The following is a 56837-nucleotide window of genomic DNA, read 5'->3' as shown; positions in this document are numbered from 1 at the left end:
GTATTGAGTTGCTGAACAGCGCGAAAAAGTTCGTGCGCGTCAAACAAGCTGTGCGCGTGGAAGATGGCGACAAGTGGGCAGAGATCAAACCTTACAACGGTTTCTCTCTTGATTTCACTATCGAATTCAACCACCCGGCTATTGATGCAAGCTCTAATCGCTATCAGCTGGAGTTCTCAGCGGAATCCTTCGTACGGCAGATCAGCCGTGCACGCACCTTCGGATTTATGCGTGAAATCGAATACCTGCAGTCTAAGGGCCTGTGCCTGGGCGGTAGTTTAGATTGCGCGATTGGTCTTGACGATTTCCGCGTGCTTAATGAAGACGGATTACGCTTTGAGGATGAATTCGTTCGTCACAAAATGCTGGACTCCATCGGCGACTTGTTCATGTGCGGTCACAACATTATCGGTGCTTTCAGTGCCTTTAAATCTGGCCACGCGTTGAACAACAAATTGCTGCAGGCAGTACTGGCGAAGCAGGAAGCCTGGGAATGGGCTACCTTCGAAGACGAAGCTGAATTGCCGGTGACCTTCAGAGCACCAAATCTCGTTCTGGCATAACTACCCCAGAACAACAAAAACGGTTGGTTCGACTGACACCCTCTCCGGTCAGTTATGCCAGCCGTTTTTTTATGGGTTTTCCCCACCCTGGATAATCTCTGTTCATTGTCGAAACCCTGAGCAATAAAGCGAGTTTTATGCAGCTCACGCTTTAAAGGCTGGTGTGGAAGCCCCACAATAGTGGTACTATCAGGCGCTCTGACGGGCATAATGCCGCCAGTTATGGTGGTAAATTAAACCGAAAATGGCCCGCAATATTAACGCGATGGATATTTTGTGATCGGAATTTTTCTACGCTGGCGACAATTAGGCAGACGCTATTTCTGGCCTCACATCCTGTTAGGGATGGTGGCAGCCAGTTTTGGGATGCCGGCCTGCGCGCAAAATTCTGAACCTGCTTCTGCGGCTGAACCCGCCTCCAGCAGCTTGTTTGTCGGTCGTGTACTCCAGTTTGATTATCTGATCCGCTTGCAGGAAACGGCGCGTCGACCAAATTTCTCGGTTGATTACTGGCATCAGCATGCTATTCGCACCGTTATCCGCCACCTCTCTTTTACGCTGTCTCCCGCTACGGAAATTCAGTCTGAGCATCAACTGCCGCTCGCCGCACAAAAGCTGGCGCTGATTGATTCTCTGCAAGCTCTGCTGACTGTGCATCACCAGCCGTGGCCAGAAGCGACGACCTTCACTGCATTCTCAGCACCTGCTGTCAGCCATACCGTGGTTGGTTGGCATGCAAAAGTACATGGCATTCGTGCCGGGCCTGCTGCCACCCTCGTTTAACTGAACACTTCTTCCTTTATTGAATTTGCAGGCCGTAATGTACGGCTGAATTGAGAACGTATTTATCATGTTAATCAAATTGTTAACTAAAGTATTTGGCAGCAGCAATGATCGTACCCTGCGTCGTATGCGTAAAGTGGTCGATGTTATCAACAAAATGGAGCCTGACTTCGTCAAGCTTTCTGATGATGAGTTGAAAGCAAAAACCGATCTGTTCCGCGAGCGCCTGAAAAAGGGTGAAACGGTCGAAAGCCTGATCCCAGAAGCCTTTGCTACCGTCCGTGAAGCGAGTAAGCGCGTATTCGGCATGCGTCACTTTGATGTCCAGCTGATTGGCGGCATGGTGCTGAACGATCGCTGCATCGCAGAGATGCGTACCGGTGAAGGTAAAACCCTGACCGCAACGCTGCCAGCTTACCTGAATGCGTTAAGCGGCAAAGGCGTGCACGTGGTTACCGTCAACGACTACCTGGCTCAGCGTGATGCGGAAAACAACCGTGCCCTGTTCGAGTTCCTGGGTCTCTCCATCGGTATCAACTTGCCGAACATGCCAGCCCCGGCGAAGCGTGAAGCCTATGCCGCTGACATCACCTACGGCACCAACAATGAATACGGCTTCGACTACCTGCGCGACAACATGGCGTTCAGCCCGGAAGAGCGTGTGCAGCGTAAACTGCACTATGCTCTGGTGGATGAGGTTGACTCCATCCTGATCGATGAAGCGCGTACGCCGCTGATCATCTCTGGACCGGCAGAAGACAGCTCAGAGCTCTATATCAAAGTGAACAAAATCATTCCCCACCTGAATCGCCAGGAAAAGGAAGATTCAGATACCTTCCAGGGTGAAGGTGACTTCTGGGTGGATGAAAAAGCCCGTCAGGCACACATGACTGAGCGCGGCCTGGTCAAGGTAGAAGAGCTGCTGGTCAGCCAAGGCATTATGGAAGAAGGTGAGTCACTTTATTCACCTACCAACATCATGCTGATGCACCATGTGACTGCGGCACTGCGTGCCCATGCGCTGTTCACCCGTGACGTCGACTACATCGTTAAAGATGGCGAAGTGGTGATTGTCGATGAACATACCGGTCGTACCATGCAGGGCCGTCGCTGGTCTGATGGTCTGCACCAGGCTGTAGAAGCCAAAGAAGGCGTAGAAATTCAGAACGAAAACCAGACGCTGGCGTCGATCACCTTCCAGAACTACTTCCGTATTTACGAGAAGCTGGCTGGGATGACCGGTACTGCGGATACCGAAGCGTTTGAATTTAGCTCTATCTATAAGCTGGATACCATCGTCGTACCGACTAACCGTCCAATGGTACGTAAAGATCTCTCAGACCTCGTCTACATGAGTGAAGCAGAGAAGATTGATGCCATTATTGAAGATATTCGTGAACGTACCACTAACGGCCAGCCGGTGCTGGTGGGTACCATCTCCATCGAAAAATCAGAAGTGGTTTCCGATGCGCTGACGCGTGCGGGTATCAAACACAACGTTTTGAACGCCAAATTCCACGCCCGTGAAGCAGATATCGTTGCGCAGGCGGGCCAGCCAGGTGCGGTTACCATCGCGACCAACATGGCCGGTCGTGGTACTGACATCATGCTGGGCGGTAGCTGGCATGCAGAAGTTGCCGAGCTGGTTGAGCCAACCGAAGCGCAGATTGAGGCGATCAAAGAGGCCTGGAAACTGCGTCATGACGCGGTACTGGCTTCAGGCGGCTTACACATCATTGGTACTGAGCGTCACGAATCGCGCCGTATCGATAACCAGCTGCGTGGTCGTGCGGGTCGTCAGGGTGATGCCGGTTCATCCCGCTTCTACCTGTCAATGGAAGATCAGCTGATGCGTATCTTCGCCTCAGACCGCGTATCTAACATGATGCGCAAACTGGGGATGAAGCCAGGCGAAGCGATTGAGCACCCATGGGTAACTAAGGCGATCGCGAACGCACAGCGTAAAGTCGAAAGCCGTAACTTTGATATTCGTAAACAGCTGCTGGAATACGATGATGTAGCGAACGATCAACGTCGCGCCATCTACAGCCAGCGTAACGAACTGCTGGATGTTTCTGACGTTTCTGAAACCATTAACAGCATTCGTGAAGATGTATTCAAAGCCACCATCGACACCTATATTCCGCCGCAGTCGCTGGAAGAGATGTGGGATGTGCCAGGCCTGGAAGAGCGTCTGCGCGCCGACTTTGATCTCGATCTGCCAATCAGCCAGTGGCTGGACAAAGAGCCAGACCTGCATGAAGAGACACTGCGCGAGCGTATCCTGAATGAAGCTCAGCAGGCTTACGCAGCGAAAGAAGAAGTGGTTGGCGTAGAAATGATGCGCAACTTCGAGAAAGGCGTAATGCTGCAAACGCTGGATTCACTGTGGAAAGAGCACCTGGCTGCCATGGATTATCTGCGTCAGGGTATTCATCTGCGTGGTTATGCGCAGAAAGATCCTAAGCAGGAATATAAGCGTGAATCCTTCTCTATGTTTGCTGCAATGCTGGAGTCACTGAAATATGAAGTGATCAGCACACTGAGCAAAGTACAGGTGCGGATGCCGGAAGAAGTTGCAGCCATGGAGCAGCAGCGTCGTGAAGAAGCTGAGCGCCTGGCACAGCAACAGCAACTGAGCCACGTTGATGACGAAACTGCCGCAGCCGCTGAACTGGCTGAACAGACGGGTGAGCGCAAAGTAGGACGTAACGATCCTTGCCCATGCGGTTCCGGTAAGAAGTTCAAACAGTGCCACGGTCGTCTGGCTTAATTAAATCGCTGTCATGAAAAAGCCAGTCCGCTTGCGGGCTGGCTTTTTTGTTTCCGCAGAGGGGAAGGGTTGAACTGCCATTATTCTGTGAACACTTATGTTGGCTAAATAGCTCATTTGACCGGAGTGGACATGCCTGAATTCAACCCTTATCAATATCACTTTACCCCGTTTAATTCTCAGCCGCCTTTCCAGCAACAGAATCCGCAAAATACCACCGCTGGCGGGTTTCCTCAGTTTAGTTTTCCTTCGATGTCTGCCGAGTCTATTGCGGCTGAAACTGACAAAATGGTCAAACAGCTGTCGACCATGTATATGCAAATAGTGAAATCAGTGTATGAAGAAATAAAAAAATGGTATTCGACGATGCCAGAAGAATCAAAACAGGCATTAAGCAAGATGATGGAGGCTTTTTTACCTGGCTTCAGCAAAATGCTCTCGTCAGATATGCAGCAACAGCAGAATCACTATCATAAACTTTTTAATCAGTTTGATCAGACTTTCGCATCATCCCCGCCGCACGCAGCAAAGACCAATAAACTCACCAAATACTTTTCCTTTGATGTAGAGGGGAATAACCGCTTTTGGCAGTCAGAAAAAGAGAGCTGGACCGCAATGGCGCGAGGCGAATGTATTATTCAGGCCCGGCAAGCGGCCATCGCTGGAGATTTATCCGCGAAGGGGTACCGTAAAGTGATGAGTACTGTTTTGCCTCATACCGCTCCTGATGCGCCTTTGTCGTTGAACGATGTGAAAAAAAACAACGTAATGGGTAACGGCACGCAGGCCAGTTTAGTGGATATTGGCGGTTATTTCGCCACGGATATCCTGCGTTTCTCTGCCGATGATGGCAGCCAGGTGCTCTATATTCCGGGTGAAAAACCGTCTTTTATGGAGTTCACCAGTGAAACTGAACTCAATAAGGGACTGAGAGCCATGCTTCAGGATGACATGCGGCGGGATAACCTACTGCAACATTTTCCCGCCAAAGATATGGGTAGTGGAAAAATCATGAAGGGGATCGGGGATTTTGTGCAGAAAATCTGCCATGAATCAGGGGGGGAGCGTTATTTTAATACGCATAAAAAAACAGTCGGGAAAGATATTTTTTCTACTGTCGCAGATAAAGTCGCGCAACAAAGCAGTGAGGAAATTCGTGAATTAGCCAAAGGCATACCGCAGAGTTCAGGGCGGATTAATCTTCACCAGCGTGTTCCGGCTGAGACGATTTTACGCGCCATCGGCGGATTGAATTATGGACTGGCAATGCATTTAATGCCGGATCAAAGCGAGCCTGATGTGACCGATGAAATTAAAATACAATCAGCTCGCTATATTTCTCTGTTAACCAGCCGGTTCGAGCTGCCGGTTAAGCCAGTCTCTCAAAATGCGATCCCGACGAGCCGATATGCGCAATTTGCTGGCTACGCGCCAAATGTCACTAAGGAAGCGGAGAGTGAGCTCTTTTTTGATGCCGTGTCGGATCATCCCGATACTCAGCATGAAACGCCAGATGTAGAGTGGGCTGAGCCGCAGCACAGAGCTTGAGTGGCGTTGGCTATAAAGCGGTTAACTTTTGCGGGTGGCTACTTTAAAATCGGCTTTTACCGTTTCCAGGACTAAGCAATGAAACACCTTCAGGTTGCCGTTGGCATCATCCGCAATGCCGAAAAACAGATCTTTCTCACGCAGCGTGCTGCGACCTCGCATATGGCGAACAAGTGGGAGTTCCCTGGGGGGAAAATCGAAGCGGGTGAAAGTGCAAAACAGGCACTCCAACGTGAACTGCAAGAGGAAACCGGTATTGATGTGACCAGTGCGAAAGCCATTGGTTCTGCCGACCACACCTATGCAGATGTACGGGTTACGCTGCATTTCTTCCTGGTGGAAGCGTGGCAGGGCGAGCCTTGGGGACGTGAAGGACAACCACAGCGCTGGGTTGAACAGCGAGATCTGGTTGCCGAGGAGTTCCCACCGGCAAACCACGAGCTGATAGCGCGTTTGCTTAACGGCGAGCTGTAATACTACTCGCCAGAGACGCTCAGTATTTCCTGATGTCTCTGGCGCTTTAAGCGTTAAAACGCTTCCTCACTCCAGTTTTCGCTGTCTGACTGGTCGCCTGCGCTAGGAATACGTTTCTCTTCTGCTGCCCATTCGCCTAAATCAATCAATTGGCAACGCTTACTGCAAAATGGACGCCAGAGGCTCAGTTCATCCCACATGACATCTTTAGCGCAGTTTGGACAGGCTACGGTAATCACTTCTTCCTGCATACTTACCTCTAACAACAAGCTAATTCAAAATCGAGACGTGCCGGGACCTCACCATTTTCGCTGTCAAAGGGCAGGAAACGGATGGCATAACGGCTCTTATGGCCCGAAATTTGTGGGTAGAGCCGATCTTCCAGCACCAGCTGTAATCGCAGCAGATCGGCACCTTCAGCGTTGTCCTGGTAAAACCCATTAAGGCTGGTTTGCTTACGGAACGGGCCAGCCTGGCGGATCAGTTCCAGCACCATGGTCAGGCTGGTATTCAATGGCTCCAACGTTGCCAGCCAGCCGGCAACCTGCACATCTCTCTGCTCTTGAGGCTGATGTAGCCAGATATGTAAGCCGGGAAGGTCAAAGCTGCAACAGCCACCGGGAATACTCAGGCGCTGGCGTACCAGACCAACTAAACGATCTTCACGCAGCTGTTGCCCCATACGAGGCGCGTTTAACAGCAGTGGTGCCTGGGCTTTTAACTGGTTGCGCAGTTCGTTCACACGTTCACTATCTACGCCGGGGACTTCGGCCCAGGCGCGTAATTTTTGCTGTTGGCGTTCCAGCTCTTTCAGCAACTCGGTACGTATGTCACCGCGTTCAAAAATATCCAGTAATTCGCTGAGGACCCGAAACAGGGACAACGCTGAAACCGACTGGGTAACTGGCAGGCAGTCTTGCAACTGGTTAATCAGAAACTCGACGCGTAGCCAGGTACGCATTTTTTCATTTAATGGATGTTCAAACAGCACAACTGTACTCATGATCTTAATCCTGCTTCGCTGCCGCCAGCTTGAGATACTGCTGGTGCAGAGCCTTCACCTGAGGCAAAACCTCTTGCGATGACCCATTGTTATTAATGACATCATCAGCACAGGCCAGACGCTGAGCGCGCGTAGCCTGTGCTGCGAGAATACTTTTGGCCTGTTCTAAGGTCACGCCATCGCGCTGCTGTGTGCGGCTTAACTGCATATTTTCATCCACGTCCACCACCAGCACGCGATCGGCCTGAGTTTGCAGCCCGTTTTCCACTAAAAGGGGCACAACCCACAGCACATAAGGCCCGGCAGCCTGCTGCTTCAACTGTTGTGTGCGAGCCTGAATTTGTGGGTGGAGTAACGCGTTGAGCCAGGTCTTCTCTGCGGGAGCGGCAAAAATGATCTCCCGTAGGCGTGAACGCAGTAGAGCCCCTTGATTATCGAGAATGTCTGCACCATAGCGACGGGCAATTGCATCCAGGGCTGGAGCGCCCGGTTGAACCACTTCACGGGCAATCACATCTGCATCGATTACGGCTACTCCAAGGGCAGCAAACGCAGTGGAGACGGTGGTTTTACCACTGCCAATTCCACCGGTTAGCGCAACGGTATAAGGCATATCACTCTCTCAAAGGGCTTATCACAGCAACGAACCAGCAATAAAACATAGGGCCTGTTTACAAGCCTGATTAATCGGATTGTAGCGTAAATAAAGGCAAATTCGCACTCCCGTTGCTGAGATAGCCGCAGTTGAAGTGTAATTTCGTTACGGTCAGGAGAGTGAGGCAGAGGTGACGATCAGTGTAAGACGTCACCGAGGCCAAAGACCGGTAGATACATAGCAATCACAAGGGCGCCAACAATCACCCCGATCACCACCATCATCGCAGGTTCCAGAGCGGCCGCCAGGTTGTCGGCCAAGCCTGCGGCTTGAGTTTCATGCCAGTGAGCAAGGCGGTTAAGCATCTCATCCAGTGCGCCAGCCTCCTCCCCGACACGAATCAGCTGGTGGCAAAGCGGGGTGAATAGCGCACTGGACGTCATGCTGTGGTGCAGGGTGTTCCCCTCGGCAAGAGTCTTTTGTAAGGTGCTGATAGCATCTCGCCAGTGGAGGCTGGTCAGGGTTTTTTCGACGGCGGCCAGGCCGGTCAATAGCGTCAAACCCGACTGTTGTGTCAGTTGCAGAATGGCATAAATTTGGCTGAGCTGGCTGCCCCGCCACAGCGGGCCGACCAGCGGCATTCGCAGCAATAGCCGGTGTAGCCCCGTTTGCCAGCGCGGCGAACGTCGATAGAGTTGCAAACCGCCCACTGAGAGGCAAGTGAGTGACAGCAGCAGAGCCGATCCCCACTGCTGTAACCACGTCGAGAGCGATAGCACTGCCGCGGTGAAGGCGGGAAGTGGCGCGTTGAACGAGGCATATACGGCGACAAACTCAGGCAGAACAAACAGCAGCATACCGCAGCTTACGGCCAGGGCAACCAGCAGGATAAACAGCGGATAGCGCAGGGCTTTGGTGACCTTGAGCTGCAATTCACGTTGGCGTAGCTGCTGTTGTGCCAACTGCATACAGCAGTGTTCGAGCTGACCGGTAAGCTCGCCGGTTTCAATTAGAGCGGCGTAAAGTGGCGGAAATACCGTGGGCCAGCGGCGCAGCGCCTCCGAGAATGGCATTCCCGCGAGGATGCGTAGACGTAAATCCTGCAACAACGCCTGCCACCCCGGATGTTTTTCTCCCTCGCTGAGCAAGGTAAGCGCCTGCGAGAGCGGTAAACCGGCTTTAAGCAGAGTGGCAAGCTGTCGCATGACATCAATGCGCTTTACACCTTGCCACTCCTGTTTGCGCCAGCTCTTTTTGCGCTGGAGCTTAACGGGCAACAGGTCTTGCCCGGCCAGGCGCTGGAGTACTTCGTGCCGGGTTGCTGCCAACAGGGTGCCGCACTGAAGCGCGCCACGGCAATCAGCAGCCTGCCAGTGGTACAGCGCCAGCCGGTTCATGCTGCCCGCCCGTTACACGGTTTCTGGCGCATCATTTTCCAACCCGGTGATGCGCTGCATCTCCTCAAACGAGGTTTCTCCCCGGCTCACAGCCTCCAGCCCGGACTGGATCAGGCTGTGCATCCCTTGCTGCGTTGCCAGCTGCAGCACAGACTCCAACGGCAGATCGGCATTAATGGCGTTCTGAATGCGCGGTGTGACCACCAGCACCTCAAACAGCGCAATACGGCCAAAATAACCGGAAAAGCAGTGATCGCAACCCGCGGCGCGCCAGGTCTGGAGGGTGCCAGGCCATTGTTCAGTAGGCAGATGAGCCAGGGCTTGTGCGGGCTGGCGACAGTGCGGGCACAGCCTGCGCACCAGGCGCTGAGCGATGATTAAACGCAGCGCGGAGCCAATCAAATAGCCCGGAATCCCCATTTGGCGCAGGCGGGTAAGGGTTTCTCCCGTGGAGTTGGTGTGCAGGGTTGAGAGTACCAGATGCCCGGTTTGTGCCGCTTTTACGGCGATTTCGGCAGTTTCGATATCGCGAATCTCTCCAATCATAATGACATCGGGGTCCTGTCGCAGGAGCGCACGTAGCACACGGTTAAAATCGAGGCCCCTCTTGGGATTAACCTGCGTCTGATTCACACCCGCAAGGGGGATCTCCACCGGGTCCTCTACGCTACACAAATTTTTGCCATTCTGGTTCAACGCACTCAGGCTGCTATAAAGCGTAAAGGTTTTGCCGCTGCCGGTGGGGCCAGTGACCAGAATCAGTCCCTGCGGTTGCTGGAGTGCCAGGTTTAACTGGCGCAGCTGGCGAGCAGGCAGGCCCAGCTTCTCCAGCGACAAGCCGCTGGACTGACTTTGAAGCAGCCGAATTACCGCTTTTTCTCCCCCCATGACGGGGAGGGTCGCAAGGCGAAAAGAGGCGGTTTGCTGATCTATTTCACGGGTAAACTGTCCATCCTGCGGCAAGCGACGCTCGGCAATATCCAGCCCAGCCAGCACCTTTAGCCGGGCGAGCAACCCGCAAGAAGAGACTTCTGGCATCCTCGCTACCCCTTGCAGTACACCGTCAATGCGTAGACGAATACGTAAGCCGTGGGTCTGGGGTTCAAGGTGAATGTCTGAGGCACGACGCTGGATGGCAAGCCGCAGCAGCTGATCTAAGGCGGCGCTGGCCGTTTCGCCATGCGCCTCAGAAACGGTGTCATTCGTGGTTTGGTTTTGTTGCTGGAGTTGATCAATACGCGCCTGCGGCCAGCACTCCACTTCAATCAGACGCTGGCAGGCAAAGCGCAGTGTTTCGCTCATCTCCTCCGGGACGGTATCGGCGACCGCTACACGTAAGACACGTTCATCCAGATGCAGGATCACAGCATTAAACCGCTGGCAGAGTTGATGCACTACCGTGTGGGGTTCTCTCATGATGCACCGCCGACATCAGCAAAGCGGAACTGCTCTTCACACTGTTTACGCAGGCTCTGATTGCTGCTTTCACAGCGCCGCTGCCAGTCGAGGGTCCCCTCGGTATCACTCCACTGTGGACGCATTTCCACGGTGAGCCCTTGCAGACTCTCCTGGCCAGTGAGTTTAATATTCCCTTTCAGTACAGTAAGAGCGGAGACATACCTTGACGTCCGGGCAGCCGGGATGCCTTTATCCCCCGCCTGGCACTGATCGGGCCCACCGCTTTCGATAGCACAGAGTTCAACGGCCGTTTTGTAGGGCAGCATGGTCTGGAGCATGTCGGTCAGCGCGGCGCGTTGCAGGTAGTTCTGATAGGCGGGTAGGCCAATTGCGCTGAGAATCGCGACGATCCCCACCACAATCATCAATTCGACCAGGGTAAATCCTTGTTGATAACGCATATGTTTGCCTCCTTGTGATGAAGGCTGTCATCCTGGGGAGGAAAGGGCGCATTGAACAGGGCGTGAGGATGAAGTTGGAAAACCGTGCTCAGAGAAAATGGGCGTATTGCAGCCGGTCAACATCAGGTTGCGAGTACGCACGCAGAAAAGCGCGTACTCGCAGCGGGCATTAAATAAAGCGCATGGAGAGATCCAGCGCGCGAAGATGCTTGGTTAGCGCCCCCACGGAGATATAGTCCACACCCGTCTGGGCGATGGCGGTCAGCGTCTCTACGGTGACATTGCCGGAAACTTCCAGCTGTGCTCGGTCATCGGTGAGTTGCACGGCTTGCTGCATGTCTGCCAGAGAGAAGTTATCCAACATGATGATATCCGCACCGGCATCCAGCGCCTGCTGAAGCTCTTGCATGCTCTCAACTTCCACTTCAACCGGAACATCGGGGTGCATCCACATTGCGCGTTCCACCGCCTGTTGAATCGAACCGCTGGCGATGATGTGATTCTCTTTAATCAGAAACGCGTCTGATAATCCCAGACGATGATTACTACCTCCGCCGCACAGCACGGCATATTTCAGCGCAGTACGCAGTCCTGGGATGGTTTTACGGGTATCCAGTAGCTGTGCTCTGGTGCCTTCCAGCAGGGCCACATACTCCTGCACCTGAGTGGCAACACCGGAGAGCGTCTGGACGAAATTCAGCGCGGTGCGTTCTGCGGTAAGCAGCAGACGCGCTGGCCCCTGAATTTCAAATAACAGCTGATCGGCCACCAGCGTATCGCCATCATCGACATGCCATGTCAACGTCGTACGCTGCCCAAGCTGAATAAACACTTCTTCGACCCAGCGTTTACCACAGAAAACACCGGCTTCGCGGGTGATGACACGGGCATGGGCTTGCGCTTCCTCTGGCAGCAGCTGAGCAGTGATATCACCATTGGCATCAACGCTCCCGCCTAAATCTTCTGCCAGGGCGCGCTCTACCGCTTCAGGGATGTCTTCTTCAATGCGGTGAATCAAGGCAGTACGACGATTGTCCGGGTCATAGCGACGCGTAGACATAGCTGGTTTACTCCGGTTATCTAAGGAATTAAGTCTGTCACCTTAGCCTGGGCTGGACCAGGATGCTACAGGTGATGTGATTAATGTTTAGTATACTGAACATTGCCGGTGTGATGCGTGAGCCGGACAACACAAACTCTCAAGACCCTGATGTGATTCATGCTATTCTCAGCCGGGCCAGAAGGAGATAACTCATATGAAACTGGAACAGGGCTGGCTGAGCGCCGCACGTAGAGTACCGTCCCCGCATTTTAATCAACGTCCTGATGACGAAGTGCCGTCACTGTTGGTGATCCATAATATCAGTCTACCGCCTGGCGAGTTTGGCGGCCCCTGGATTGATCGGCTGTTTAGCGGCACGTTGCCCGCTGAGGCCCACCCCTATTTTGCTGAGATTGCTCATCTGCGCGTGGCTGCGCACTGCTTGATTCGCCGTGATGGCGAAGTGGTGCAATATGTACCCTTCGATCAGCGCGCCTGGCACGCGGGTGTTTCGCAGTTTGAAGGGCGTGAAAACTGCAACGATTTCTCTATTGGCATCGAGCTGGAAGGCACCGATGACCTGCCTTACACCGAAGCGCAATACCAGGCGCTGGGTGAAGTCACCCGTTTGTTAATGCTGCACTATCCGGTGACGACACAGCGTATTACCGGGCACAGCGATATTGCTCCGGGGCGTAAAACCGATCCGGGTCCCGCTTTTAACTGGGAGATGTATCAGCAATTATTGCAGCAACCCTTGCCGTAATTTCACTGGAGTAAGTATGACGCTGTTTACTTTATTACTGGTTTTAGGTTGGGAACGTCTGTTTAAACTGGGGGAACACTGGCAGCTAGAACACCGCCTGGAGCCTCTGTTCCGCCGCCGTCACCATTTTTCACTCACCCGTACTCTGCTGTTATTGGTAATGGCGATGGTGGTTACCGGGGTACTTATCTGGTGCCTGAAAGGGCTGTTGTTCGGCGCAGCACAGCTGGCTTTCTGGATAATCACCGGGCTACTCTGTATTGGTGCAGGCTCTGTTCGCCTTCACTACCATGCCTATCTCAAAGCCGCGACTCACAATGATGAAGCGGCCCATCAGGCGATGGCGCAGGAGCTGACGTTGATTCACGGTGTGGCGGTGGAGTGCAGTGAAAGTGAGTTTCTGCGTGAGCTACAAAATGCGCTGATCTGGATTAACTTCCGTTTTTATCTTAGCCCGCTGTTTTGGTTTGTGGTTGGCGGCCCGTGGGGGCCGGTATTACTGGTCGGGTATAGCGTGATACGCGCCTGGCAGGGATATCTGGCAAAGCATGAGACGCCGCTTAATCGCGCTCAGTCCGGTGTGGATCGTCTGCTGCATGTCCTGGACTGGATCCCGGTGCGTTTGGCTGGCGTTGCCTACGCGCTGCTGGGCCACGGTGAGAAAGCCCTGCCGGCGTGGTTTGCCTCACTGGCCGACTTCCGTCGTTCTCAGTACCAGGTGTTGACCAGCCTGGCGCAGTTCTCCCTGGAACGCGATCCCCATATGGATAAAATCGAAACGCCGCGTGTTGCGGTGGCGCTCGCCAAACGGATTTCGTTGGTACTGGTCGTGGTGGTCGCGCTGCTGACGATTTACGGCACACTGGTGTAAACCAGTAACGAGAACATGCCTGTATCCCCGAAGATAATGCAGGAGGATACAGGCACTGGCGTGCAAATCCGTTAATCTGCCAGCAGATGGCTGTACATACTCATCAGACGGCGTGTCACACCGTTGGTCCAGCCGAAGCCATCCTGTAATGGGTATTCACCACCGCCTCCGGGACGTGCCCGATCGCCACTGATGTCATATTTTTCGACCAGCTTGTGGTGCAATTGATAGAAGTTGTTCACGGTCGTCAGCCAGTTAACCGCAATTTCAGTTGCCAGCCGCTCTTCACCGTATTGGTTCAGCCCCTGAACGGCCATCCATTGTAACGGTGCCCAACCGTTAGGCTTATCCCATTGCTCGCCGCTCTCGACCATTGAACTAACCAATCCGCCGGGCGTCAGCAGCAGGTGGCGCAGGGCAATTGCCTGCAAGTGTGCTTGTTTAGGGCTGGCAAGACCGACAAACAGCGGCACCACAGCGGCTGCGGTGAAGGCCCCAAAACGTTCCCGTCGCCAGTCGTAATCACGGAACACACCCGCAGTCTTGTCCCACAGATAGTGATTGATGGCTTTTTTACGCGTTTCCGCTTTGTTCTGCCACGCCAGCGCCGTCAGCTCTTCCCCTTTGGCGCGCGAGAGCGCGGCAATCATCACTTCCAGCTTGTACAAGAAGGCGTTCAGATCCACCGGGATAAACTGCGTGGTGCGAATGCTGGCCAGCCGTTTTGGATCGCGCAGCCAGCGGGAAGAGTAATCCCAGCCGGAAGCCGCTCCAGCGCGCAGGTCACGATAGACTTCATTGGCAGGCCGGCGAGATTGCTTCGCGGTTTCCACATCTTCCAGCCAGGATTCATCGCGCGGCGTATCACGATCGTCCCAATAACGATTGAGTAGTGACCCGTTCGGCATTCTCACCACGTGGCGATAAGCCTGGTGTGGCATGAGCTCGCCCGCACCGTCCATCCAGAACTGATACTCTTTCATCAACTGGTCGAGATAGCGCTTCGCACCGCGAATGCCGTCCTCCTCAAACAGTTCAACCATCAGTGCAAAGACCGGCGGTTGTGAACGGCTTAGATAGTAGGTGCGGTTCCCGTTCGGCACGTGGCCATAGTTATCAATCAACCAGGCAAAATTATCTGCCATGTGGCGCAGGAGATCGTCCCGCCCACTGTCTGCCAGGCCGAGCATGGTGAAGTAAGAGTCCCAGTAATAGGTCTCGCCAAAACGACCGCCGGGCACCACATAGGGTTTCGGCAACGGCAGTAGCGAGGAGAAGGGCATATGCTGCTGTGGCATCTTGGTTAAGACCGGCCAGAGATCGTCAATATGTTCATTGAGGCTCTTATCAGGGTTCGAAACGTAAAAGCTTTCATTAACCCCGGGCAGGTAGAAGTGATCGTGCACAAAGCGTTTGAGATCAAACCCACTGTTTTTGCGCTGACGGCGGTAGTGGATCAGCACATCCAGCGGATCATATTTGGGTGAGCAGTCGGGAAACGTTTTGCTATCCGGGAAGATACGCGCCATCTGCACATCTTCAAACAGCTCCAGATAACGATCGGCAGGCGTCAAGGCGTCCGGTGCGGGCAGGCCTTCAATGAGCTCGGGTTCCGGCTCTGAATCCTGCATGCCTTCTCGTTTCAGTTCGTGGGGATCGAATTGATACTCAACTTCCGCCTCACTACGAACCGGATCGACGGCTTTGTTTTCCTGGCGATAAGTATTAATGGCGGCCTCCTGAACAGTCCTGGTTGCGCAAAGCACAAATTATAGTCTGCTGATTCCCGCCATTAACAATGCAGTTTGTCTATGAACGTAATAAAAATTGTCTATTGATCACGATTTTGCAGAAAAAACGCCGTAAAACAACGTACTGAGTGAATTAAGAAAAAAAAGGGTATCGGACTATTCTTGCGTGCTGTAACAGATACCGAGGCGGGTTGAAGAAAAAAAGCATTTCCTGACATAACCCTGCGCGCGTCAGGTGATCATTTTGTGCTCATGGCAGGGGTCGTTGGCAGGCTAAGTGGACTCTCTCTGTCAGAAGCAGGCATCAATAGAAATTCTTATCGTCGATGCTTGAATTGTTAATTGCATGGCGAAAAGTTATCGTATTTTTTAACAACTCTCGTTTTGTCCAGTGGGAAGGTATTCATAGATGGCGCATTAATTTCCACCTGTATATTTTTAACTTAGTGAAATGCTGAATAAATTTCTGTTGTTAATCTCTCAGTAAATAACCCGCATGTTTGCCCATTACCCGACGTCAGGCTCATAACTTTTAACATACTCAATTCCCATCAGAAAAAATCGCGAAATTAATTCTGACTGTTATAGTTTTTATACATCTGACTGTTTATGTTTCCAGTCTCGTGTTTTTCCTAAAATCTACAGTGAGCTTTTAATTAAAACGCAGTGCATCCTGGCTGCAATTTATTGATTTTTTAGTGAAACACTTGGTGTTGCTGCTGGCAACGAGGTAAGCAATGTTTGGATTAGATGCCTTCCACCTGGCAAGGATACAGTTCGCCTTTACTGTCTCTTTCCACATCATATTTCCGGCCATCACCATCGGTCTTGCCAGTTTTCTGGCGGTGCTCGAAGGGATGTGGCTGAAAACACGCAACACAACCTACCGTGATTTGTACCACTTCTGGTCCAAGGTCTTCGCGGTCAACTTTGGTATGGGGGTAGTCTCGGGCCTGGTGATGGCCTATCAGTTCGGTACTAACTGGAGTGGTTTTTCTCAGTTTGCCGGGAGTATTACCGGCCCGCTGTTAACCTATGAAGTCCTGACGGCCTTTTTCCTTGAGGCTGGGTTCCTGGGGGTGATGCTGTTTGGCTGGAATCGCGTTGGCCCTGGGCTGCACTTCTTTGCCACCTGCATGGTAGCGCTGGGAACGATTTTCTCGACGTTCTGGATCCTCGCTTCCAACAGTTGGATGCATACCCCGCAGGGCTACATTATTGAGAATGGCGTGGTGGTCCCCGTCGACTGGTTGAAGGTGATCTTTAACCCCTCCTTCCCGTTCCGATTGTTGCATATGTCCACGGGAGCCTTCCTTGCCAGTGCCTTTTTTGTTGGGGCTTCTGCGGCCTGGCATCTGTTGCGCGGGAATAACAATCCCGCGGTACGTAAGATGTTCTCGATGGCACTGTGGATGGCGCTGATTGTCTCGCCGATTCAGGCGTTTCTCGGTGATGCCCATGGGCTCAATACCCTTGAGTATCAGCCCGCCAAAATCGCTGCCATTGAAGGGCACTGGGAAAATCCTCCTGGTGAAGCCACGCCATTGATTCTGTTTGGTATTCCGGATATGGAACAGGAGCGCACTAAATATGCCATAGAAATTCCTTATCTTGGCAGCCTGATTTTGACCCACAGTCTGCATAAGCAGATTCCGGCGCTCAAAACCTTCCCAAAAGAAGATCGGCCAAATTCGACCGTGATCTTTTGGTCCTTCCGCGTGATGGTGGCGCTGGGGCTGCTGATGATTGGCATGGGGCTGATTAGCCTGTGGCTGCGCTTTAGAAAACGCCTCTATGAATCGCGGCCTTTCCTCTGGTTCTGCCTGTTAATGGGCCCTTCGGGATTGATTGCGATACTCGCCGGGTGGATCACCACAGAAATGGGGCGTCAGCCGTGGGTGGTATACGGGGTTCAGCGGACGATTGATGCGGTTTCACTGCACAGTGGTCTGCACATGAGTATCAGTTTGCTGGCCTTTATTCTCGTGTACTGCTCGGTGTTCGGCGTGGGGTATCACTACATGATGCGCCTGATTAAAGCTGGCCCAGTGACGGGCGAAGGGAGTGAAGTTGAGCACGGTGGTCCGGGGCAACATAAAACCCCGGCACGCCCGCTTTCTGCTGCTCATCTCAACAACCGTCAGGATGAGGAACGCTAACATGGTCGACTTTTCTGTTATCTGGTTTGCCATCATTGTCTTCAGTACCCTGATGTACATCGTTATGGATGGGTTTGACCTTGGCATTGGGTTACTGTTGCCGTTCAACAAAGATCCGGTTGAGCGCGACATGATGGTGAACACGGTGGCACCGGTCTGGGATGGCAATGAAACCTGGCTGGTGCTTGGCGGTGCAGGGCTGTACGGTGCTTTTCCACTGGCTTACTCCGTGCTGCTGGATGCACTTTCAATCCCCCTGACGGCCATGCTAATTGGTCTGATTTTCCGTGGTGTCGCGTTTGAATTTCGCTTTAAAGCCACGGAAGAGCACCGACCGTTCTGGGATAAATCGTTTATTGCCGGTTCTCTGTTGGCGACGTTTAGCCAGGGGGTTGCCGTTGGGGCGATTCTGAACGGATTTCCGGTGGTGGGGCGGGCTTATGCCGGATCGGCGATGAGCTGGTTGGCACCCTTCCCCCTGTTTTGTGGCGTGGGGCTGGTGATTGCTTATGCGCTGCTGGGCAGTACCTGGTTGATTATGAAAACCGAACATCAACTGCACCGCAAAATGACAACGCTGGCCCTGCCGCTGACGTTGGCGCTGCTGGTTGTGGTGGGGATTATCAGCCTGTGGACGCCGCTCACACACAACGACATTGCCCATCGTTGGTTCTCACTGCCCAATCTGTTCTGGTTCCTGCCGGTGCCGCTGTTAGTGCTGCTCTGTTCATGGGGGCTCATTCGTGCGCTGAAACGTGAGGCTCACTATGCTCCCTTCATGCTCACGCTGGCGCTGATATTCCTTGGCTTCTCCGGTTTGGGGATCAGTATCTGGCCGAACATTATTCCGCCTTCCATCAGTATCTGGCAGGCAGCTTCTCCGGCGAACAGTCAGGCCTTTATGCTGATTGGCGGCTTGCTGATTATCCCGGTGATTCTGGGCTACACCTTCTGGAGCTACTACGTATTCCGGGGGAAAATAAAAGCGGATGAAGGATATCACTGAGATGCAATTTAAAGTCGGCATGATGAAAACAGAAACGCAGCCCAAAAGTCCGTGGTGGCAGCGAATCCTGTGGCTGATGGTGATTTACAGCGCCAGTGTGTTAGCCCTTGCAGGCGTTGCATGGATATTTCGCCTGATGATGTCTGCGGCGGGTATGCGCACACATTAGTGTTAATGTTATCCCGGCCCTCGTTGCTCTGGTGATGGGGGCATCAATCCCTGCACAAATAGTGCTGTTTTTGCCGCCTCGCATTTACCATTCCTTACATAGCTAATACGTTTTTGTTATATTTTGATGACGATTTCATCAGTTTTCTTCACATAAGATCCGCACGGAAATGCTTAGTCTTCAGGTAAAACAACAGTACATCCACGATCTGGTGGACTGGATTGAAGCGAATCTGACCGACGATCTCAACATCGAGTCGATCACGGCGAAATCCGGCTATTCCAGATGGCATATGCAGCGTATGTTCAAAGAGATCACCGGACAGACCCTGGCCTCCTATACCAGAAAAAGACGCCTGACCATCGCCGCGATGGCTCTGCGCCTGACGCGCCTCTCTTTAATCGATATCGCTGTGCGTTTTGGTTTTGAAAACCAACAAAATTTCACCCGCGTATTCAAAAGTCATTTCATGATCACGCCCGGTGTCTTCCGCCGCATTCCTGAGCTGCATTTCAGAGGCTTTCACGGACGCATCAGTACGGAACACGGCAGTGGTGTGGCGCAACTGATCACGCGTGATGAACTGCACTTGTGCGGTGAAGTGGCGGAGTGGGAGTGCGCATTCGGCGAATTTGTTCCTCAACAGGCAAACATCGTAGCGGAACATGCCAGGCGCTTTGTGAACTTTGCCGGTCAGCACAGCTCACGCGGCTGGCTGGGGTTCCAGTATGGTCCGGGGCAGTCAGGGGCTGAGCAGCAGCAGATTAGCCTGTATCAGGCGCTGGAGAGTCATCATCAAGATAAGCTCACCACCCATGCTGTTGGCTGGACGGCACCTGCGGGACTTTATGCCACTATCCACTGGCAGGGTACGCCGGAACAGATCAACCCGTTTATTGCTGAGATGTACTACAACCACTTGCCGGAACTGGGCGTGGCGCGGCGTGAGGGGAAAGATCTGCTGCGTCTGGAGATGCAACAATCGTCCAGTGAGTGGCTCACCGGCATGTTCTCTATTCCGGTGACTCGCGTCGACTAAGCGGAATGTGCTGGAGGCGTCTGCTTTCAGCACAATTTTATAATCCCTCTCCACACAGTGGCGTAAAATAAACCCTGATGACAGAGTAGACGATGACGCCTGCTCTGACTGCAATCTGTATGGCATTCCGGCCAACTCTGGCCACAACACGACAAAAACCATGAAACGTTCAATTCTGATGATGCTGGCTGTGCTGGTCATCATGCCTTTCACTACCCAGGCCCATGCGCAACTCGCAGGGGGATTACATCCGCAGCAAAATAACTGCCAGGCGCAGGAAATTTTTGGTGATGCACGTTACGGCGGTGACGGTGGTGCAGCGGCGGGCTGTGACGGCACAGTGAATTAATGCTGCGTAGCAGCAATTCTTTTCCGATAACACATCATTAACAATTTTGCGTGAGACGCACCGCTTCCCTCTGCGTTCCACGCTGTCCCTGAACAGCCGGTAAAAAACCTCCATCCTTTACGTCCCTTCAACATGTAGCCAGACGCGCTATTTTCATCAGTACCGATCGGTATAGCATTTTATGACATTGCGAATAAGATATATCATGAGTAGGGTGTGGGAAGTTGAGAATGAGTTTCGATTTCACCCACTATCTACATGTGCGGATTCGCGAGAGGCACATTATGGCAGCACAATCTGATTCCAGCGTGGCGCTGAGCCATCACACCATTTCTCATACCGCTGCCCGTAAAGTGGCAGATGCCGCCTTACAAGTTGCTGCACAGCATGGCTGGAACATCAGCGTGGCCGTTGTCGATCGGGCTGGTGAGTTAGTCACCCTCGATCGTGCAGACCATGCGATTGGTATCAGCCCCGCGGTGGCACAAGGGAAAGCCCGTACGGCTGCACTGTTGCAGGCGCCGTCAAAAGAGTTTGAAACCTTCATCAACAGCGGCAAGCCGAGTTTCCTGGCCACGCCAGGGGTGACGCCACTGGAAGGTGGCGTACCAATCTGGTTGCACGGTGAAGTGATTGGCGCGGTGGGGATCAGTGGCGCGCACGGTGAGAATGACTCTCTGGTGGCCATTGAGGCCGCACTGGCATTAGGCGAGTAAGGAAACACCATGTCTGACTTAAACAACAAACATCTGGTAGTGGTGGGTGGGAGTTCAGGGATTGGTTTCCGTGTTGCTGAGCGAGCGGCGCAGCAGGGCGCGGTACTGACGCTGGTCGGGCGCAATGAGCTGCGTTTAGCGCAAGCCAGTGAAGCGCTGTCACAGCAAGGGGCGGAAATTCGCGCTACGCTGGCAGTGGATGCACACGATCACGAGGCATTACGCGCGGCGTTTGCGCAGATTATGCCTTGTGATCATCTGGTGTCGATGGTGGGTGATGCCATGGGCGGTGGTTTTCTTGCCGCAGATATGGCGCTGATTGAGCGGGTTATCCACTCTAAATTCCTGACGAATGTTTTGATTGGCAAACTGGCGGCGGAGAAAGTCCGTCCTGGCGGGTCAGTGATTTTTACCGCAGGCACCGGCGGGAAACCGCAGCACGCCTGCGCCAGTTTAGTTGGCAATCAGGGCATTGTGATGCTGGTTCAGGGGCTGGCCGCCGAAGTGGCACCAAAGCTACGCGTCAACTGCGTTGCGCCTACCTGGACCGTTACGCCGTTATGGCGTGACCAGCCAACAGAGCAGGTTGAACAGACGAGACAGCACTTCGCCTCCATCATTCCGCTTGCGCGTACCGCAGAGATTGATGAACTGGCCGATGCCTATCTGTTCCTGATGAAAAATGATTTTATTACCGGACAACAAATTGCAGTCGATGGCGGCGTAATGCTGGGCTAAGTGCCGCCACAGCTGACCACAGGAGTTATCTTTTGGCTAAAAAACAGAATGAAACCGTAAGTCGTGCACCACAGCGGGTACGTAATGAATTACGCTTCCGCCACGTTACCGTTGCAAGCAAAGAAAAAATCGCCAACGCTTTCTGGCGCGTGATCTTTAGTGGTGAAGATCTGGCGGGCTTCAACTCCCCTAGCTTTGAAGACCACATCAAAGTCTTTATCCCGGCGGAAGGCAGTACTGAACTGCAACTGCCTACCATGACGGAAGAAGGCATCGTCTGGCCGGATGGCGTCCGTCCACCCGCGCGTGACTATACGCCACTGGCTTTTGATGGCGAGTCCAGCCTGACGCTGGATTTCTACATTCACGAGGGCGGGGTGGCCAGCGGTTGGGCCGATCGGGCTCAAGTAGGCGATAAACTGGCGGTGGGCGGCCCACGTGGTTCACTGATTATCCCGGCAGACTATGCGGTACAGTTATATGTACTGGATGAGAGTGGTCTGCCCGCGTTCAAACGCCGTAAAGACGATTTGCAGGCAGAGCAGGTCCATGTCTTTGCCTATGCTGATGAAGCCACTGGCCGTGAATACCTTGGCGACCTCAGCGGCATCAATGTGACCTGGCTGGGCAGTGGCAATATGCACAGCGATAACCTGGGACAACTGATTGCAGAGATCAGCAAAGTCTCAATTCCGACCGAAGAGTATTTCGTCTGGCTCACCGGAGAAGGCGAGTTTGTGAAAACCCTCAGCGACTATTTCACTGAACGCTGTGGCCTCGACAGCGATTACGTGCGCGCTGTGGCTTACTGGCATCTTAAGAAATAACTGCATTGCCGCCACCCGTGTTGAATTTTGCCGGGTGGCACACTACTATCTACCTCCCTTGAATTCTCCCCTGGATAAGTAATGAAACAGCCTCCGGCACACGTCTGTCCTACTGATACTTCTTCTCGTGGTAGCTGTTCGGGACGCCGAAAACGGCGTGAGAAAATGCTGGATGCCAGCGATATTCGTTTGCTGATGCTGCACTTCCTTGCGCAAAGTCCGGCCCACGGTTACGAACTGATTAAGTCCGTGGAAGAGCTCTCAAAAGGGGAATACTCTCCCAGTCCGGGGATTATTTACCCTAATCTGACGTTGTTAGAAGAGACGGATGCTATCTCCGTGGTGGATGCGCAGGCTTCCCGTAAAGCCTATAGCCTGAATAAAGCAGGCAGTGAAATCCTTGCTGAAAGCAGCGAACAGATCGCGAGCCTGATTCAGCGATTGTCTTCCATGGCCGTTCTGGTGAATAACCGCAATATTCCCGATGTAGAAAAATCTATTCATAATTTGCGCAGTGCGCTGAATTTGCGACTGTCGCAGGAAAATATTTCTCAGGCATCGCTGGATAAAGTCATTGCCGCCATGAACGAAGCGGCTGAAAAAATTGCATCATCCTGAGAATAAAACAAAATAATCTCACTAATCTATTTCTGAATGTTGCGCCAGGAGACTAATGGCGCACTTCTCTTTTCTTTAATTTACGTAAACCAAAAAGGTTTATTAGCCAGATGTAAACGGTAGTTTTATTTATTAATCTCAGGCGCTATTTTTCTCTCCGTTGCATTATTTTAATACCAGGAGAAAAACATGTCGCAAAATAATAAGTCCCCCGTTCACGATCTGCGCTCGGCGATTGCCCGTTTGCAAACCATCCCCGGTGAATATGTTTCAACCGATACCGAAGTGAATCCTGAAGCCGAACTGTCAGGGGTTTATCGCTATGTCGGGGCAGGCGGCACCTGTGAACGTCCAACCCGAAAGGGTCCGGCAATGATGTTTAACCAGGTGAAAGGCTTCCCCGGCGTGCGCGTAGTGACCGGAATGATGGCCACCCGCGAGCGTGTCGGGCATCTGCTGGATTGCCCACCAGAGAAGCTAGGCTTTTTGCTGCGTGAATCCGTGCATCACGCCGTGGACCCTGTCCTCACATCGGGCGGCGGCAAGCTGCTGGCAGTGATTCAGTTTAAAAAGGGCTCTCCGGTGGACGAAGGACGCCAGCGCCAGGCGGCGATCATTGCTTTTGCGGCATTCCCTGAGCTGAAAAACGTCATTCTGGTGGATGAGGATGTCGATATCTTCGATACCGATGACATCTTGTGGGCGATGCAAACCCGCTATCAAGGGGATATCGACACCATCACGATCCCTGGCGTCCGCTGTCACCCGCTGGACCCTTCACAAATGCCGGAGTACAGCGCGAGCAACCTGCAACCGGGAATGACCACGAAAACCGTGTTCGACTGCACCGTGCCGTTTCACCTGAAACATCATTTCGAACGTTCGAAGTTCATGCATGTCGATGTGAAACGTTTTCTACCCGATTTTGAGTAATTGACATCCTCCCCGCCCTAAACGGCAGGGATTTCTGCAGCCAGACGGCAATGTCCTGCCGCGAGTATGTTCTTTGCGGCGTTTACGTCGCGGTCATGAGTGATTCCGCACTCACAACAAGTCCATGCTCTTATTCGCAGGCCTGCTCTACCTTTCGGACTGTTCGCGGAGATAGCCCCGCAACACGAACACGCCTGGGTGGAATATCTTTCGTTGACCACTTCAAACACCACTGACCGCGCAATCGCTTTGTATTTCAGCTGTGTTTTGAGCATCGCCCAGCCAGCGTCCAGAACGCTCTTCGCCATTCTGGTTTTGGCTAACTGGCTGCTGCTCACGTCGCCCACGAAGATTGCCGCATGGCGGTTTACCAGCGCCGTGCTGTACTTGTGCAGGGCATCTTTGCGGCGGTGCTTTATTTTGGCATGAATGGCGCGGACTCGCGCTTTCTTGCCTGCCCGCTGCGCCTTGCCTAATGCGGGCTCCAGGTCGCGATAGAAACGCCCTGCCTCCAGCTTTTCACCCTCTGACGGGGTGGCGTAGTCCTTCAATCCCAGATCTACGCCCACGGCGGTTGTGCCTGCGGTCGGGGCGGTTTCTACCGCTACGCAGACATTGAAATACCAGCGCCCCCGGCTGTCTTCTGAAAAGCTCCCGGCGCGGAATTTATAGCCGCTCAGGCCGTAGCTGTCCCAGACCTTAAAGAAGTGGCCTGCGAATTTCACGCAGCCGTTCTGCCACTGCGCCGCCCGCGATTTAAACGGCACCCAGCCCAGGGAACGGCGAGCGCCACCACTGACGCGCCAGCGCAGGCTGGAACGCTTAAACTGTTTTCGTGCCTTGCCGTGCTCGGCGATCACTTCCTGTACGGTCGCGCTGCCGATGGTATAGCCGCGTTCTTTCTGAATCCCCGCCGTCAGTTTTTGAACATCAAACACCGATAGCCATTTTGGAACCTGCGCACCAAAATCGCCCGCGTTGCTGTAGGCCGCTCTGGTTATCTCGTTTGCCAGATTAAAAACCTGATTGACCTCAAAGGCCATCTGCCGCAATACGGCGGCATGTTTGTCTTTAACCCTGACTGACAATGTTTTGGTCTGGATGCTCATGGCGCGCTAAATTACAGGTCAACATTAAATCAATAAAGGTGAGTTTATCGCGTTAGCAGCAGAAACATGACATGGCGCCATTAAGACCTGCATAAACCTGCACGGAAGCCAAATACGCTGTGATCGCCGTCGCACTTCGCGGGTCGCGTGGGCAGAACGCCACTTGAAGTCATTAAGAAATACATTGAGCAACAGAACCGCCCTCATTATCCCGCTTGCGCGGATTTCGCTCTTCCTCCCCCACCTGCTTCCCGCGAAAAGTCCTGGTGACAAAGAGGTTCTGCAACTGCTTAGCCCACAGCCAGAGAAACGCACGTCATTGAGTCTGGAGACACCCGAAGCGATCCTTGCCGATCTCATCGTTACCCGCACTCAGCGCTACGCTACTGATATTGAAGAACACGCGCGTGGCGTCTGTGGTATTGCCGTGAGCTTAAGGACCGGACCAGGAGAGCGCTATGCTTTATCCATTGCAGTGCCCGCTCAACGTTTTAGCGAACAGCGTTCGCGGTTATTAGCTGCATTGATGCAATGTCGCGCTGAAATTGAGGCAGCACTCTCCTGCTAGCCTCTGATCTGAACTCGCCTAAAAATCATTCAAATTAACTGAATTAGTTCAGCAAATCGTTCAGCTTTTAACCTTGCCAGTTCAGGCCTATCATTTCCTACATCAAGGCGAAACGCCTTACAACAAACAATATCTTCTGAGGAAATGACCATGAAAAACATCAAAACTTTAGTTGTAGTTTCAGCGCTCTCACTGTTCTCTGCGGCGGGTTTTGCTCAAACCATCAGCGCAACCAGTTCTACGCTGGATGGTGCAGAAGCCAAAATTGCCGCTCAGGCACATCAGGCAGGCAGCCAGTACAAAATTACTGAAGCTTACAGCGGTAACCGCGTGCACATGACCGCTGAACTGACAAAATAATCGCAAAGAATGATAAAAACACGATGAAATGATAACCGCACTAATTGATAACACACTAATAGTAACATAGGTTATCATCACTTCATCGCAGGCACACAGCCTGAACCTGATAAGCAAAACGCAAAATTAAGGATACCGACCATGAAAACTATCAAAACATTGTCATTAGCTACCGTTGCTGCTCTGTCACTGATCTCTTTCGGCAGCTTCGCCCAGAGCGTGACTGCAACCAGCTCAACCCTGGATGGCGCAGAAGCAAAAATCGCTGCTCAGGCACAGCAAGAAGGTGCGAACTACAAAATCACCGAAGCGAATTTCAATAACGGCGTGCACATGACCGCTGAGCTGTACAAATAATATCCCTCTGTTGATTTAGCCGCCGCAAGGCGGCTTTTTTTATGCCTTTTAACGGGTATTCAGGCGTTCAATCTCCCCGCTGATGGCTTTGATTGTCATCTGCGCAGCACGCGAAAGCTGGCGAGAAGGTGCAGTACATAGCGCCAGCGTCAGAGGGCGAATCAGTTGCCCTTTCAACGGGACAAAATAGAGCTGCTGCTGTTTAACCTCTTCCAGCACATCCAGCAAGCTTAATACCGCCACACCGGCACGCTGGCGAACCAGCGATTTGATCAGCCGGATGTCATTGCACACAATCGCATTTTCGGGTGCCAGGCTATGATGCCGGTAGAGCAAACGCACCCGGTCATAAACCACGAGCGGCTCACCGGGAATAATATGGCGTTCCTCACTGAGTTCGCCAGGTGACAGACTGGCGCGTTCCGCCAATTCATGTCCGGTCGGCAACACCACACCCATGGGCATTTCAGCAAATGCCAGGACATCCAGGCCACTTTGCCCTTCAGGATCGAGCACCAGACCAAAGTCGATTTCAGCCTGCCGAATGCGCTGGCTGATTGACAAACTGTCCCCCACCGAAAGATCGAGGCGTAGCCACGGCCAGTCGCTGGCAATGCGGGCAAAGGCATCCGCCATACAGCCATCACTCAACGCCTGAATCAGCCCTACGCTAACGTGACCCCTTTTCACCCCCTGAATATCATCAAAATAGTGGCAGGTCAGGCGAAACTCTCGCTGCCAGCGCTGAATATTATCCAGCAGGAGTTCTCCCGCGGTGGTCATCCGTAGCCCATCGGGCAACCTCTCAAACAGCGGCAGGCCATATTCGACCTCCGCTTGCAGGATTTGCCGGTTGATTGCCGAAGCAGAGACATGAAGCCGCTCAGCCGCTTTCCGCAGGCTACCGCTGCGGGCGACTTCGGCAAAATAATGCGCAAAGCGAGAAAATGGACTCACGGCAACTCCTGTACTGTTTTTTGCAACACATAAGTGAATTCTTGCTGATGGATGTAAACACCTTAATCCGTACAAAATGCACTGACAATCATTTTACCGGTGCCTGACACCGGATTTATGTGAGCAAAAAAAGGAAGCCTCCCATGACAACACTTGCCCCTCCAGCCCATTGCACATTCGAACCAGACGATTGGCTGCGTCTGGCCCAGCAGTGGCATCCGGTCGCCCGCTCTTGCGATGTTGGGCCGCAGCCAACCAAAGCCGTGCTGCTGGACGAACAGTTAGTGGTTTATCGGATCCATGGCAAGGTGGTTGTAGCCCGGGATGTCTGCCCCCATCGTGGTGTGCCTTTAACGCTGGGATTCCACGATGAAGAGGGCGTAATCTGTCCTTATCACGGCCTGCGCTTCGGTGACGATGGCCGCTGCAATCGCATCCCTTCCAGCCCCAATCAGCCGATACCCGCCAAGCTGAACCTGATCACCTATGCGGTTGAGGAGCGCTTTGGCCTGGTGTGGGTCTGTATGGCACCTGATGCAGAATCACCCGCCCCGTTGCCGCAAATGCCGCACTGGGTCGATGAGGGTTTTCAGCAGATTAACTGCCCACCGTTTGACGTAGACGGTTTTGCCGGTCGCCAGGTTGAAGGTTTTCTCGATGTCGCACACTTTGCGTGGATTCATACTGAAACCTTCGCCGATCCGGATAATCAGGAAGTTCCGCCCTATAACGCCGTCGAGACACCCACGGGTTTTGTGGTGGATTACTGGAGTAGCGTGGGCAACTATCCCGCCAGCTCAGAGCATCAGGCTCCTGAAGGGTTCGAATGGTTACGCCATTTTGAAATGCACTTACCGTTTACCGCGACGCTGACCATCCATTTCCCTGGAACCGCTCGCCTGGTGATCATGAATGCGGCATCACCGGTGTCCGCCAGAAAGACCCGTATGTTTGCTCCGCTGGCGCGCAATTTCGATCTGCATGTGCCGGTAGAAGACGTCCATGCTTTCAATCACAAAGTGTTTGAAGAAGATCGTTTGATGGTAGAAACACAGCGCCCAGAACGGCTGCCGTTGGATCTGACCCTCGAAGCCCATATTCCGGCAGACCGCAGTTCGATTGCTTATCGACGTGGTCTGAAAAAAATGGGCTTCGGCGAATTTTTCCTCGTTTAACGGAGGTGAAACATGCAGACATTACGCGTCAGAGTCGAGGGAATGTGGTGCCAGGGACGGCACAACCTCGCCGTCACACTCGCTTCTATTGATGGAGTTCCCTTGCCGGCCTGGACTCCCGGTGCGCACATCGATGTGCACCTTGGCAATGGTATGGTGCGGCAATACTCTTTAACCGGCAGCGCGCGTGATGCGCAAACCTATATGATTTGTGTCGCCAAAGAGTCAGCGTCTCGCGGCGGCTCACGCTTTATTCATGAAAAACTGCGCCCCGGTGATGAGCTGAGCATTTCACCGCCACGCAACCTGTTTCCCCTGTTAGAAACACCCAAAACGATTTTACTGGCGGCCGGTATTGGGATTACGCCACTGTATGCGATGGCCGACCAACTGCGTGCAAACGGGCAACCGTGTGAATTGCACTATTACGTCCGGGAACGCCAGGATATTGCTTTTGCCGAGGCGTTATACCAGCACGACTGCACTTTCTGGTGTAGTAGTGAAGGCTTTAGCCCACGACAACACAGTGTGGAATCACTGATGCATCCACAGCCACTCGCCCGGATTTACCTGTGTGGCCCGGCTGGCTTTATGGCGCGTATGCAGGAGATCGCTATGGCATATGGATGGCAGCCGGAACAAATTTGCAGTGAAGCCTTTGCGCCAGTGCCCTCCGTGGCTGCGGCACCAGGGGATAATGTGTTTCACGTGACGCTGACATCCACGGGACAGCGCTGGCCGGTGCCTGCGGACAGCACCATCGCTCAGGTATTGCAAGCTCAGGGCGTTGCCGTGCCGCTCTCCTGCGAGATGGGTCTCTGCGGGGCCTGCCTGACCCCAGTGAAGCAGGGAGAGGCCGATCATCGCGACACCGTGCAGAGCGAGGCGGAAAAATGCGCATCACAGCAGATGATCGCACTCTGCTGCTCACGGAGTCATTCACCGGAACTGGTGATTGACCTTTAAAATAATTCGCGCAGGTTGTATATCACGCCTGCCACGGCAATCAGCAGCAGGAACAGCGCACTGATCCGCGCCAGTAATGGGCTGCGACGTCCTGGCAGCCAACGCCGTACCAGTAAAATCAGCAGTGAAAGGACGCCCAGATCCACCACCAGCCACACCACCGTGAGCCAGATCAGACTGCGTGTCAGATCTGGCGTAATCGCGATGAACTGTGGGAAAAAGGCGGCAAAAAACAGAATATCTTTCGGATTTGCAATCGCGGTGAGAAACCCGCGTAACCAGCCGCCCCGTAATCCCGGTTGCAAGCCGGTGGCATCTGGCGCACTGCGTAATGCCGACCACGCCATAGAGCCGATATACAACGATCCTGCTGTTCCCAACACAGCCAGCCAACGCCCTTCAAGCGCTACCACGCCAGCTAAAGTCAGCGCCGCCAGGGCAATCAACACCAGTGAGGCCATATTCGTGCCAATGGCGGTGGCGAATGCACGGCGCGGACCTTGTGCTAATGCAGTGCCGGTAACCAGCGCCACCACCGGCCCTGGCGTTAGCAGCAACAGCAGCGTAGCGGTGAGGTAAGCCAATAACAGAGCGATGTTCATGCATGTTTCTCCCGAATAAGGCCACGAAGTATTGGCGATTCGGCTGGGATTGCAAAACGTAAAAAACTGACGTTCAATGTGATTAATACTCACAATGGATGATGGTTTATGTCTTTGCCTCCGCTGTACGCCCTACGGGCTTTTGATGCCGCCGCCCGCCTGGGTTCGTTTAGCCAGGCAGCACAACTGCTGCACCTTACGCCAGGGGCAATAAGCCGCCACGTCCGCACCCTGGAAGAGTGGTTCAACTGTACGTTATTCCATCGCCACGGGCCGCGCGTGGTTTTGAGCGACGCGGGGCGCGCACTGGCGGCTGAACTGGCCGCTGGATTTGAACAACTGGAACGTGCCTGTGCGCATTTCCGGCAACAAAACGGCGAACTGCGACTGAAAGCCCCTTCCACGTTAACCATGCGTTGGTTATTACCGGCGCTTCAATCCTTTAATGAGTTTGAATCAAGCTTTCGCGTGCAGTTAACCAGCGTATGGATGGACAAGGACAGTATCGATTTTCATCGTGAGCCTTTTGACTGCGCCATTTTGTTGGGCGATGGGCAGTTTGGTGCAGAAACCCACGCACAGCGGCTGTTTGATGAGTGGTTGATTCCCCTCTGCGCGCCTGATTTCCCGCTAACAGGACAGAATTACGATGTTATCCATCCCTCTCCCGATCGGCGTGACTGGCGGCGTTGGTTACAACGCAGCGGTATGACAGGTTCGCAACGCCTTAACCAGGGTAAGGTGTTTGATACCCTTGAACAGGGCAATATGGCCGCCATCAGTGGTCACGGTATTACCGTGGGCGATCTGCTGTTGAGTCAGTCGGCGCTTGAGTCCGGGCAGTTAGTCACTCCCTGGCCGCAGGCTGTAGCAACCGGAGACAGCTATTATCTGGTGTGGTCGCAGCGCTCCACGCGCTCAGCCAACGTTCAACGTCTGAACGCGTTTTTACAGCAACGTGTGCCGCTATTGCCCACTTCGGGTGTGACACTTCTCCCGGAAAAAATATAACGCTTTCCAACGCCGATATTCTCAGGCACCATTTAGGTAACAATCACTTCCTAAATGGCACTTGCAATGTCTCTTACCCCGCGACGTGAACGTGGACGGCCACGTGAGTTTGATCTCAATCAGGCATTAGACGACGCCATGCTGGTGTTTCGTCGCCAGGGATTTCACGGCGCTTCCATCACTGATCTCAGTGCTGCCATGCAGTTAACCGCGGGAAGCATCTACAAAGCCTTTGGCGATAAGCACGGACTATTCTTGCAGGTCTTTGAGCGTTATCTCCAGCTACGCCACCAGGCTTTGCGACACGCCCTGGAAAATCAGCCTGACGGACGCAGCGCGATCAAACAGCTCCTGCAATTTTACTTCGACTCCTCACGTGACTTACAAGGCCGCCTCGGCTGCATGGTGGTAAATAGCACCGTGGAGCAAAACCTGTTAGAGGAGCCATTGGCGCAACGCGTGCGTGAAGTCGTGCTTGGCAACCGCACCCGGCTGGTGCAACTGATTGAACAGGGACAACAAGACGGCTCAGTCAATCCCGATATCAATGCCCAAGCGGGTGCAGAAATGCTGCTCTGTGTGTTATTTGGTATGCGCGTAATGGCTAAGAACAGCAATCTGCAACATGAAGAACAGAGCCTGGCGCTGATCCTGAAGATGCTGGATTAAAAATTTTTCCCTATTTAGGAAACCATCATTTCCTATATAAAATACGAGGTTACTATGCACCATCATTCCGTTCCAACAACACAACACGTTGTTGCAGGATTAGCCGATTTTTATCACCACTATGCTGTCGTTGATGGCGTTCGTCTCCACTATGTCGCGGGTGGCAATCCCGCAGGAGAAACGCTGGTCTTGCTGGCCGGTTTTCCGCAAAGCTGGTTTGCATGGCGTGACGTGATGGCACGTTTAGCCGCCAGATATTTCATCATCGCGCCTGATCTGCCGGGACAAGGGGATTCTGACTGTCCGCTGCAAGGTTATGATACCGAGGCTTTAGGGGATACCTTGCACGGGTTGCTGAGACAGCTTGCCGTCTCACGCTATTTTCTGGCCGCGCATGATGTCGGCTCGTGGGTGGCTTTCCCCTATGCGCTGCGCTTTGGTGAAGAACTTCATGGGCTGGCTTTGCTGGATGCGGGGATACCCGGTGTGACGTTGCCCGATCAGCTGCCGGTCACACCCGATCGCGCATGGAAGACCTGGCACTTTGCCTTTCATACTCTGGCAGACTTACCTGAAATGCTGTTAGCGGGGCGAGAAAGGCAATATCTGGAATGGTTCCTGCAACGTAAAACGGCACGCGCAGATATCTTCACCCCGGCGGTCATCGATGAATACCTGCGTACTTTAGTCCGCCCAGGCGGGTTGCGGGCCGGGTTAGCCTATTACCGTGCAGCCTCACTCTCTGCCAGCCAAAACCGGAAATGGATTGCGCAAGGCAAACTGACCGTTCCGCTATTGGCTGTGAGTGCCGATCAGGGGTCTATTCCTGACATGGCGACCCCGCTGCGTCAGTACGCTACGCAGGTGGAAGGCATCAAGCTCTCCCAGTGTGGCCATTACATCCCGGAAGAGCAGCCTGAAGCTTTGTCTGCTGCGCTGGACGGTTTTTTCGCCGGTATTTGTAGCAGCGATGGACTTCATTAAAGATTGATTGATCTTTTGCAGGCATTTTTGCGCTACTCTGTGGCGCGTTTCTTCTATTTCAATCAGGTATTTTCATGACAAAGCGTAAAATGACGCTCACTGCTGCTCTGTTGGCTGCTGCTGCACTGGTAGCCTGGTGGCTGGTTCCGCACTACAGCAAAGAGGATGAGGCTTATTACGTTTCGGTGTTTTGTGCGATTCACCACGACGACAGCTCGCTGTTTCTTAAAGATATGCACACGGTGATTGAGGGCGGGAACTCAGACTATGCACTGCAAAAGATTCACTTCATCCCATCGTTGGGCAAGAAGGTGGTGAACAGTTGGTCGAAGCTTACCCCTGAACAACAACTGACGGCCAAAAACGATAATCCAGCTTGCCAGCAATTAATGCACCAGCAGCTGGATCGATAATCTGTCACGTCGCGCCGCGATCACCTCTGCGGCGTGACGTTGTCACTCAATGCCGCAGACGCTATCAAGGCGATTCGCCGCCACGATGGCAAGCTGGCTAAAGCCTCTTCTTTCCAGTGTCATTGCAGCTTGTGCCGCACGAATCCCGCTGGCACACACGAAGACAATTCTCCTGTCGTGGGGCGGTTGCCACCCAGCCAAATCTTGCGGCAGAATACGTAAAACGTGCGCCTGAATACTTTGTGGCGCTTCCTGTTCACTGCGCAACTCAACAATGCAATCGCCCTCCATCAGCATCGAACTGTCAATAAATGGCACGCCGGGTTCCAACGGTTCTTCTGCCTGATCAAAGCGGAATTTACGGAAATGCCAGTTAGCGAAGTCACAGTTAATCAGAGTGCCCAGCGGAGAAGGCTGGTGCTCCAGCAGCACGCTGAGCGCCATTTGTGCCTGCATCGCACCCAGCGTGGCGACAGCCGGTCCCATAACACCGGCGGTATTGCAGTTGGCGGCAGCGGCAGGCAGGCGCGGGAACAGTGCCCGATAGCCAGGTGCACTGCCGCAAAATCCCCCCACGTAGCCTTGGCGACCCAGTACCGAAGCACTTATCAAGGGGATATCCAACGCCTGACAGGCATCCGATAACGGATAGGTCACCGCAAAATTATCCGCGGCGTCCAGTGCGAGATCGATATCTCCCAGTGCCTCCGCCACATTGCCCGGCAGCAGTGGTTTGATCACCGCTTCAACCACCACGTCAGGATTCCTCTCTGCCACCGCGCGTTGTGCGCAGAGCGCTTTTGGCTGGCCGATATCTGCCATGGTGAACAAGGTTTGCCGGTGTAAATTATGCTCTTCGACGACATCGTTATCGTAGAGACGAATAAAACCCACTCCGGCACCCGCGAGCAGAGGTATCAGAGACGATCCGAGACCACCCGCACCGACAATCAATATCCTTGCTTGTGCCAGCTTTTGCTGACCGACATCGCCGACTTCTTCCAGCATCACCTGACGCTGATAGCGTGCGTGACTCATGACCCAAACTCCGCCAGGCCGAATAGCGGCGTTGAAGCCGCAGCCATATCACGGCGTTCCATCAATCCCGCTTCATGTGCAGTCAACCCCGCCTGAACCGCCTGACCAAAGGCCGTCGCCATGGCGACCGGATCGCGCGCTTTTGCGACTGCGGTGTTAAGCAGAATCGCATCAAATCCCATTTCCATTGCCTGTGCGGCCTGGCTGGGTGCGCCAATGCCCGCATCTATAATCAGCGGCACATGCTTAAACCAGTTTCTCATGGTGCGCAGGCCTTCGATGTTACGTAATCCCTGACCGGAACCGATGGGTGCGCCCCACGGCATCAACACTTCACAGCCAGCTTCCAGCAGTTTTTCCCCCAGGATCAAATCTTCTGTGGTGTAGGGGAACACCTGGAAATCTTCGCGACACAGAATACGTGCGGCTTCGACCAGCGCGAACGGGTCGGGTTGCAGCGTATCGGCATGACCAATCACCTCTAATTTGATCCAACGCGTGTTAAATACCTCTCGCGCCATATGCGCCGTCGTCACCGCGTCTTTGACGGTGTGGCAGCCTGCGGTGTTGGGTAGCACCCGTTTATTAAGCTGCGTAAGCAGTTGGCGAAATGCCCCGCCACCTTCACCTTCACGCCGTAAGCTGACGGTGATGATATCTGACCCGGAGGCCTCCACCGCCAGCTGTAACACCGCAGGTGAAGGATAACCGGCAGTACCAAGCAACAGACGCGACTGAGGCTGATAATCGTAGAACATGGTTCAACCTCCCTGCATCGGCGACAGCACTTCCAACTGCTGCCCCTCAGCCAGCGCAAAATCTGCGTAACGGCTGCGTGGGACAAACTCGCCGTTCACCGCGCTGGCAACACAGCTGGCATCAATATTTTGCTCCAGTAATAACGCCGCGAGCGTCATTGCGCCGGTTTCTACCGGTTGCCCATTCAGTTCAATTTTCACGCCAGATTCTCCTGGGATAATTTTTGCATCAATTGTTCAGCCATGATTGGCGCTAACAAAAAACCGTGGCGATACATGCCATTCACATGGAAGACGCCATCTTCATAGCGTACCTGCGGCAGGTTGCAGCGATAAGCCGGTCGTAGGCCAGTGTTGCTTTCAATCACCCGCGCCTCTGCCAATGCGGGATGTAAGGTATACGCCGCACTCAGTAACTCCATCATCGCGCGCGCACTGATAACACTGTTGTCATCACTTTCGACCATGGTCGCTCCCAGCATGAATCGTCCCCCTTCTCGCGGGACCAGATAACAGGGGAAACGGGGATGCAACAGGCGAACAGGACGGGAGAAGGACACTTCACTGGACTGGAGGATAATCATTTCACCGCGCACCGCGCGCAATTCCGGCTGGGCCTGACGGGCATGAATACCCCGGCAGTCAATCACCCTGCCGGTAGCAGGTCCGCTGTGAAAGTTCACGCCTGAAACAATCAGTTGTTCACGTAGCGTAGTCAGAGCAATACGAGGATCAAGATGGGCTTCACCCGCAAAGAACAGCCCGCGACTGAAGCGTTTTTCCAGTGCAGGCTCCAGCGTTTCTGGATCAACCCACTGATGCTCACGCGTCATAGCAGCAAAGCGGTCTAGCTCGCGCGCATCTCGGGGTGGAGCCACTACCAGCGTTCCCTGATGTTGCACACCGGGGATCCGGTCCGCCCACCAGGCGGCACTGTGCTGCCCCCACACAATCACTTCTTCAGGCGCGCTTTCCGCTTCGCACCAGGGGGCCAGCATGCCACCTGCACACCAGGACGCGGGCTGATGGTCGCTGGTGATCACTTCCAGCTTTTCTCCGCGTTCGGCCAACAACGTGGCGACGCAAAGCGCGCTTACGCCATTGCCCAAAATTGACCAGTGGCTCATGGCAACACCTCTGGCTGTAACGTCTGAAAATGTCGGGAATTTTTCACTGTGGCCTCATGATAAAACAGCGGTGAGACCCGTGATACATCGTGGAATAAGCGAGAGAAGTGGCATGGCGTGGAGGCGCGTGCAGCAGCACAAACGGCGCAAAATGCCTGTCTTCCTCCGCCAGTATCAACTGGGTCAGGTTCTAAGGGTCGCTGAACCGCGCAGATGCGCTACCAGCCTCTCAGTCTCTTGGGCGAGACTCCCCTGACGCCCCTAGTTGTAGTGTAAGCGGTGCTGCGCCGTCAAGAATTTTCCCGCAAACCCTACCCTGTGTTGAACACAGGGTATACTCTGCGGCATTGTGCAAAACGCAAAGAATATAGCCCTATGAAAATGCCTGACCTGAATTTACTTATCGCGCTGGATATCTTACTTGAGGAAGGTAGCGTGGTCGGTGCCGCTCGTAAAATGAATCTCAGCCCGGCGGCGATGAGTCGCACGTTGGGCCGAATCAGGGAAACCCTGAAAGATCCCATTTTGGTGCCCGCAGGCCGAAAACTGGTGCCAACACCACGCGCATTAGCGCTACGCGAAGAAGTCAGACTGGCAGTGAGTCAGGTGAAACACTTGCTGACCCCGGACAGCGCGATTGATGTGAGCTTACTGGCACGCCGTTTTAACGTGCGGGCGAATGATGTTTTTGTCGGGCTCTATTCCGGCCGCCTGCTGGAGAAAATGGCGCTGGAGATGCCGCTGGCATCACTCTATTTTTCCGCCGAAGAAGATAATGTCGATGGTGACGTACTCCGTCGGGGAAATGTTGATTTGTACATCAGCGCTTCACGCCCCCTGGGCGCGGAAATCCGCGTTCAACCCCTGTTTACCAGTTCATTTGTCGGCATTGCCCGCGAAGGTCATCCCATCTTCGATAATCCCATTAGCATGGAAAGCCTCACCCACTGGGAACACATTGGCGTGTCCAGGCGCGGAAAATTCTCCGGCCCCATTGACGATGCATTAGCGGAAGCAGGCTTGCAGCGCAAAGTCGCTCTCGTCGTCTCCACGCCCTTCACCGCGCTATTTGCTTTGCAGGATTCAGACCTGCTGCTGCCGCTGCCTGAACATCTCGCCCGTCATGCCCAGGCCGCAGGTTTACGTATTCGCTTGTTTCAACTGCCGATTGCGCTGCAAACGGTGCTGTTTACGCAAGCCTGGCACCCCCGTTTTCAGCAGGACCCGGCACACCAGTGGCTCAGACGCACCATCCACAGTTTATGCAATATCGATTGAGGCGTGCGTTTAACGCAATCATCAATTCCAATCATGTCACTTTTCATCATGGGTAACGCTGCCTAAAGTACCGCTGCACACACTTTAGAGACAGCAATATGAGCGATACCCCCTTATCCCTACGTCTGGTGCGACGGCTCAGCGCACTGGATATCACCACGGCACACAGCACCTACTTATTCCGATCGCTGCTGGCTGCCTGGCTGGCGTTGGTGACAGCCTATCAGCTACAACTCGAATCCCCGTGGTCAGCCGCCTCTACCGTACTGTTGGTGATCAATCCTGTTCAGGGCGCGGTTATCGGTAAAGGCAGCTGGCGTATTCTCGGCACACTTTTGGGCATGGTCGTGTCGGTGTTGCTGTTGGCATTTTTTGCCCAACAACCCTGGCTCTTTTTAACTGGCTTCAGCCTGTGGCTGGGTTTTTCCGTCGCTGGAATGACCCTACTGCGGCACTTCCGCGCCTCTGGCATGGTGATCGCCGGATATACCGTGGGTCTGGCCACTTACGGTGCGTTGCAGCATCCCGAGTTAACCTTTGAGCAAGTGATCGCACGCGGTTCAACCGTGGTGGTTGGCGTGGTTTCTCTCGGCATTGTCACCGCCTTATTCAGCCGGCGTAGCATTACTGCGAAGGTGGACAAGCAGCTAGCCCATCTGACACAAGCGTGTTTTGAGGCGATCAGCCTCTCCTCCGCTGAGGACTTTTCGACTCGCCGTCGCCATTTGCTGGCAGATCTCTACGCTTTAGATGACCTCCTCGCGGTAGGCAAAGCCGAATCTGCAGTACTCGCAGCCAGGGCAAAGGCCTTACGCTACTGGGTCTCCTCTCTGTCGGCGGCACTGACGGCTCCGGCAAGCAAGGCGCACGACTGGACGCAAATCTATCAGTTAATCTGTCAGGGAAATCATGGCCTGATGTCAGCCCTGCATCGGTTAAAACCAGGCCGGGATCAACATCAGGATGCACAGTCATACGCTTGCTATCAGGCTTTATGCTGTCTGGCACACGACAAAAAGTTACAGCGTCACAAAATCGTGCCGACAATCAGTTTTCACCGTGATAGCAGAATGGCGATGATTAACGGGAGCCGTGCCGCATTAACACTATTTTGTGGGGGTGCGGTGTGGTTACTCAGTGGCTGGAGCAATGGCGATACCATGCTGTTGATCCTGGCACCTTACTGTTCATTGCTGGCACTTTCGCCCGCGCCCGCCATTGGGGCAAAAGGCTTTCTGAAAGGAACGCTGTATGCGATCCCTCTGGCTGCGGTGTGTGCTTTCGCTATCCTTCCCGGCATTCATGGTCTGCCGCTACTGCTGCTGGTGCTTGGGCTCTTCTGGACGCCGGGTATTTTAGCGACTACCCAACCCCGCAATATGTTGGCCGGACTCGGCTATCTGGTGGGATTCAATACGCTAGTCGCGGCGGGCAATCCGATGCAGTTTGATGGTAACGACTTCCTGAATCAGTCCGTCGCCTGGCTGCTGGCAAGTTGTTTTACCCTGCTCAGCTTTCGCGTGCTGTGGCCGCCTAACGGTTCACGTCAACTGGCGCGATTGCTACGAACGATACAGGCAGCCGCTGCGCAGCCTGGTCATTCGCCACGTCGTCTCTGGCGTCAACAGCATCGCCTAGCGTTACTGGCCGCGATGACTCGCGCGCATCCAGCTGTCAGTCATCCTGTGGACGGTAGCCTACCGCTACTGCAACAGCAGCAGCTGATCCTGCAATTACAGCAGCATATCCGGGATGGCCATCGCCACAGCATTACCCTCCAACGGGCATTAAAGCGGATGCGACAAAGGCATCACCAGCCAGTGCGGGCCGCACAACCGCTACGTCATGCGGCATGGTTCATCCGTCGTCAGGATAACCCCCATGACCACGCGTTGATCGCACAACTCAATCTGCTGGCGAAATTACTGAATGATCAAGGAGATAAAAATGCTAAGTGAAGTCGCGGTGGCAGGTGCATTGCTTCCCCCGCTGTTTGTTTATGTCTTATTCACAATGCCGCTATTTTTGCTCTTGCGCTGGCTGCTGGTGCGCAGTGGTGTGCTGGCGCGCATCTGGCATCCCGGGCTGTTTGAGTTTTCCCTTTCCCTTTCACTTTTGGCGTTGATGGTGTTGTATGTTTGATCGCTTTTCCTTTATTAAACCGTGGGTTAAAGTCATTTTTACGCTGCTGTGCGCTGCGCTGGCGGTAGCGCTAGTGATACAGCTGTGGCAAGTCTATATGCTGGCCCCCTGGACCCGCGATGGCCGGGTGAGTGTTCAGGTCGTGCAAAGTGCACCTGATGTTTCAGGCCCGGTTGCTCGCATCAATGTTGTAGATAACCAATATGTGCATCGCGGCGATGTGCTCTATCAAATCGACGCCGAGCGCTTTAGCCTGGCAGTCGCTCAGGCGGAGAGCGAACTGATGGCAGCGCGCGCCACGTTGCAGCAAAAAGCAGCAGAAGCACAACGTCGCCGTCAGATGAAAAATCTCATGGCCGTCGAGGAAGTACAGCAAGCTGATGCCGCTCTGACACTCGCTCAGGCAGCCGTGCAGCAGGCGCGGGTGACGCTTGATACTGCCAGGCTGAATCTGCAGCGCACCACGCAGCGTGCGACTGTTGATGGCTACGTCACCCATTTACGTCTACAGCCGGGAGATTACGCCGTGGCAGGCGAAGCCAATGTGGCTTTGGTCGATGCCCACAGTTTCTGGATCACAGGCTATTTTGAAGAGACGCGTCTGCACGGCATTCACATTGGCGATCGCGCTGAAATCCGACTGATGGGTTATCAACAACCTCTGCTCGGCCATGTCGTGAGCATTGGGCGCGGCATCACCGACCAAAACGAGCAGTCAGGATCACTGGGCCTTGCCAGCGTTGAACCGAACTTTACCTGGGTACGATTGGCTCAGCGCATCCCGGTGCATATCGCGATTGATCATGTCCCGCCAACCGTGGTTCTGGTGGCAGGAATGAGCAGTAGTATTGCGATCCAGACACCAGGGCAACCCCACGGCAGCCTACTGGCATTAATACAAAAGCTGAATTAATTATCCCTGCCGACATCGAGTTCTTTCATTGAGGACGGGCAAGGGAAATTTTGGCGATTTCAGGCTGAAATCCTGTTGTAACAATCAGATAGCACTGCGTAGTTTTGATATACGCAGTGCTGCCTGATGGGTATCAAGTTACGCTTCCGTTTTACTCACCACTTTGATGCGTGCCGCCAGCGCGCGCTCGATGGTCTGGCGATGATAAGGTGACATTTTGCGCCACTCTTGTGCTTCTTTGCGCGTACGGCCGCAGCCTCGGCACCAGCCGGTTTTACCCTCAAACAGGCATAAATCCGTACAGGGGGACTTTACCGCCATCTTTGACTCCTTTTAAATTAAACCGCCGTGCCAGCTCATATACAGACCCATCAGAGCGATTAATCCACTGGATAAATAGGGTGCTCTGCGCGCCAGTTGTTCAAACCCACTCCAGCGGCGGCTGACGTGGCGCACACTTAGTGCAGCGCCCACACCCACCGTGACCAGCGTTAACGCCAGGCCGACGCTAAAACAGATCACTAAAGCTGCCCCGAGGCTGAACTGTTTAACCTGAATACAGAGCAGCAGTACGGTAATCGCTGCCGGACAAGGGATTAAACCGCCCGTGAGACCAAACAGTAAGATCTGCCCGTTGGTGACCTCACGGCCGTCGAAACGACGGCGAATATCATCAGCATGAGCGCGTTCATGCGCATCCTGATACTCTGCCGATCCCTGTTCCAGACCTGCCAACTCTGAATGATGATGTTCATGAAAATGCAGATCGTAGCGATGTTGATGATCCCCATGTCCCAGCATCAGGGCGACGTTGAATTCATGCGGCTCGGAAATAACATCCCTGGACCTGATCTGATCGGCATCAACACGAAAAGCAAACTGCTGACTGCTGCCATCAGGTCTCCGGGTTTCTAACTGAATGCTTTCTGCCTGCCAGTGGTGTCCGGAAACTGGCGTGAAGACCCAATGCGCAGGTCCGGCGGACTCATCAATAGCCAGTTGCACTTTTCCATGTCCGGTATCAATCAGCAGGCTCTCATCATGTTGATGGTGCTCCCGACCATTGTGCCATTGACTTGCCTCAGACCAGGTTCTCCACCCCATCCAGATTGCAGTAACCAGAATAATGACGCCAGAGATCGTCTGGAGCCAGGGTTCCGCAGCCTGCGCGGTGAAATGACGGCTGATCGTCATTCCCCCCAACGCAACCAGCCACACCACCATGGTGTGCGACACTGTTGCGGCAAGACCCAACAGCACGGCCTGTTTTACCGAGCCGCGGATAGCCACAATGAAAGCAGCCATCATCGTTTTTGAATGCCCCGGCTCCAGCCCATGCAGAGCGCCAAGCAACACTGCGCTGGGAATAAACAACCAGGCACTGGTGACCCCCTGACTGAGCAGAGCAGTAAAATCTGTCATAAAAAGATCCGTGTCGTGATAAGTTGAAGACGGCATTGCAGTGCCGTAAAATGAAAACACGCATACTATACCCCAGTATAGGTATTGATCAACGGAGAAGTTATGGCGCATACGCTTAAACACCAAAAGAGCCTGTTAACCCGCGTTCGGCGCATTAAAGGCCAGGCAACCTCACTTGAAGCGGCGCTGGAATCAGGCGAAGACTGTTTGAAAGTACTGCAGCAGGTGGCTGCCGTCCGAGGGGCGGTGAATGGCCTGATGAGCGAATTACTTGAAGGCCACATTCGGGAACATCTGATGAATGAGTCGGCATCTGCCGAGGATCGTGCTCAGGATATGGAAGATATCGTGGCGGTCATCCGCTCCTACCTCAAATGAGGTCATTACGGAAAACACATGCTCTGGATAATCAGCAAATACGCCATCACGGCGGCTATGGTGGTACTGATCTCTGAGTTAGCAAAGCGCAGCGACCGGTTAGGGGGTTTGATCGCCGCACTGCCCCTCGTCACTGTGCTGGTTTTAATCTGGATGAAACTGGAAGGTCAGAGCCAGGCCAAAATTGCCAACCATGCCTGGTACACCTTCTGGTATGTCGTGCCTACCTTACCGATGTTCGTCGCCTTCCCGTTTCTCTATCAGCGGTTGGGTTTTTGGCTGACATTACTGGCCTGCTGCGCAATGACGATTGTGCTGTTTGCTCTCTGGGCGCTGTTCCTGCGCCGTTTTGGCATTGAGTTGATGTAGTGGATCACATCCTGTGCCGGATAAACATTGCGGAATGTGATCCGGCGCAGCTTTCCGGTGCGCAGATCCGATGCGAAAGATAATTTTTATTGTTATCTTTAAATGGAAAATAAATTTCAAAAAGGACCGAAAGATGAGCGCGATCCCTTCCGCAGAACAGATCATTCAACAAGAACGGGAAGCCCGGCTGCCCCGCTTTGATTTTAGCCTCGCATGGACCATTGGACAGGCAATTCAGCAGCAAGCCAGCGCGAAAAAATACCCGGTTGCCATTGAAGTTTACGCCTTTGGACAAACCGTGTTTCTGTCAGCACTGCCTGGCTCGGCACCGGAAAATATATTCTGGTTAACAAGAAAACGAAACACAGTGTTGTTTGCGGGCCATGCCTCAATGTACGTTGGCCTGGTGAATGAACAAAACGGCAAGCGTATGGAGCAACAAAACTGGATGGATCCAGCGCAGTACACCGATCACGGTGGCTCCTTCCCGCTAATCAACCAGGATGGCGTTGTTTTTGGTGCTGTCAGCGTCAGCGGACTTCCATCAGAAGACGATCACGCTCTGGCACTGTGGGGCATTCAGCAACTCCAGCAACAGCTGTCACAAGCGGGTTAATGGATTTCAATCCAAATTGACGACTTTGGTTAGTGCGGTGATGGTGATTTACATCACGCTACTCTGCGAGGTCAGGGAACCAGCAGCGGCAACATTACACCGTTAACAGATAAGCTCCACACATCAATAGCTCATCAGTTTATTGATCCAGGACAAGGCTGGGTTGTCGTGGCTCTGTCACGCTGTGTCTACCGTGTCAGGCGCAGGAGAGCAGAAGATGACCGCAAAAGCAGCACTTATCGGGGGAATTGTGGTGTGGGGGATTTACGTTGCCTGGATAGCCCATTACTACGCCGCAACCTTTGTGTCATTTGGTTCCTGAAAGACAAAACTGCAGCCACAAGCTGCAGTTTTTTATTCATACCACGCCAGAAATACACTCACAGCCTGCAAGTCACGCTGAGATTAGTGGCAGACTTGAGCCAGTTCACTTTCTGAAAGACCGGTGATGCGTAATACAACATCACGATCAATGTGGTTGGCCAGCATTTTTTCGGCGAGTTCGAGCGTTCTCTCACTCTTCATTTCTAATCGGCCCTCTAATCGGCCCTCTTCAAGACCTCTTTTTCTGCCAATTTCTTCCAGTTGTTCTGCAATCGTCATTAAATCATCCTCGTGTTTTGGCAGCTTATGTGCCAGTTCAACGACAAACGTTTTAGCATCAAAGGTTTCACCCGTTTTAAGCAGGTAGTTTATCAGAGAAACTAGTTGCTGTCGTGTGATAGCCTCAACAGTTAAGATTTTGTTTAATTGTTTAAACAAAGGTGAGAGGTCGCGCTGAAATATGTGCTTTTGTATAAGCGTCAGTGCTGCCATTCGCCGATGATGCACAATTTCATCATCTGGAATAACGGTGACATCCACCAAAATAAACTGGCTTTTGTAGAAATACTCCGCCTGTTTAGGATCGTAGAACACGTCCAGCAATGAAGTTGTGTACGGGTAAGGGCTTCTTTTTCCGGCATAAAACAGTACTGGAACCACTAACGGCAACTTCTTATGGCCCGCATCAAGATGCCGCTGCATTGCAGCTATACCATAACGAAGCAGCCGAAAGGCCATGTGTTGATCAGGGCTTGACTGATGTTCAATCAAAACATAGATATAAGCATCCTGATCCGCGACTTTCAGGCTATACAGGACGTCACTAAAATAAGGACGAAGCGTCTCTTCGACAAAGTTACCGCATTCCAGCTTTAATGTAGAATAATCACACATCGTCTGTAGCGATTCAGGTAAGTGCAACTGCATAAAATCCTGTGCGGTTTCAGGATGCATTAAAAACTGCTTAAACACCGCATCATGAGGTGTTGAAGTTCCTCGAGGGGAATTCACTGCTATTCCATCTGCCATTACGTTTTCCCTGGGTTGGTTAACGCGGCAGAATGCTAGAGAAATTTAAGCCCAATAACGGCAAGACCTGGCCTGGAATAAACGTATTTCGGGCCATAAAAGTGCGGTAATTAAAGAGAGCTCGGGAGAAGTAACAGTATTCAATGAAAAAATTGAAACTGGCGCTCCCGTTGCGGGAGCGCCATCACAGCTATTTCAATTCAGTTTCCAGGGCTGTACCGCCCCCCATAACTTTATACAGCGTTATCAGGTTAGTGTAGTAAGCCTGCTGGGTACTGACCAGGCTGGTACGTGCGGTATATAACGTGCGTTGTGCCGTCAGCGCATCGAGATAGGTATCAATCCCGTTACGATAACGCAGATCGGCCAGATGGTAGTAACTTCCTGCCGAAGCCACATAGTTCTGCTGGCACATCAGTTGCTCGTTGATGGTGCCGCGACGTGCCAACGCATCTGCCACTTCCTGGAATGCCGTCTGCACGGCTTTCTCATAGGCTGCTACGTAATACTCTTTTTGCGCTTTGGTGTAACGCAGTTGCGCGACGTTATATCCACCGGCAAAAATCGGTAGCGACACACTGGGCGCAAATGACCAAACGCCCGCACCATTTTTAAACAGCGATGAGAGCTGGCTGCTTCCCACGCCGCCGCTGGTTGTCAGTGAAATGGTCGGGAAGAAACTGGCCCGCGCCGCCCCAATGCTGGCGTTGGCGGATTTCAGCGTATGTTCAGCTTCCAACACGTCTGGACGATTCAACAGCACATCTGAAGAGATCCCGGCTGGAATATTGGCGAATGCCTGCTGCAAAGACTCAATGCCCTCGGGTAACAGGTTATCCGGAACAATTTGTCCGACCACCAGATCCAACGCGTTTTTATCCTGCGCTACGCTGGTGGTGTAGCTGGCGATATCCGACATGGCCGACTGGTAAGTGGTATCTGCTGAGGAGACATCCACCATCGAGGCCGTTCCATGCTCGAACTGCTTACGCGTCACTTCCAGCGACTGACGAGCGCTCTCTGCCGTGTCTTTAGCAATCGCCAGATTACTGCGATCGGCCGCCAGGGCCAGCCAGTAATCCACCGTATTGTACAGCACGGTTAGTCGCGTACTGCGCGCGGCTTCGGCTGTGCTGAGGTAAGTTTCATACTGCTCTCGCGTCAGACTCTGGTTCTTACCAAACAGATCCAACTCGAAGGAGCTGACACTACCCTCAGCGGTGGCACTGCTGCTAATAGCGGTCTGATTACCCGTCCCGGTCAGTGCGCGACTACGGCTGCCAGAGAGTTCTGCATTGACCGTTGGGAACAGAGCAGCGCGCTCTTCCCCATACTGGGCATGCGCCGATTTCACGCTGGCAATCGCTTCACGTAGATCACGACTGCTGCTCAGTGCCATGGTCACCACCTGGCGCAGGCGGGCATCGAGCACATACTGCTGCCAGCTCGTATTGCGATACTCCTCTTTCTGCACCGGTGTCAGCGCAGTATAGGCTGCGCCCTGCGGCGTCTGGCCTGGAACAGGTGATGCTGGTCGGTCATAGTGCGGATCAAGAGAAATACAGCCCGAAAGTAACAGGGGCAGAACCGCGATCAGAAAACGTGGTGACATCTTATTTCTCCTCCTGCGCGGCAGTATCAGTCTCTTTTCCATGTCCATAAGGCACAGACGGGAAGACTCGGCGCACAATCACAAAGAACAGCGGCACCAGGAAAATCGCCAATGCGGTCGCAGAAAGCGTACCGCCGATGATACCTGTACCGATGGCGATGCGGCTGTTAGCGCCCGCACCGCTGGAGATTGCCAGTGGCAGAACCCCGGCGGTAAAGGCCAGCGACGTCATGATGATGGGGCGCAAACGCATGGATGCGGCGTGAATGGCCGACTCAATCAGCCCTTCCCCTTTACGGTAATTTTCTTCAGCAAATTCAACAATCAAGATGGCATTCTTCGCTGAAAGACCAATGATGGTGAGCAGGGCTACCTGGAAATACACGTCGTTTTCGAGGCCGCGCACCGCTACAGCCAGCAGAGCTCCCACAACGCCCAGCGGTACTACCATCATTACAGAGAACGGCACTGACCAGCTTTCATACAGTGCAGCCAGACAGAGGAACACCACAATCAACGACAGCCCATACAGAGACATGGCCTGATTGCCCGACAGACGCTCTTGATAAGAGAGACCGTTCCACGAGTATGTGGTACCCGCAGGCAGTTTCGCAGCCAGCTTTTCCATGGCTGTCATCGCATCCCCTGAGCTTCCCCCATTACCCGCTTCCCCCTCAATTTCATAGGAAGGCAGACCGTTGTAGCGTGACAGTGCATCCGCGCCATACGCCCAGTGTGAGGTTGAGAACGCTGAGAACGGTGCCATCACGGTGTCACCACTGCTGTCTGTTCCACTGACAAACCACTGATTGATATCTTCTGGCTTGCTACGGAACTGCTGATCGCCCTGCATGTACACTTTTTTCACACGACCGCGATCGGTGAAATCATTCACATAAGTTCCGCCAATGGCGGCACTGAGCGTACTGTTGATATTACTGATTGAAAGCCCCAGTGACTGTGCTTTTTCATCATCGATATCCACCTGCAGCTGAGGCAGGTCAGGCAAGGTGTTGGCACGCACGTTCGCCATCGCACTGTCTTTGTTCGCTTCAGCAATCAGCTGGTCACGCATTTTCAACAGCTCATCACGGCTGGTGCCCGCTTTCGCCTGAAGTTCAAACGTAAAGCCATTAGACTGCCCCAAACCGGAAACGGCGGGTGGTGACAGGACAAACACCTGTGCGTCACGGATGGAAGAGAGCTTCATCATGGCGCGACCGGCGATGGCATCTGCGGTATTTTCACTGCCCTTGCGATCGCTCCAGTTTTTCAGTGCGATGAACCCGACACCGGCATTCTGTCCACTGCCAGCGAAGCTAAAGCCGTTAACCAGCATGCTAACGTTAACGTTATCTTTCTCTTCGGTCGCGAAATAGTGCTGAATCTGGTCACGCACCGCATTGGTCCGGTTTTCCGTTGCACCGGGTGCCAGGGTGTACTGCACCATAATGTAGCCCTGGTCTTCCGTTGGCAGGAAGCCAGTAGGCAGCTTGATATAAATCACCGCACAGGTCGCCAACACAATGGCATACAGTAATAAATAACGCGCGCGGCTGTGGATCACGTGTGCGACACGATGGTGATATTTGCCCTGCAATTTTTCGTAATTGCGGTTAAACCAGGCGAAGAAACGTCCCTCTTTCTTGTTTTTGTCATGTGGCTTGAGCAAGGTGGCACACAGCGCTGGCGTCAGCGTCAATGCGACAATCACTGAAAGCACCATAGAAGAGACAATGGTAATGGAGAACTGGCGATAAATAACGCCGGTCGAACCGCTAAAGAAGGTCATTGGCAGGAATACCGCCGACAGCACCATCGCGATCCCGACTAACGCTCCGGTGATCTCACGCATGGACTTTTCCGTGGCTTCCCGTGGCAGCAGGTGTTGCTCTCGCATCACGCGTTCCACGTTCTCCACCACCACGATGGCATCATCCACCAACAGCCCTATCGCCAGCACCATACCGAACATGGTTAAGGTGTTGATGGAATAACCGAAGGCCGCCAGTACGCCAAACGTGCCGAGCAGAACCACCGGGACGGCAATCGCGGGAATTAACGTGGTACGGATATTTTGCAGGAACACAAACATCACGATAACCACGAGAATGATTGCCTCAACCAGCGTTTTTACGACTTCTTCAATGGAGACTTTTACGAAATCGGTACTGTCCAGCGGATACGCCACCACATAGTTAGATGGCATACCGCGTTCGAGTTCTGCGACGGTACTTTTCACTTTCTCCGCTGTGGTCAGCGCATTCGCGCCAGAAGCCAATTGCACCGCGATACCGGAAGCAGGATGACCATTAGCCAGCACATCAGCACTGTAGTCTTCCGCGCCCATCTCAACGCGAGCAACATCGCTGAGATGCACGACCGAACCGTCCGTTTTACTTTTCAGCACAATGTTCCGGAACTGTTCTGGCGTTTGCAGGCGCGAGCGAGACTGCACCGTCGCCACCAACTGCTGCTCTTTACTGGCAGGTTGGGCACCTAATTGCCCGGAAGAGACCTGGGTGTTTTGCGCTTCAATGGCTGTTTCCACATCCGAAGGCATCAGCGAGTAGGCAGCCAGCTTAACCGGGTCCAGCCAGATACGCATCGCGTACTCTGCACCAAACACCTGTACCCCACCAACCCCAGATACACGAGCCAGCGTATCTTCGAAGTTACTGACCAGATAGTCGGCAACATCAGCAGAGTTACTTTTGTTGCTTTTGTCATACAGCGCCATGATCAACAAGAAGTCACTTTGTGCCTTCTCTACCGTAACCCCCTGTGTGGTCACCGCATCTGGCAATCGGCTTTCAGCCTGCTGAACTTTGTTCTGGACCTGAACCTGAGCGATATCCGGATCAGTTCCCTGGGCGAACGTCACGGTTATCTTGACCTGCCCGGTGGAAGCAGTACTGCTGGAGGAGAAGTAGAGTAACCCATCCAATCCGGTTAATTGCTGTTCAATAACCTGAGTAACGCTGCTCTCCAGCGTTGCCGCTGAGGCACCGGTGTAGGTGGCCTGAATACTGATTTGCGGTGGCGCGACGTCAGGGTACTGCGCAATCGGTAGACTTTGAATACTGATTATGCCGAACAGCATAATCACAATGGCGATCACCCACGCAAAAACAGGGCGGCGTATGAAAAACTGAGCCAGCATATTACTTGCCTCCGCTCGCGTCGCTATTGTTGGTGGTGCTGCTGTCAGTTTCTACCGGCTTCACCGTCATACCAGCCTGAACTTTAGCCGTGCCCTGGACAATCAGACGATCGCCGTTCTGCAACCCGCTATCCACTAGCCAGTTGCTGCCAATCACCTGGTCGGTCACGACGGTACGACTCTCAACTTTATTGTCTTTATCTACTACCAGTGCCGTGGCATTACCTTTAGCATCACGCGTAATGCCCTGCTGTGGCGCCAATATCGCGTCCTGACGCGTCCCGTTACTGACAGCAGCACGCACATACATGCCCGGCAGCAATTCATGCTCAGGATTCGGGAAGACTGCACGCAGGGTCACAGAACCGGTCGACTCATCCACAGAGACTTCCACTAACTCCAGCTTGCCCTGATGTTGATAGGTTGAGCCATCTTCCAGCGTGACAGTCACGGGTACGATCTCATTTGACTGATGCTGGGCCGTTTGCGCTTTACGCAGCTTGAGCAGTTGCACGCTGGACTGGGTTAAATCCACATAGATCGGGTCGAGGGCACGAATGGTTGCCAGTGCCGTCGTTTGTGCCGCTGAAACCAGTGCGCCAGGCGTGACAGAAGAGATACCGATGCGGCCAGCAATAGGCGCTCGCACTGCGGTGTAGTTAAGATTAATACGCGCACTTTCAACCGCGGCTTTATATTGCGCGACTGAGGCGAGGTTTTGTTGGTAAGTGGCATCGGCATCATCAGCATCCTGACGCGAGACACCGTTTTCTTTCACTAATGCACTGTAGCGTTCAGCTTTCAGTTTGCTGCTTTTGACAATCGCCACGGCGTTTTTCAACTGCGCCACCGCTTGATCGTACGTCGCTTGATAACTGGCCGGATCAATCTGGTATAGCACCTGGCCCGCTTTTACTTCATCACCTTCGGTAAAAAGACGCTTGAGAATAATGCCATCAACCTGAGGGCGAACATCTGAAACCATGGAATCGGTCACGCGTCCGGTTAACTGACTGGATAGCCCAACAGGTTGGGCTTTAAGCGTAACCACACCGACTTCCGTCGCGGGCGGGGTTGCAGATTCCGTCGCAGGTTTATCGCAAGCACTTAACAACAAAACCAGCGCGGGAATCATAAGCCGCTGAATAACCATAAGGTCAGTCCTTTTATATTATGAAATCAGTTTCCCAGTGTAACAAATAGCGAGCGAAACGGTATGTAAGTAAAGTGAAAAATAAATGACGCTTTTTTTGTAAAAAAAACGGCACTCTCAGCGCTAATTTTTGTGCATGGTCTATGATTATAAGTTGGCTCTTTAAACCGCTGTAAATTTTATTGATAATTAAACCATATTCAAATTACTGGATATTTAACTTGAATATTTTTCTGGAGTGTGGACAGCCTGGCGGGAATGGAGAGTGATATGCGAAAGCAGTAACGGCAGCCTTAGCTGCCGCCAGATAACCCTTATTTCAGCGCAATACGGACGACGCTATCAGGGCCTTTTGTGGTGTTGTCTTTATTGAAGTCCTGTTTCAGCGTGACATACAGCGTTTCACCATCAGCAGAGAGCAGCAGGCTATTTGGGTGCGTGTCAAACGACCAGCTATTTTTTACTGCCAGCGTGGTGGCATTCAGCTGCAATACTTTCTGACTTTCACGCTGACTGATATAAATCTCATTGCGTTTCGCATTAAACTTGATACCCAGGGCATCACCTTCAATACGCTTAATCACTTTTCCAGTGTGCTCGTCGAATACCAGCGTGGTTTTCGCTTTAGAATCGTCAGTCACAAACAGGCGACCCGTAGCCGGATCTTCTGCCAGGTTCAACAGCAGGTACTCTTTACCGTCACCCGGCGTCCAGCGTTTTTCAATCTTGTGGCTGTGTGGATTGATAACCAGCACTTCACCGCCGCCGTTCGCAGCATAAATACGGTCGGTCACTGGGGAATAAATAATCCCGGTTACCCATTTCCCGGCATTTTTGATGCGCGCTTTCAGTTTCATGGTCTTCGCATCAACCACCCAAATCACGCCTGGGTCGCCGACACCACCAATAAACAGATCGCCTTTATGCCAGAAAATTTCACGAGCACCGTAGTGGTCGCCATCTTTGCTGCGTTCGCTAAATTCCAGACGCTGTAGGACTTTACCGCTCTTCGCATCAATTTTGGAGATAGTGCCATCCAGTGAATTGGTGGCGAACACTTCGCTGCCCTCTGGATTGCTCGCCATACCGAAGTTTTTCAGATCGGTGTGGGTTTCTCCGGTGATTTTCAGCGTGGCGGGATCAAGACGATAAATCACCCCACCGTTAACATCTTTGAATGACTGCGCGCTGGCAACGAACAGTGCGTTGTTCTGGCCGGAGAGCGCCATTTCATACAGACCATCGCCCAGAGTGGCTTTGGTTATCTGACTGTCTGCCGCTTTCGCTGGAGCAGCCACAACCGCAGGGGCCTGGGTTTTCTGCGCGGGTGCCTGGCAGGCTGACAAAGTAAAGGCGGCAACCACCGCCAGAGCCGCCGCGCTATGACGCGGCTTGAACAACGCTTTCATGCTGAACTCCCTTGAATAATGAGGTCTTTGCATCCAGCAAAATTACCGATGCAGACGTCAAAAAGAATGAGAAGCATACGTATTATCAACCATTAAGTAAATCGACATGCCCCCAGCGCATTTTCGTCAATTTTTGTTACACCTTGCCTGCAGTAATGTCGCGACGACTCAAAGGCTAATTATTATCATTGCGATTCTCATGAGAGAACGATACCGGTAATGGGTAACCTGCAACAGTTGGCAGGAAAACCCACTGCTGGTCGGCATCACGCCATAAAACCTACATTCCTTTTAGGGAAGTGAATATGTCTTTCAAAAGCAGGGAAACCGGCACCGGTCTGCAAACCGCCGGTGTCAAAACAAGCTTTAAATGGTCTTTATTAGCCCTTTCTGTCAATGCGCTGTTCAATCCGCTGGCAGCATTGGCAGCAAGCAGCACAGCAACCACCACCACAACGGCAGCGACTTCACAGGATCTGGTGGTCGATGCCAGCGTCGCGGGCAGTGATGACAGCGATAAAAAGGATTACACCGAGCAGGTCACGCGTGCGGGCACAAAGCTGCTACTGGCACCGCGTGATGTACCGCAATCTGTGACGGTCGTGACACAGCAGCGCATGAAAGATCAGCAGTTGCAGACGGTTGGCGATGTTCTTACGAATACCACCGGGATCTCGGCCAGCCTGTATGACAGTGAGCGATCGAGCTACTACTCTCGCGGCTATGAAATAACCAGCTACAGCTACGACGATATCCCAACCTCGGTCAGTGATACCTGGAACCTCGGCGACGCCGCAGAAGACTCGGCTATCTATGACAAAATTGAGATCGTACGAGGTGCCAATGGCCTGATGAGCGGATCGGGCAGTCCGGGCGCGTCGGTGAATATGGTGCGCAAACGTGCCGATAGCAAAACCTTCACTGGCGATCTCTATGCCAGTTATGGTAGCTGGAACAATCAACGCTATGTCGCCGACCTGTCTGGTCCCCTCAACAGCACGGGTTCGGTGCGTGGCCGCGTAGTGGCGGGTTATCAGGATCAGGACAGTTGGTTAGACCGCTACCACAAGCGCAAAGAGTTCCTGTATGGCGTGGTCGATGCGGACCTCACCGACAGCACAACGCTCTCATTGGGCTATGACTTCCAGGAGAGCCAGACCGCGAACCCAACCTGGGGCGGGCTGCCTATTTGGTACAGCAACGGCGCACCAACCCACTTTGCCCGCAGCACCAACCCTTCAGCGGACTGGACACATTACGACCTCAGCTCACACAAGGTCTTTGTTAACCTCGACCAGAAATTCGACAACGGCTGGGTATTCCGTCTCAATGCCACCCATGCCCAGGCGACCGTGAATGACAAGCTGATCTACCTTGAAGATTTTGCTGATGCGCAAACCGGTCTTGGTTTATCCGCCTTTGGCAGTAAGGATCAGGGCAAACGTAATCTGGATTCTGTGGATACCTTTACCAGTGGCCCGATTGAGCTGTTTGGTCGCCAGCATCAACTGCTGGCAGGACTCAGCTTCAGCCGCCAGCACAACCGCTATTACAGTTCTGATGGTGACTTTGGTGATACCACCATGCCAGACATCAACAACTGGAACGGTGACGTGGCAGAGCCGTCATGGGGCGACTGGTATCTGGACTCTGACGATATCGTGCGACAGAAATCCATGTACACCGCCGCCCGCTTCTCCCTGGCCGATCCGCTCTCGTTGATCATTGGCGCGCGCTACACCCAATGGAGCACCCACGGCAGCAGCGGTAACGTCACCAAATATAACACCACGCCGTATGGTGGCCTGGTGTATGACATTAATGACACCTGGTCCGCCTATGCCAGCTATACCTCCATCTTCCAGCCGCAAACCTATCGTGATGCCAACGGCCATTATCTTTCACCGGTTACCGGGAAGAACTATGAAACCGGCCTGAAATCAGACTGGTACAACGGAAAACTTACCGCGACGCTGGCAGTATTCCGTCTGGAACAAAGCAACGTCGCGCAGGCGCTGGATGGTGTGTTCGTCAATAACTCCAGCGAACAGGCCTATGCCACCGCCAACGGCACCGTCAGTAAAGGGGCCGAGTTTGAACTGAATGGTGCCGTCACTGACAACCTGAAAATGACGTTTGGCATCAGCCGTTACGTGGCGCGTGACAATACCGGCGCACGCCTGAACAGTGATATGCCGGAAACGGAGATCAAGCTGTTCACCAGTTATAACCTGCCAATGCTGCCGGAACTTACCGTCGGCGGGGGCGTAAACTGGCAAAACCGCGTGTATAAAGATGCGACCTATGTTGATGGCTCAACCAAACGTTACTATCAGGGCAGCTACCCGCTGGTTAATCTGTTTGCACGCTATGACGTGACGAAACAGCTTTCCGTGCAGGCCAACCTGCAAAACCTGTTTGACCGTGGTTACTACACCTCCATGGATGATGACCTGGTCTACGGTCAGCCGTTTAACTACTCCGTCAGCCTCTCTTATCACTTCTGATGCCGCTCAAACCCCCGCTTTTTGCGGGGGTTTTCAATCCCGGCTTTTCTCTTGTCGGTGATTGTAATCGCCCGCTGAATCACGTATAAAAAATGCCTCTCCGAGGGGTGTCCAGTGATGGGCTGAGATGGTGCAAACCGAACCCTTTGAACCTGATCTGGGTCATGCCAGCGAAGGGACGGGTCGGCAATCCTGCTACGTGCAACTGCCTGTTCTTACCTCCGGATGCCCGGATCTCCTGAAAGCGAATGGAGGTCCAATGTTTCTTCCTCAGTTTGATGCTGGCCTGTATGGTCAGTTACGCCGCAATGCTGGCTCCGTCTGGCAATCCTATGTCTGTCATGATTTCGTCCAGCAACTGGGTGCAGGCACCCTGCCACATCATGCTTTCCGCCACTATCTGACCCAGGACTATCTGTTCCTGATCCACTTTGCACGCGCTTATGCGCTGCTGGTCAGTAAATTCTCTACCTTGCCGGAAATGCGTGCGGCGACAACTTCCCTCAATGCCATCGTGAATGAACTGCCGCTGCACGTGGCCTATTGCCAGCAATGGGGGCTGAATGAAAGCGAGATGGAACAGGTGACGGAAGCGGCTGAAACCATGAACTACACCCGCTATGTGCTGGATATTGGTCATCGTGGTGATGCACTGGATCTGCTCGCAGCATTGATGCCATGTGTTGCCGGTTATGCCGAAATCGGCTTACGCCTGCTCAATGATCCCAATACGGTGCTGGAAGGCAATCCGTATGCTGACTGGATCCGTAACTACGGCGATCAGGCTTATCTGCGTGGCGTGCAGTCATCCCTTGATCTGCTGGAGAAAGTGGCTCATCAGCGCGGTGGAGAGAGCCGTCTGGCCGAACTTAACACCATTTTTAACACCGCAACCCGGCTTGAAGCCGCTTTCTGGCAAATGGGGTTGGATGCACCGGCGCAATGAGAAATCCACCGTTTAATCGCACCCAGGTGCCACCGGGTATCGCCGTGCGCGATCTCTGTTTACGCTTCGGTCAGCGCACCATTTTCGAACGGTTGAGTGTCGATATTGCCAGCGGGCAAATCGTCGCCCTGCTGGGGGCCAGCGGGGCGGGAAAAACCAGCCTGCTCAGGATCATCGCCGGACTGGCACAAGCCACGTCCGGCAGTGTCATGGGCAGCGATGGGCTACCCATCAGCGGCAGAATTGCGTGGATGGGCCAAAAGGATCTGCTCTACCCGTGGCTTAGCGTGCAACAAAACGTGATGCTCGGTGCGCGCCTGCGTGGCGAGCAACCGGACCACGATTGGGCTTTGCATCTGCTCGAACGCGTCGGTTTGCAGGATCAGCGTGATGCACGTCCGGACACGCTTTCGGGAGGGATGCGCCAGCGGGCTGCGATTGCCCGTACCCTGTATGAACGTCAGCCCATTGTCCTGATGGATGAGCCCTTCTCCGCCCTTGATGCGATAACCCGCGCGCGAGTCCAGAATCTGGCCGCTGAACTGCTACAGGATCACACCGTGCTGCTTATCACTCACGATCCGGTGGAAGCCTGTCGTCTGGCGCACCAACTGATGGTGCTGTCGCCGCATCCTGCCGGACTGGACACCTCGCACACGCTGGCAGGAACCCCGCCGCGCGCGTTAGATGATCCTGAACTGCTCCGCAGCCAGGGGGCGTTAGCTCAACAACTTCTGCGAGGAGCCGAATAATGGAGAGAACCGATTCTCGCCTGAACCGCCTCTGGCGCGGGGCTGTGGTCTTTGCGGGTTTGCTGCTGCTGTGGACGCTGGTCACGATGAGCGGCGTTCCTCGTTTTCTGTTGCCCAATCCTGCCGCCGTGGTCGAAGCCTTGTGGCAGAACCGGGATTATCTGGCCGACCATACGCTGGTCACTGCGATGGAAATTCTCAGCGGGCTGGTATGCGGTGTGTTGCTGGGCAGTGTGCTGGCACTGTGTATGGTGTTTTCACCGCGCTTGCAGCGCTGGGTGATGCCCATGGTGCTCACCAGTCAGGCCATTCCGGTTTTCGCCTTAGCGCCGCTGCTGGTGTTGTGGTTTGGTTTTGGCATGAGCGCCAAGGTAGTTATGGCCGTACTGGTGATTTTCTTTCCTGTCACCTCCGCTTTCTATGACGGCCTGCGCCGCGTCAGCAATGACTACCTTGATCTGGCTCGCACCATGCGCGCTTCAGGCTGGGCACAGCTGCGCCATGTGCGGCTGATGGCCGCCTTGCCTGCCTTCGGCACCGGACTTCGCATGGCGGCGGCCGTGGCACCTATTGGAGCGATCATTGGCGAATGGGTAGGGTCAGCCGAAGGGCTGGGCTACGTCATGATGAACGCCAACGCCCGAATGCAGAGCGACTTATGCTTTGCTGCGCTGTTTATTTTGATTTTGATGACCATCGCGCTGTGGGTGGCGATCGATACCCTACTCCGCCGCCTGATTAGCTGGGCACC

Annotated in this window: 59 protein-coding genes, 1 pseudogene and 2 riboswitches (2 of these 62 only partly in view); of the genes and pseudogenes, 38 read left to right on the top strand and 22 right to left on the bottom strand. The window is 53.5% G+C overall.

What is annotated here, in order from left to right; all coding sequences use genetic code 11:
- The 5 genes from lpxC to mutT all read left to right on the top strand — a co-directional run.
- On the top strand, nt 1-563 hold the 3' portion of the coding sequence (lpxC, locus tag B880_RS0115305) for a UDP-3-O-acyl-N-acetylglucosamine deacetylase (RefSeq protein ID WP_017348317.1). It extends 355 nt beyond the left edge of the window; the window shows 563 of its 918 coding nt (coding positions 356-918); its start codon lies off the left edge, out of view; the stop codon is at nt 561-563.
- Nucleotides 564-839: 276 nt separating this feature from the next.
- The gene (gene secM / locus B880_RS0115300) at nt 840-1346 is read left to right on the top strand and encodes a secA translation cis-regulator SecM (RefSeq protein ID WP_026042688.1); all 507 of its coding nucleotides are present in this window, start codon (nt 840-842) and stop codon (nt 1344-1346) included.
- A 67-nt stretch (nt 1347-1413) separates the two neighbouring features.
- The gene (secA, locus tag B880_RS0115295) at nt 1414-4119 is read left to right on the top strand and encodes a preprotein translocase subunit SecA (RefSeq protein ID WP_017348315.1); all 2706 of its coding nucleotides are present in this window, start codon (nt 1414-1416) and stop codon (nt 4117-4119) included.
- A gap of 132 nt (nt 4120-4251) precedes the next feature.
- A complete protein-coding gene (locus B880_RS0115290; RefSeq protein ID WP_017348314.1) occupies nt 4252-5667 on the top strand; it encodes a dermonecrotic toxin domain-containing protein in 1416 nt (471 codons plus the stop codon).
- 78 nt (nt 5668-5745) lie between these two features.
- Nucleotides 5746-6141 (top strand): 8-oxo-dGTP diphosphatase MutT, encoded by a 396-nt coding sequence (mutT, locus tag B880_RS0115285; RefSeq protein ID WP_017348313.1) that lies wholly within the window; start codon nt 5746-5748, stop codon nt 6139-6141.
- A gap of 53 nt (nt 6142-6194) precedes the next feature.
- On the opposite strand, the gene yacG is transcribed toward mutT, so the two are convergent.
- From yacG to nadC, 7 genes are all read right to left on the bottom strand, one after another.
- A complete protein-coding gene (yacG, locus tag B880_RS0115280) occupies nt 6195-6392 on the bottom strand; it encodes a DNA gyrase inhibitor YacG (protein WP_017348312.1) in 198 nt (65 codons plus the stop codon).
- Nucleotides 6393-6400: 8 nt separating this feature from the next.
- Nucleotides 6401-7144, bottom strand: coding sequence for a cell division protein ZapD (gene zapD / locus B880_RS0115275; protein ID WP_017348311.1), 744 nt, complete (start codon nt 7142-7144; stop codon nt 6401-6403).
- A 4-nt stretch (nt 7145-7148) separates the two neighbouring features.
- A complete protein-coding gene (coaE, locus tag B880_RS0115270; RefSeq protein ID WP_017348310.1) occupies nt 7149-7757 on the bottom strand; it encodes a dephospho-CoA kinase in 609 nt (202 codons plus the stop codon).
- Between the two features lie 179 nt (nt 7758-7936).
- On the bottom strand, nt 7937-9136 hold the full coding sequence (hofC, locus tag B880_RS0115265) for a protein transport protein HofC (RefSeq protein WP_017348309.1): 1200 nt from the start codon (nt 9134-9136) through the stop codon (nt 7937-7939).
- Nucleotides 9137-9148: 12 nt separating this feature from the next.
- Nucleotides 9149-10552, bottom strand: coding sequence for a type II secretion system protein GspE (gene gspE, locus B880_RS0115260; RefSeq protein ID WP_017348308.1), 1404 nt, complete (start codon nt 10550-10552; stop codon nt 9149-9151).
- Nucleotides 10549-10995 carry a prepilin peptidase-dependent pilin gene (gene ppdD / locus B880_RS0115255; RefSeq protein WP_017348307.1) on the bottom strand — a complete coding sequence of 149 codons (447 nt, stop codon included), beginning with the start codon at nt 10993-10995 and terminating at the stop codon, nt 10549-10551. Before ppdD ends, gspE begins: the two co-directional genes overlap by 4 nt.
- A 169-nt stretch (nt 10996-11164) precedes the next feature.
- Nucleotides 11165-12055, bottom strand: a complete 891-nt coding sequence (gene nadC, locus B880_RS0115250) for a carboxylating nicotinate-nucleotide diphosphorylase (protein WP_017348306.1) — start codon at nt 12053-12055, stop codon at nt 11165-11167.
- A gap of 196 nt (nt 12056-12251) precedes the next feature.
- Between nadC and ampD the strand changes: the two genes are divergently transcribed.
- Nucleotides 12252-12803, top strand: coding sequence for a 1,6-anhydro-N-acetylmuramyl-L-alanine amidase AmpD (gene ampD / locus B880_RS0115245; RefSeq protein ID WP_017348305.1), 552 nt, complete (start codon nt 12252-12254; stop codon nt 12801-12803).
- A 16-nt stretch (nt 12804-12819) separates the two neighbouring features.
- Complete coding sequence (gene ampE, locus B880_RS0115240) at nt 12820-13674, top strand: beta-lactamase regulator AmpE (protein WP_017348304.1); 855 nt, start codon at nt 12820-12822, stop codon at nt 13672-13674.
- A gap of 71 nt (nt 13675-13745) precedes the next feature.
- On the opposite strand, the gene treF is transcribed toward ampE, so the two are convergent.
- Nucleotides 13746-15404: an alpha,alpha-trehalase TreF gene (gene treF / locus B880_RS0115235; RefSeq protein ID WP_026042687.1), complete on the bottom strand. Its 1659-nt coding sequence runs from the start codon at nt 15402-15404 to the stop codon at nt 13746-13748.
- Nucleotides 15405-16162: 758 nt separating this feature from the next.
- Here treF and B880_RS0115230 point away from each other — a divergent pair.
- From B880_RS0115230 to B880_RS0115185, 10 genes are all read left to right on the top strand, one after another.
- Nucleotides 16163-17584, top strand: coding sequence for a cytochrome ubiquinol oxidase subunit I (locus B880_RS0115230; RefSeq protein WP_017348302.1), 1422 nt, complete (start codon nt 16163-16165; stop codon nt 17582-17584).
- Between the two features lies 1 nt (nt 17585).
- Nucleotides 17586-18590, top strand: coding sequence for a cytochrome d ubiquinol oxidase subunit II (cydB, locus tag B880_RS0115225; protein WP_017348301.1), 1005 nt, complete (start codon nt 17586-17588; stop codon nt 18588-18590).
- A 1-nt stretch (nt 18591) separates the two neighbouring features.
- The gene (locus tag B880_RS26120) at nt 18592-18759 is read left to right on the top strand and encodes a DUF2474 domain-containing protein (RefSeq protein WP_017348300.1); all 168 of its coding nucleotides are present in this window, start codon (nt 18592-18594) and stop codon (nt 18757-18759) included.
- A gap of 169 nt (nt 18760-18928) precedes the next feature.
- A complete protein-coding gene (locus B880_RS0115215; RefSeq protein WP_017348299.1) occupies nt 18929-19798 on the top strand; it encodes a helix-turn-helix domain-containing protein in 870 nt (289 codons plus the stop codon).
- Between the two features lie 160 nt (nt 19799-19958).
- The gene (locus B880_RS0115210) at nt 19959-20147 is read left to right on the top strand and encodes a hypothetical protein (protein ID WP_017348298.1); all 189 of its coding nucleotides are present in this window, start codon (nt 19959-19961) and stop codon (nt 20145-20147) included.
- A 284-nt stretch (nt 20148-20431) separates the two neighbouring features.
- The gene (locus B880_RS0115205; protein WP_017348297.1) at nt 20432-20863 is read left to right on the top strand and encodes a GlcG/HbpS family heme-binding protein; all 432 of its coding nucleotides are present in this window, start codon (nt 20432-20434) and stop codon (nt 20861-20863) included.
- Nucleotides 20864-20872: 9 nt separating this feature from the next.
- Nucleotides 20873-21601, top strand: coding sequence for an SDR family NAD(P)-dependent oxidoreductase (locus tag B880_RS0115200; RefSeq protein ID WP_017348296.1), 729 nt, complete (start codon nt 20873-20875; stop codon nt 21599-21601).
- A gap of 32 nt (nt 21602-21633) precedes the next feature.
- Nucleotides 21634-22428 (top strand): siderophore-interacting protein, encoded by a 795-nt coding sequence (locus B880_RS0115195; protein ID WP_017348295.1) that lies wholly within the window; start codon nt 21634-21636, stop codon nt 22426-22428.
- Nucleotides 22429-22509: 81 nt separating this feature from the next.
- A complete protein-coding gene (locus B880_RS0115190) occupies nt 22510-23046 on the top strand; it encodes a PadR family transcriptional regulator (protein WP_026042685.1) in 537 nt (178 codons plus the stop codon).
- Between the two features lie 189 nt (nt 23047-23235).
- Nucleotides 23236-23979, top strand: coding sequence for a UbiD family decarboxylase domain-containing protein (locus B880_RS0115185; protein WP_017348293.1), 744 nt, complete (start codon nt 23236-23238; stop codon nt 23977-23979).
- A gap of 17 nt (nt 23980-23996) precedes the next feature.
- On the opposite strand, the gene B880_RS0115180 is transcribed toward B880_RS0115185, so the two are convergent.
- Nucleotides 23997-25088 carry an RNA-guided endonuclease InsQ/TnpB family protein gene (locus B880_RS0115180; RefSeq protein WP_026042684.1) on the bottom strand — a complete coding sequence of 364 codons (1092 nt, stop codon included), beginning with the start codon at nt 25086-25088 and terminating at the stop codon, nt 23997-23999.
- 51 nt (nt 25089-25139) lie between these two features.
- Here B880_RS0115180 and B880_RS27380 point away from each other — a divergent pair.
- The 4 genes and pseudogenes from B880_RS27380 to B880_RS0115165 all read left to right on the top strand — a co-directional run.
- Nucleotides 25140-25295 (top strand): annotated as a pseudogene (locus B880_RS27380) (IS200/IS605 family transposase); the annotation flags it as partial.
- The gene (locus B880_RS25105; protein WP_083482087.1) at nt 25252-25656 is read left to right on the top strand and encodes an IclR family transcriptional regulator domain-containing protein; all 405 of its coding nucleotides are present in this window, start codon (nt 25252-25254) and stop codon (nt 25654-25656) included. The pseudogene B880_RS27380 and the gene B880_RS25105, both read left to right, overlap by 44 nt.
- A gap of 150 nt (nt 25657-25806) precedes the next feature.
- Nucleotides 25807-26016: a YdgH/BhsA/McbA-like domain containing protein gene (locus B880_RS0115170; protein ID WP_017348290.1), complete on the top strand. Its 210-nt coding sequence runs from the start codon at nt 25807-25809 to the stop codon at nt 26014-26016.
- A 141-nt stretch (nt 26017-26157) separates the two neighbouring features.
- A complete protein-coding gene (locus B880_RS0115165) occupies nt 26158-26373 on the top strand; it encodes a YdgH/BhsA/McbA-like domain containing protein (RefSeq protein WP_017348289.1) in 216 nt (71 codons plus the stop codon).
- 48 nt (nt 26374-26421) lie between these two features.
- Here the strand turns inward: B880_RS0115165 and B880_RS0115160 are convergent, their stop codons facing one another.
- Nucleotides 26422-27330, bottom strand: a complete 909-nt coding sequence (locus tag B880_RS0115160; RefSeq protein WP_017348288.1) for a LysR family transcriptional regulator — start codon at nt 27328-27330, stop codon at nt 26422-26424.
- Between the two features lie 143 nt (nt 27331-27473).
- Between B880_RS0115160 and hpxD the strand changes: the two genes are divergently transcribed.
- Together hpxD and B880_RS0115150 are read left to right on the top strand one after the other, a co-directional pair.
- Nucleotides 27474-28505 carry a molybdenum cofactor-independent xanthine hydroxylase subunit HpxD gene (hpxD, locus tag B880_RS0115155; protein ID WP_017348287.1) on the top strand — a complete coding sequence of 344 codons (1032 nt, stop codon included), beginning with the start codon at nt 27474-27476 and terminating at the stop codon, nt 28503-28505.
- Nucleotides 28506-28517: 12 nt separating this feature from the next.
- Nucleotides 28518-29471 carry a PDR/VanB family oxidoreductase gene (locus B880_RS0115150; protein WP_026042683.1) on the top strand — a complete coding sequence of 318 codons (954 nt, stop codon included), beginning with the start codon at nt 28518-28520 and terminating at the stop codon, nt 29469-29471.
- Here B880_RS0115150 and B880_RS0115145 read toward each other — a convergent pair.
- Entirely contained in the window at nt 29468-30073 is a 606-nt protein-coding gene (locus B880_RS0115145; RefSeq protein ID WP_017348285.1) for a LysE family translocator, read from the bottom strand. The genes B880_RS0115150 and B880_RS0115145 overlap by 4 nt on opposite strands.
- Before the next feature lie 108 nt (nt 30074-30181).
- Between B880_RS0115145 and B880_RS0115140 the strand changes: the two genes are divergently transcribed.
- The 4 genes from B880_RS0115140 (at nt 30182) to B880_RS0115125 (ending at nt 33150) form a co-directional block, all read left to right on the top strand.
- Nucleotides 30182-31084, top strand: a complete 903-nt coding sequence (locus B880_RS0115140; protein ID WP_017348284.1) for a LysR substrate-binding domain-containing protein — start codon at nt 30182-30184, stop codon at nt 31082-31084.
- Between the two features lie 66 nt (nt 31085-31150).
- Nucleotides 31151-31753, top strand: a complete 603-nt coding sequence (locus B880_RS0115135) for a TetR/AcrR family transcriptional regulator (RefSeq protein ID WP_017348283.1) — start codon at nt 31151-31153, stop codon at nt 31751-31753.
- 54 nt (nt 31754-31807) lie between these two features.
- Nucleotides 31808-32737, top strand: a complete 930-nt coding sequence (locus tag B880_RS0115130; RefSeq protein ID WP_017348282.1) for an alpha/beta fold hydrolase — start codon at nt 31808-31810, stop codon at nt 32735-32737.
- Nucleotides 32738-32811: 74 nt separating this feature from the next.
- Nucleotides 32812-33150: a hypothetical protein gene (locus B880_RS0115125; RefSeq protein WP_017348281.1), complete on the top strand. Its 339-nt coding sequence runs from the start codon at nt 32812-32814 to the stop codon at nt 33148-33150.
- Between the two features lie 42 nt (nt 33151-33192).
- Here the strand turns inward: B880_RS0115125 and B880_RS0115120 are convergent, their stop codons facing one another.
- Genes B880_RS0115120 through B880_RS0115105 form a run of 4 tightly spaced genes read right to left on the bottom strand, consistent with a single transcriptional unit; the run spans nt 33193 to nt 36073 of the window.
- Nucleotides 33193-34188: a HesA/MoeB/ThiF family protein gene (locus B880_RS0115120; RefSeq protein ID WP_017348280.1), complete on the bottom strand. Its 996-nt coding sequence runs from the start codon at nt 34186-34188 to the stop codon at nt 33193-33195.
- On the bottom strand, nt 34185-34946 hold the full coding sequence (locus B880_RS0115115) for a thiazole synthase (protein ID WP_017348279.1): 762 nt from the start codon (nt 34944-34946) through the stop codon (nt 34185-34187). Before B880_RS0115115 ends, B880_RS0115120 begins: the two co-directional genes overlap by 4 nt.
- A 3-nt stretch (nt 34947-34949) precedes the next feature.
- Nucleotides 34950-35147, bottom strand: coding sequence for a sulfur carrier protein ThiS (gene thiS, locus B880_RS0115110; RefSeq protein ID WP_017348278.1), 198 nt, complete (start codon nt 35145-35147; stop codon nt 34950-34952).
- Entirely contained in the window at nt 35144-36073 is a 930-nt protein-coding gene (locus B880_RS0115105; RefSeq protein WP_017348277.1) for an FAD-dependent oxidoreductase, read from the bottom strand. Before B880_RS0115105 ends, thiS begins: the two co-directional genes overlap by 4 nt.
- A 143-nt stretch (nt 36074-36216) precedes the next feature.
- Nucleotides 36217-36337, bottom strand: a riboswitch (TPP riboswitch).
- A gap of 111 nt (nt 36338-36448) precedes the next feature.
- On the opposite strand from B880_RS0115105, the gene B880_RS0115100 reads away from it, so the two are divergent.
- The 4 genes from B880_RS0115100 to B880_RS0115085 all read left to right on the top strand — a co-directional run bounded on the left by B880_RS0115100 (nt 36449) and on the right by B880_RS0115085 (nt 40406).
- Nucleotides 36449-37351, top strand: a complete 903-nt coding sequence (locus B880_RS0115100; protein WP_017348276.1) for a LysR family transcriptional regulator — start codon at nt 36449-36451, stop codon at nt 37349-37351.
- 98 nt (nt 37352-37449) lie between these two features.
- Entirely contained in the window at nt 37450-39309 is a 1860-nt protein-coding gene (locus B880_RS25100; RefSeq protein ID WP_017348275.1) for an FUSC family protein, read from the top strand.
- A complete protein-coding gene (locus B880_RS0115090; RefSeq protein WP_017348274.1) occupies nt 39299-39493 on the top strand; it encodes a DUF1656 domain-containing protein in 195 nt (64 codons plus the stop codon). The genes B880_RS25100 and B880_RS0115090 overlap by 11 nt, the downstream gene beginning before the upstream one ends.
- Nucleotides 39486-40406 carry an efflux RND transporter periplasmic adaptor subunit gene (locus B880_RS0115085; protein ID WP_017348273.1) on the top strand — a complete coding sequence of 307 codons (921 nt, stop codon included), beginning with the start codon at nt 39486-39488 and terminating at the stop codon, nt 40404-40406. The genes B880_RS0115090 and B880_RS0115085 overlap by 8 nt, the downstream gene beginning before the upstream one ends.
- Nucleotides 40407-40544: 138 nt before the next feature.
- Here B880_RS0115085 and B880_RS0115080 read toward each other — a convergent pair whose 3' ends face one another.
- Complete coding sequence (locus B880_RS0115080) at nt 40545-40727, bottom strand: DUF1289 domain-containing protein (RefSeq protein ID WP_017348272.1); 183 nt, start codon at nt 40725-40727, stop codon at nt 40545-40547.
- 12 nt (nt 40728-40739) lie between these two features.
- On the bottom strand, nt 40740-41828 hold the full coding sequence (locus B880_RS0115075) for a nickel/cobalt efflux protein RcnA (RefSeq protein WP_017348271.1): 1089 nt from the start codon (nt 41826-41828) through the stop codon (nt 40740-40742).
- A 102-nt stretch (nt 41829-41930) separates the two neighbouring features.
- Between B880_RS0115075 and B880_RS0115070 the strand changes: the two genes are divergently transcribed.
- From B880_RS0115070 to B880_RS0115060, 3 genes are all read left to right on the top strand, one after another.
- Entirely contained in the window at nt 41931-42206 is a 276-nt protein-coding gene (locus B880_RS0115070; protein ID WP_017348270.1) for a metal/formaldehyde-sensitive transcriptional repressor, read from the top strand.
- 18 nt (nt 42207-42224) lie between these two features.
- A complete protein-coding gene (locus B880_RS0115065; protein WP_017348269.1) occupies nt 42225-42575 on the top strand; it encodes a DUF3147 family protein in 351 nt (116 codons plus the stop codon).
- A 133-nt stretch (nt 42576-42708) separates the two neighbouring features.
- Nucleotides 42709-43191 (top strand): heme-degrading domain-containing protein, encoded by a 483-nt coding sequence (locus B880_RS0115060; protein ID WP_017348268.1) that lies wholly within the window; start codon nt 42709-42711, stop codon nt 43189-43191.
- Nucleotides 43192-43596: 405 nt separating this feature from the next.
- On the opposite strand, the gene B880_RS0115050 is transcribed toward B880_RS0115060, so the two are convergent.
- From B880_RS0115050 to B880_RS0115030, 5 genes are all read right to left on the bottom strand, one after another.
- Nucleotides 43597-44544 carry an Rpn family recombination-promoting nuclease/putative transposase gene (locus tag B880_RS0115050; RefSeq protein WP_017348266.1) on the bottom strand — a complete coding sequence of 316 codons (948 nt, stop codon included), beginning with the start codon at nt 44542-44544 and terminating at the stop codon, nt 43597-43599.
- 190 nt (nt 44545-44734) lie between these two features.
- Nucleotides 44735-46156 carry an efflux transporter outer membrane subunit gene (locus B880_RS0115045; RefSeq protein WP_017348265.1) on the bottom strand — a complete coding sequence of 474 codons (1422 nt, stop codon included), beginning with the start codon at nt 46154-46156 and terminating at the stop codon, nt 44735-44737.
- Nucleotide 46157: 1 nt separating this feature from the next.
- The gene (locus tag B880_RS0115040) at nt 46158-49319 is read right to left on the bottom strand and encodes an efflux RND transporter permease subunit (RefSeq protein ID WP_017348264.1); all 3162 of its coding nucleotides are present in this window, start codon (nt 49317-49319) and stop codon (nt 46158-46160) included.
- Between the two features lies 1 nt (nt 49320).
- Nucleotides 49321-50472 carry an efflux RND transporter periplasmic adaptor subunit gene (locus B880_RS0115035; protein ID WP_017348263.1) on the bottom strand — a complete coding sequence of 384 codons (1152 nt, stop codon included), beginning with the start codon at nt 50470-50472 and terminating at the stop codon, nt 49321-49323.
- A 314-nt stretch (nt 50473-50786) separates the two neighbouring features.
- Nucleotides 50787-51881 (bottom strand): YncE family protein, encoded by a 1095-nt coding sequence (locus tag B880_RS0115030; RefSeq protein ID WP_017348262.1) that lies wholly within the window; start codon nt 51879-51881, stop codon nt 50787-50789.
- A 305-nt stretch (nt 51882-52186) separates the two neighbouring features.
- Here B880_RS0115030 and fhuE point away from each other — a divergent pair, with 305 nt between their 5' ends.
- From fhuE to B880_RS0115010, 4 genes are all read left to right on the top strand, one after another.
- Complete coding sequence (gene fhuE, locus B880_RS0115025) at nt 52187-54388, top strand: ferric-rhodotorulic acid/ferric-coprogen receptor FhuE (protein WP_017348261.1); 2202 nt, start codon at nt 52187-52189, stop codon at nt 54386-54388.
- 93 nt (nt 54389-54481) lie between these two features.
- Nucleotides 54482-54584: riboswitch (TPP riboswitch) on the top strand.
- Nucleotides 54585-54647: 63 nt separating this feature from the next.
- Nucleotides 54648-55334 carry a thiaminase II gene (gene tenA / locus B880_RS0115020; protein WP_026042679.1) on the top strand — a complete coding sequence of 229 codons (687 nt, stop codon included), beginning with the start codon at nt 54648-54650 and terminating at the stop codon, nt 55332-55334.
- The gene (locus B880_RS0115015; protein WP_017348259.1) at nt 55331-56086 is read left to right on the top strand and encodes an ABC transporter ATP-binding protein; all 756 of its coding nucleotides are present in this window, start codon (nt 55331-55333) and stop codon (nt 56084-56086) included. The genes tenA and B880_RS0115015 overlap by 4 nt, the downstream gene beginning before the upstream one ends.
- Nucleotides 56086-56837, top strand: partial view of an ABC transporter permease gene (locus B880_RS0115010; protein WP_017348258.1) — the 5' portion only. The gene runs 13 nt beyond the window's last position; only the first 752 of its 765 coding nucleotides appear in the window; the start codon lies at nt 56086-56088; its stop codon lies off the right edge, out of view. The genes B880_RS0115015 and B880_RS0115010 overlap by 1 nt, the downstream gene beginning before the upstream one ends.

The sequence above is a fragment of the Pantoea sp. A4 genome, from assembly GCF_000295955.2.
Classification (GTDB): domain Bacteria; phylum Pseudomonadota; class Gammaproteobacteria; order Enterobacterales; family Enterobacteriaceae; genus Pantoea; species Pantoea multigeneris.
Note: the sequence above shows the minus strand (reverse complement) of the source record. Positions and strands in the feature narration are given on the sequence as shown.

Coding starts and splice junctions, on each gene's coding strand:
- secA (WP_017348315.1), top strand. CDS start 1,414: ATGTTAATCAAATTGTTAACTAAAGTATTTGGCAGCAGCAATGATCGT.
- B880_RS0115290 (WP_017348314.1), top strand. CDS start 4,252: ATGCCTGAATTCAACCCTTATCAATATCACTTTACCCCGTTTAATTCT.
- mutT (WP_017348313.1), top strand. CDS start 5,746: ATGAAACACCTTCAGGTTGCCGTTGGCATCATCCGCAATGCCGAAAAA.
- yacG (WP_017348312.1), bottom strand. CDS start 6,392: ATGCAGGAAGAAGTGATTACCGTAGCCTGTCCAAACTGCGCTAAAGAT.
- zapD (WP_017348311.1), bottom strand. CDS start 7,144: ATGAGTACAGTTGTGCTGTTTGAACATCCATTAAATGAAAAAATGCGT.
- coaE (WP_017348310.1), bottom strand. CDS start 7,757: ATGCCTTATACCGTTGCGCTAACCGGTGGAATTGGCAGTGGTAAAACC.
- hofC (WP_017348309.1), bottom strand. CDS start 9,136: ATGAACCGGCTGGCGCTGTACCACTGGCAGGCTGCTGATTGCCGTGGC.
- gspE (WP_017348308.1), bottom strand. CDS start 10,552: ATGAGAGAACCCCACACGGTAGTGCATCAACTCTGCCAGCGGTTTAAT.
- ppdD (WP_017348307.1), bottom strand. CDS start 10,995: ATGCGTTATCAACAAGGATTTACCCTGGTCGAATTGATGATTGTGGTG.
- nadC (WP_017348306.1), bottom strand. CDS start 12,055: ATGTCTACGCGTCGCTATGACCCGGACAATCGTCGTACTGCCTTGATT.
- ampD (WP_017348305.1), top strand. CDS start 12,252: ATGAAACTGGAACAGGGCTGGCTGAGCGCCGCACGTAGAGTACCGTCC.
- ampE (WP_017348304.1), top strand. CDS start 12,820: ATGACGCTGTTTACTTTATTACTGGTTTTAGGTTGGGAACGTCTGTTT.
- B880_RS0115230 (WP_017348302.1), top strand. CDS start 16,163: ATGTTTGGATTAGATGCCTTCCACCTGGCAAGGATACAGTTCGCCTTT.
- cydB (WP_017348301.1), top strand. CDS start 17,586: ATGGTCGACTTTTCTGTTATCTGGTTTGCCATCATTGTCTTCAGTACC.
- B880_RS26120 (WP_017348300.1), top strand. CDS start 18,592: ATGCAATTTAAAGTCGGCATGATGAAAACAGAAACGCAGCCCAAAAGT.
- B880_RS0115215 (WP_017348299.1), top strand. CDS start 18,929: ATGCTTAGTCTTCAGGTAAAACAACAGTACATCCACGATCTGGTGGAC.
- B880_RS0115210 (WP_017348298.1), top strand. CDS start 19,959: ATGAAACGTTCAATTCTGATGATGCTGGCTGTGCTGGTCATCATGCCT.
- B880_RS0115205 (WP_017348297.1), top strand. CDS start 20,432: ATGGCAGCACAATCTGATTCCAGCGTGGCGCTGAGCCATCACACCATT.
- B880_RS0115200 (WP_017348296.1), top strand. CDS start 20,873: ATGTCTGACTTAAACAACAAACATCTGGTAGTGGTGGGTGGGAGTTCA.
- B880_RS0115190 (WP_026042685.1), top strand. CDS start 22,510: ATGAAACAGCCTCCGGCACACGTCTGTCCTACTGATACTTCTTCTCGT.
- B880_RS0115185 (WP_017348293.1), top strand. CDS start 23,236: ATGTCGCAAAATAATAAGTCCCCCGTTCACGATCTGCGCTCGGCGATT.
- B880_RS0115180 (WP_026042684.1), bottom strand. CDS start 25,088: ATGAGCATCCAGACCAAAACATTGTCAGTCAGGGTTAAAGACAAACAT.
- B880_RS0115170 (WP_017348290.1), top strand. CDS start 25,807: ATGAAAAACATCAAAACTTTAGTTGTAGTTTCAGCGCTCTCACTGTTC.
- B880_RS0115165 (WP_017348289.1), top strand. CDS start 26,158: ATGAAAACTATCAAAACATTGTCATTAGCTACCGTTGCTGCTCTGTCA.
- hpxD (WP_017348287.1), top strand. CDS start 27,474: ATGACAACACTTGCCCCTCCAGCCCATTGCACATTCGAACCAGACGAT.
- B880_RS0115150 (WP_026042683.1), top strand. CDS start 28,518: ATGCAGACATTACGCGTCAGAGTCGAGGGAATGTGGTGCCAGGGACGG.
- B880_RS0115145 (WP_017348285.1), bottom strand. CDS start 30,073: ATGAACATCGCTCTGTTATTGGCTTACCTCACCGCTACGCTGCTGTTG.
- B880_RS0115140 (WP_017348284.1), top strand. CDS start 30,182: ATGTCTTTGCCTCCGCTGTACGCCCTACGGGCTTTTGATGCCGCCGCC.
- B880_RS0115135 (WP_017348283.1), top strand. CDS start 31,151: ATGTCTCTTACCCCGCGACGTGAACGTGGACGGCCACGTGAGTTTGAT.
- B880_RS0115130 (WP_017348282.1), top strand. CDS start 31,808: ATGCACCATCATTCCGTTCCAACAACACAACACGTTGTTGCAGGATTA.
- B880_RS0115125 (WP_017348281.1), top strand. CDS start 32,812: ATGACAAAGCGTAAAATGACGCTCACTGCTGCTCTGTTGGCTGCTGCT.
- B880_RS0115120 (WP_017348280.1), bottom strand. CDS start 34,188: ATGAGTCACGCACGCTATCAGCGTCAGGTGATGCTGGAAGAAGTCGGC.
- B880_RS0115115 (WP_017348279.1), bottom strand. CDS start 34,946: ATGTTCTACGATTATCAGCCTCAGTCGCGTCTGTTGCTTGGTACTGCC.
- B880_RS0115105 (WP_017348277.1), bottom strand. CDS start 36,073: ATGAGCCACTGGTCAATTTTGGGCAATGGCGTAAGCGCGCTTTGCGTC.
- B880_RS0115100 (WP_017348276.1), top strand. CDS start 36,449: ATGAAAATGCCTGACCTGAATTTACTTATCGCGCTGGATATCTTACTT.
- B880_RS25100 (WP_017348275.1), top strand. CDS start 37,450: ATGAGCGATACCCCCTTATCCCTACGTCTGGTGCGACGGCTCAGCGCA.
- B880_RS0115090 (WP_017348274.1), top strand. CDS start 39,299: ATGCTAAGTGAAGTCGCGGTGGCAGGTGCATTGCTTCCCCCGCTGTTT.
- B880_RS0115085 (WP_017348273.1), top strand. CDS start 39,486: ATGTTTGATCGCTTTTCCTTTATTAAACCGTGGGTTAAAGTCATTTTT.
- B880_RS0115080 (WP_017348272.1), bottom strand. CDS start 40,727: ATGGCGGTAAAGTCCCCCTGTACGGATTTATGCCTGTTTGAGGGTAAA.
- B880_RS0115075 (WP_017348271.1), bottom strand. CDS start 41,828: ATGACAGATTTTACTGCTCTGCTCAGTCAGGGGGTCACCAGTGCCTGG.
- B880_RS0115070 (WP_017348270.1), top strand. CDS start 41,931: ATGGCGCATACGCTTAAACACCAAAAGAGCCTGTTAACCCGCGTTCGG.
- B880_RS0115065 (WP_017348269.1), top strand. CDS start 42,225: ATGCTCTGGATAATCAGCAAATACGCCATCACGGCGGCTATGGTGGTA.
- B880_RS0115060 (WP_017348268.1), top strand. CDS start 42,709: ATGAGCGCGATCCCTTCCGCAGAACAGATCATTCAACAAGAACGGGAA.
- B880_RS0115050 (WP_017348266.1), bottom strand. CDS start 44,544: ATGGCAGATGGAATAGCAGTGAATTCCCCTCGAGGAACTTCAACACCT.
- B880_RS0115045 (WP_017348265.1), bottom strand. CDS start 46,156: ATGTCACCACGTTTTCTGATCGCGGTTCTGCCCCTGTTACTTTCGGGC.
- B880_RS0115040 (WP_017348264.1), bottom strand. CDS start 49,319: ATGCTGGCTCAGTTTTTCATACGCCGCCCTGTTTTTGCGTGGGTGATC.
- B880_RS0115035 (WP_017348263.1), bottom strand. CDS start 50,472: ATGGTTATTCAGCGGCTTATGATTCCCGCGCTGGTTTTGTTGTTAAGT.
- B880_RS0115030 (WP_017348262.1), bottom strand. CDS start 51,881: ATGAAAGCGTTGTTCAAGCCGCGTCATAGCGCGGCGGCTCTGGCGGTG.
- fhuE (WP_017348261.1), top strand. CDS start 52,187: ATGTCTTTCAAAAGCAGGGAAACCGGCACCGGTCTGCAAACCGCCGGT.
- tenA (WP_026042679.1), top strand. CDS start 54,648: ATGTTTCTTCCTCAGTTTGATGCTGGCCTGTATGGTCAGTTACGCCGC.
- B880_RS0115015 (WP_017348259.1), top strand. CDS start 55,331: ATGAGAAATCCACCGTTTAATCGCACCCAGGTGCCACCGGGTATCGCC.